The sequence below is a fragment of the Janthinobacterium sp. BJB426 genome (assembly GCF_002735705.1).
Taxonomy (GTDB): domain Bacteria; phylum Pseudomonadota; class Gammaproteobacteria; order Burkholderiales; family Burkholderiaceae_D; genus Janthinobacterium.
Genome location: NZ_PDZL01000008.1, coordinates 112980 through 169157 on the forward strand (window position 1 = coordinate 112980; position 56178 = coordinate 169157).

Consider the following 56178-nt stretch of genomic DNA (forward strand, 5'->3'; position numbering starts at 1 on the left):
GGCCTGGCGCTGACGCGCTGGCTGCGTGCGCAGCCGGCGCTGGTGCAGCCGCGCCTGGTGATCATGACCGCCTCCGCCTTCGAGGAAGAAAAGCAGGAGGCGCTGGCGGCCGGCGCCGACGGCTTCCTGCGCAAGCCGATCGAGCAGGAACACCTGTTCGCCATGCTGGAGCAGCAACTGGGTGTGCGCTTCCAGCGCACCGCCGCCGCGCCGCCGCGCGTGCCTGCGGCTCCCTTTGACTTGCAGCAGTCGCTGGGCCAGCTGGGCGCGGCCGAGCGGCAGGCGCTGCTCGAATCCGTGCAAGCCCTCGATTTGCGGCGCAGCGCCATCGTGCTGGCCGGCGTGGCGACCAGCCTGCCGCAGCTGGCCGCGCATGTCGGCGCCATGCTGGAACAGCATCAGTACCAGCCGCTGTGCGCCTTGCTGGCGCAGCTGGCCAGCGAGCCGCAGGGCGAAGACGCATGACCAGGCACGCACCCAAAGATGTGCGCCTGGGCGGCGTGTCCATCGTGCTGGCCGTCAGCGTGACGCTGACTTTTGTCGTCACCGCGCTGCTGCTGGTGTTTGCCGTGCTGTTTTACCAGTCCGAACGCGAGCAGCGCTGGCAGCAGCTGCATCGCAGCCTGGCCGTAAGCGCCGACCAGCTGGCCGTGGCCATCGAGCTGCCCTTGTGGAATCTCGATGAAAAGCAGATGCAGGCTATCATGCGCAGCACCTTGGGCAAGCGCGACCTGGTGGCCAGCGCCCTGACGCCGGGCATCGGCAAGGAAGCGCTGGTTCTGCGCCGCACGGCGGCCAACACCATCGACAGTTTCCCCTCGCTGTCCGCCGAACCCGGCTGGCTGGTGCAGCGGCGCCCCGTGACGATGGGCGGGCAAGTCATCGGCAACGTGGCCGTGTATGCGACGCCGGCCCTGCTGCACGCGCAGCTGCGGCAGCGCGCGCTGGGCATCGGTGCCATGATCGTGGCGCTCGACGTGATTCTGGTGGCCAGCATCTGGCTGCTCATGTGGTGTCTGATGCTCAAGCCCCTGAAGGCGATCGGCCAGTATGCGGCCGGCATCCAGGCGGGGCAGGGCGAAGCGTTTGGCACGCCGCCGAAAGCGTGGTTCCTGGGCGAGCTGCGCACGCTGTACCGTTCCATCCGCGACATGGTGGCGCTGCTCGACAGCCGCTATCGCGCCTTGCAGCGCAGCGAGGAACGCGTGCAGATGGCCACCGGCGCGGCCAGCATCGGCATCTGGGACTGGAATGTCAGCAGCGATGCCTTGCAGTGGGATGAACAGATGTATGCGCAGTTCAAGGCCGACGCGGACAGCACCATGGCGCCGGCGGCGATCTGGCGCGCGGCGCTGGTGCCGGACGACGTGCCGGCCGCCAAGGAGGCCTTGCGCGCCGCACTGGGCGCCGGCCAGGCCTTCACGCACGAGTACCGCATCCTGTGGCCCGATGGCGCCATCCGCTACATCAAGGCCGACGCCGTGATCTTCCGCGACGGGCAGGGCCGGCCCATGCGCCTGGTGGGCTCGAACTACGACATCACGGCGCACCGCGAGGCGGAACTGGAACTGCTGCGCCACCGCCATCACCTGGAAGAACTGGTGGCCGAGCGCACGAGCGCCCTGTCGGTCGCCGTCAGCCAGGCGCAGGCGGCGAACCGCGCCAAGAGCACCTTCCTGGCGAACATGAGCCATGAACTGCGCACGCCCCTCAATTCCGTGATCGGCTTTTCGCGCCTGATGGCCGCCTCGCCGAACATGCAGGACGATGAAAAGCGCAACCTGGCGATCATCCACCGCTCCGGCAATCATTTATTGACGTTGATCAATGAAATCCTCGAACTGTCGAAGGGCGAGGCGGGGCGCCTGCACGCGCAGGCGGCCGTGGTGGCGCTGGCGCCCCTGCTGCAGGAAGTGATGGACATGCTGGGCATGCGCGCCGAGCAGCAGGGGCTGGCCCTGCGCCTCGATTGCGCTGACGTGCCGGCGGCCGTGCTGCTCGATGCGACGCGCCTGCGCCAGGTGCTGCTGAACCTGATGTCGAACGCCGTCAAGTTTGCCGGCGGCGGCGAAGTCACCTTGCGCGTGCGCGGCGAATGGCGCGATGGCGGGCAATGGATGCTGTCGTTCGCCGTCAGCGACACGGGCATGGGCATCGCCCCGGAGGACCAGCAGCGCATTTTCGAACCCTTCGTGCAGGCCGACAGCGCGGGACCGAAGGATGGCACGGGCCTGGGCCTGGCCATCTCGCGCGAATTCGTGCAATTGATGAAAGGCGAACTGACGGTCGAATCGATGCCGGGGCAGGGCGCCACCTTCCGCTTCAGCATTCCCGCGCAGGCGGCCGAGGCGCCCGTGCAGGTGCCCGTGCCGCAGCCCGTGGCGCCGGCGCCCGAGGCGCCACCGGCACTGCGGGCGCAAGACTTGCTGTTGCTGGCCGGGGACGAGCGCGCGGCCTTGCTGGTGGCGCTGCGCGAATTGAACCTGGCCAGGGTAGCACTGCTGCTGGGCGCCTTGCCGGCGGCCGCCGCGCCCGTGCTGGCGCCGCTGCAGGCGATGCTTGACCAGCATCAATACCGCCAGCTGTGCGACTTGCTGGAGAATGAGGGCGCGCTGGCGCCCGCTTGAAAAGTGTGGGCTGACAACATCGGTTTCGCTGAAAAGACGGACTAAGTGGCGCCGATGGATGGTGCTAAATTGCAATAAAGATTATGATGATAGTACGTAGTTCATCGCAAAGAAATGTCTTGTCCAGCGCGGCAACTGATCGCCGCGCCTCATCCAAAGCTGAGAGAACTGCTACATGCACCGCGATTTTTCGGAAGTGAATTCGAAGGGCGAAGTACTGATCGTTGAAGATACGCCGGCTTCGCTGAAGCTGTTGAGCGATTTGCTGGGCGGCGCCGGCTATGCGGTGCGCCAGGCGCCGAACGGCGAACTGGCCCTGTGGACGGCCCAGGCGCGCCCGCCGGAGCTGATCCTGCTCGACGTGCGCATGCCGGGCCTCGACGGCTTTGAAGTGTGCCGGCGCCTGAAGGAGATACCGTCCCTGCGCCAGGTGCCGGTGATCTTCCTGTCGGCGCAGTACGATACGGACGACAAGGTGCGCGGCTTCGCGCTGGGCGCCGTCGATTTCATCGCCAAGCCCTTCCAGGCCGAGGAAATCCTGGCCCGCACGGACGCCCACGTGCGCCTGGCGCGGGCGCAGCTGCAACTGGCGCAGGAGCGCGCCAACCTTGAGCGGAGGGTGGCCGAACGCACGGCCGAACTGGAACAGGTGGCCAGCACCCTGGCGCGCGAAGTGCAGATCCGCCGCGCCAATGAAGAATTGCTGCGCCTGTCGGGCCAAGTCTTCGAAGCGACCCAGGACGCCATCCTGATCACGAATCCGGCCGGCGTCATCGTCACGGCCAATCCCGCCTTTACCCGCATCACCGGCTACGCGGCGCAGGAAGTGGTGGGCACGGACATCATGCGCCTGCATGCCGAACACACGGGCGAAGCGGTGCTGCTGGCCTTGCGCCAGGGCCTGCGCAGCAGCGGTTGCTGGTCGGGCGAGGTGCAGACGCGGCGCAAGAGCGGCGACACCTATCCCTGCCTGCTCAGCGCCTCCACCGTGCACGGGCCTGATGGCGCCGTCGTCAATTACATCGGCGTCTTCCTCGACATCAGCGAGCGCAAGGCCGAGCAGCATCTGATCGATTTCCTCTCCTACCACGACGCGCTGACGGGCTTGCCGAACCGCGTGCTGCTGCGCGAGCGCTTCGAGCAGGCGCGCGCGAACGCCCAGCGCGACAGCCAGCAAGTGGTGTTGATGTGCCTGGACCTGGACCGCTTCAAGAACATCAACGATTCGCACGGCCAGGCCGTGGGCGACAAGGCGCTGCAAGTGGTGGCGCGTTTCCTGTCCGGTTGCGTGCGCGAAGGCGACACGGTGGTGCGCCAGGGCGGTGACGAATTCCAGATACTGCTGCAGGACGATGCCCTGCTGGGGCGCACGCTTGCGCTGGCGCAAACCATCCTGGCCGGCTTGCGCGAAGAACTCAGCGTCGATGGCGAGCGCCTGGCGCTGACGACCAGTATCGGCATCGCCATGTGCCCGGCCGACGGCGACAGCCTCGACGACGTGCTGCGCCACGCCGACACGGCCCTGGTGCGCGCCAAGGAAATGGGGCGCGACCATTACGCCTTCTTCACGGAGCGCATGGGCAGCGATATCCGCGCCCGCCTTGCGATGCAGCAGCAGCTGCGCGGCGCCATCGGCCGCGATGAATTCGAAGTGCACTACCAGCCGCAGATGTGCTTGCGCACGGGCGCCTTGCTGGGCGCGGAAGCCTTGCTGCGCTGGGATAATCCGGTGCTGGGCAAGGTGCCGCCCGGCCTGTTCATCGCGCTGGCCGAGGAATACGGCTTGATCACGGCCATCGGCGAATGGGTGCTGGAAAGCGTCTGCGCGCAGATACGCGCCTGGCACGACGCGGGCCTGGGCAGCGTCAAGGTGGCCGTCAACCTGTCCGGCAAGCAGTTCGCGCAGGACCGCACGGTGCCGTTCGTCGAGGCGGCCTTGCGCAAATACGGCATCGCGCCCGCCTGCCTCGGCATCGAGATCACGGAAAGCACAGTGATGGGCGACCCGGACAAGGCCGTCGCGGCCCTCACGCGCCTGAAGGATATCGGCGTGGGCATTTCGCTCGACGACTTCGGCACCGGCTATTCCAGCCTGGGCTACCTGAAACGCTTTCCCATCGACGTGCTGAAAATCGACAAATCCTTCGTCGACGACGTCACCACCAGCAGCAGCGACGCGGCCATCGCCCGCTCCGTCATCTCGCTGGCGCACAACCTGGACATGCGCGTCATCGCCGAAGGCGTGGAAACGCGCGCACAGGTCGACTTCCTGACGGAACACGGCTGCGATGAAATGCAGGGCTATTACTTCAGCCGTCCCCTGGCTGCCGAAGCGTTCACGGCCTTGCTGCGCGAACGGCGCACCCTGGCCGTGGCGTAGGAGGCAAGCACTGCGGTGCGGCCAATGCACCATGCCGGTGCATCCGCTGCAGCGCGGTGCACGATTCTCACTTTTCCTTTCCCTGATGCTGGCACATATCCTGCTTAGGTAATCGCTTATTTACGCGATTGCTCCGCATGCCAGACAGTACCCGTCCAGTCACGCCGAATGAAGCCAGTGCGCACAGCGCCTGGCAGGCGCATTTGCGCCTGGGCTTTGCGCTGCACGATGGCGTCAGCCGCCTCGTCGAGCGCACGCACAGTGGCCCCCTGCGCGTGCAAAAGCCCCTGTATCCGGAAGGCGACGCCGTCTGCCACGCCATCATCATCCATCCACCGGGCGGCGTCGTGGGCGGCGACCAGCTGGCCGTCGACGCCACAGTGGGCGAGGGCGCGCGCGCCTTGCTCACGTCGCCCGGCGCCGCCAAGTGGTACCGCGCCAACGGCCATGTCTCGGGCCAGCATATCGTGCTGCGCGCCGGTGCCGGCGCCGCCATCGAGTGGCTGCCGCAGGAGAGCATTTTCTTCGACCAGGCCTGCGTGCGCCTGCGCCACGAGGTGGAGCTGGCGCCGGACGCCAGCTACATCGGCTGCGACATCGTCTGCCTGGGACGCAGCGCCTCGGGCGAAATTTTCAACACGGGCAGCATCGATCAGCAGGTGCAGATCCGCCGCGGCGGCAAGCTGCTGTGGTGGGAGCAGGGCGTGCTGGCCGCGGGCGGCGCACTGATGGCCAGCCCCCTGGGCCTGGGGGGGCACACGGTGTGCGCCACCCTGATCGCCGTCGGCGCGCCCGTTTCTCCCGCCGTACTGGCAGCCGTGCGCGAGATCGCCGTGCCGGCCGGCGCCGTGTTTGGCGCCACGCACATGAAATCGCTGGTAGTGGTGCGCCTGTTGTGCGGCGACAGCGAGGCGGCGCGGCGCGTCATGCTGGCCGCCTGGCAGCTGCTGCGCCCCGCCATGCTGGGACGCGACGCCGTCGTACCCCGCATCTGGAACACTTAATCAGGAAAGAAGCGCAAGGAAAAACATGGACCTGACTCCCCGAGAAAAAGACAAGCTGCTCATTTTTACGGCCGCGCTGCTGGCCGAACGGCGCCTGGCGCGCGGCTTGAAATTGAATTATCCGGAAGCGGTGGCCCTGATCAGCGCCGCCATCATGGAAGGCGCGCGCGATGGCAAGTCGGTGGCGCAGCTGATGTCGGACGGGACAAAAATTCTGTCGCGCGCCGACGTCATGGATGGCATCGCCGAGATGATCCCCGATATCCAGGTGGAAGCGACCTTCCCCGATGGCAGCAAGCTGGTGACCGTGCACCACCCGATACCGTAGTCTTTTGAGAAGGAACTCCTCATGACCCCAGGCGAATACCAATTGGAAGAAGGCGAAATCAGCTTGAATGCCGGGCGCGCCACGGCCACCGTGGTGGTGGCCAACCGGGGCGACCGGCCGATCCAGGTGGGCTCGCACTTCCACTTTTTTGAAGTCAACCCGGCGCTGGCCTTCGAGCGCTGGCGCGCCTACGGCATGCGCCTGAACATCACGGCCGGCACGGCCGTGCGCTTCGAGCCCGGCCAGCAGCGCACGGTGGAACTGGTGGCGCTGGCGGGCGAGCGCAAGGTCTACGGCTTCAATGGCGCAGTGATGGGCGAACTGCAAAACACACCACCGGGAAAGGATTGAGATGGCCAGCATTCCCCGCAGCGCGTATGCCGAAATGTTCGGCCCCACCAGGGGCGACCGCATCCGCCTGGCCGACACGGAACTGTTCATCGAGATCGAGCATGACTACGCGATCTATGGCGAAGAAGTGAAATTCGGCGGCGGCAAGGTGATCCGCGACGGCATGGGCCAGTCGCAGCGTTGCGCGGCCGAGGTGATGGACACCGTCATCACGAATGCCGTCATCCTCGACCACTGGGGCATCGTCAAAGCCGACATCGGCTTGAAAAATGGGTTGATTTTCGGCATTGGCAAGGCGGGCAATCCGGATATCCAGCCCGGCGTGACCCTGGCCATCGGCGGCGCCACGGAGATCATCGCCGGCGAAGGCCTGATCGTCACGGCCGGCGGCGTCGACACCCACATTCACTTCATCTGCCCGCAGCAGATCGAGGAAGCCCTGATGAGCGGCGTGACCACCATGCTGGGCGGCGGCACGGGGCCGGCTGTGGGCACGGCCGCCACCACCTGCACGCCGGGGCCGTGGCACTTGCACGCCATGCTGGCGGCGGCCGACGCCTTCCCAATGAACCTGGGCTTCATGGGCAAGGGCAACGTCAGCCTGCCGCTGCCGCTGGAAGAGCAGGTGCGCGCGGGCGCCATCGGCCTGAAACTGCACGAAGACTGGGGCAGCACGCCAGCCGCCATCGACAATTGCCTGTCGGTGGCCGACCGCATGGATATCCAGGTGGCGCTGCACAGCGATACCCTCAACGAGGGCGGCTTCCTTGAGCACACCCTGGCCGCGTTCAAGGACCGCACCATCCACACGTTTCACACGGAAGGGGCGGGCGGCGGCCATGCGCCCGACATCATCGCCGCCGTGGGCCAGGCCAACGTGCTGCCTTCGTCGACGAATCCCACACGGCCCTTCACCGTCAACACGCTCGACGAACACCTGGACATGCTGATGGTGTGCCACCACCTGGATCCGGCGATTGCCGAAGATGTGGCCTTTGCCGAGTCGCGCATCCGCCGCGAAACCATCGCCGCGGAAGATATCCTGCACGACATCGGCGCCATCTCGATGATGTCGTCCGACTCGCAGGCGATGGGGAGAGTCGGCGAAGTGATCATGCGCACCTGGCAGACGGCGCACAAGATGAAGGTGCAGCGGGGACCGCTGGCGCCCGACACGGCGCGCAGCGACAATTTCCGCGCCAAGCGCTACATCGCCAAGTACACGATCAACCCGGCCATCACGCATGGCATTTCGCACGTGGTGGGCTCCATCGAGGCGGGCAAGATCGCCGACCTTGTGCTGTGGAAGCCGGCCTTCTTCGGCGTCAAGCCGTCGATGATTCTGAAAGGCGGCATGATCGCGGCCGCGCAGATGGGCGACCCGAACGCCTCGATCCCCACGCCGCAGCCCGTGCACTACCGCATGATGTTCGGCGCCTTTGGCGGCGGCCTGAAAAAGTCGTTCACATTTGTGTCGCAGGCGGCTTACGACCTCGATATCGGCCACCAGTTGAAACTGAATAAATCCGTCATCGCCGTGAAGAACATGCGCGGCTTGCGCAAGCACGACATGATCCACAACAGCGCCACGCCGCGCATGGAAGTGGACCCGGAAACCTACGCCGTGCGCGCCGACGGCCAGCTGCTCGTGTGCGAGGCGGCCGCCGTGCTGCCGATGGCGCAGCGCTATTTTCTATTTTAGGCAGGAGACATCATGCTCACATTGCATACCAAACTGGGAGCGGACGATGACCGCATCCCGTTCGCCCAAATCGTGCTGCCCTACGACCAGCGCGAAAAATGCCGGCTGCGCGCCGTGCTGTCGAATGGCGACGACGTGGCCGTGTTCACCGTGCGCGGCACGGTGCTGCGCGATGGCGAGCGCATGACGGGGCCGGAAGGACAGGTGGTGCAGATCGTCGCCGCGCGCGAACCGACCTACCTGGTGCGCTGCCTTGATGCGCATACCCTGCTGCGCTGCGCTTTTCATCTGGGGAACCGCCACACGCAGGCGCAAGTGGGCGACGGCTTTTTGCGCATCCGCAAGGACGTGGTGCTCAAGGAGATGCTGGAAGGCTTGCAGGCGAGCGTGACGGAAGAAAGCGCGCCGTTCGAGCCGGAGGCGGGCGCGTATGGCGGCGGCCATGGTCACCACGATGGCCACGGCCAGCACTTGCTGGCGCCCGTGCCGCTGCGGCAGAAAATCCACCGTCCCGGCGATGTGCCAGGCGCTGCATGATGCAGGCGTCGGCCCTGCTGCATTTGCTGCAGTTCGCCAGTCCGGCCTTGCCGATCGGCGCCTACAGTTATTCGCAGGGTCTGGAAGCGGCGCTCGAATCCGGCCTGGTGCACGACGCGGCCACGGCGCGCGCGTGGATCGCCCAGCATCTGGCCCAGGTGGTGGCGCGCTGGGAAGCGCCCTTGTGCTGGCGCTTGATGCAGGCCTTTGAAGAACAGGATTTGTGCGCCGTGCAGCGCTGGAGCGAGCGCTTCATCGCTTCGCGCGACACGGCGGAGTTTCGCGCCGAAACCATCCAGATGGGCTATTCGCTGACCAAGTTGCTGGCCGAGCTGGGCGTGGCCGACGGCGTCCTGATCGACATGCTGCAGAGCCAGCCGGAAGTGGCCTTGCCCACGGCCTATGCCTGCGCCGTGGCGGCGCTGGCCATTCCGCGCGAAGAGGCGCTGCTGGCCATGCTGTTTGCCTGGGCGGAAAACCAGGTGCTCGTTTGCGTGAAATCCGTGCCGCTGGGGCAGGTGGCGGGGCAGCGTTTGCTGCTGTCGCTGCGGCCGGAGCTGGAAGCGGCGGCCCTGACGGCGCAAACCTTACTAGATGACGAGATGGGCAACTGGGCGCCCGGCCTGTCGCTGCTGTCGATGCGGCACGAAGTGCAGTACAGCCGCCTGTACCGCTCCTGAACACTACCACGAGAGACTACAACATGACATCGATTACCTCAAACCCCCTGCGCGTAGGCATCGGCGGCCCCGTCGGCTCGGGCAAGACGGCCCTGTGCGAAATGCTGTGCAAGGGCATGCGCGAACGCTACGACATGGCCGTCATCACGAATGACATCTACACCAAGGAAGACATGGAAATCCTGCTGCGCGCGGATGCCTTGCCGGCCGAGCGCCTGATGGGCGTGGAAACGGGCGGCTGTCCGCACACGGCGATCCGCGAAGATGCGTCGATCAACCTGGAAGCCATCGCGCGCATGCAGGCAGATTTTCCCAACCTTGATTTGATCCTCGTCGAATCGGGCGGAGATAATTTGGCCGCCACCTTCAGTCCGGAATTGTCGGACCTGACGATTTACGTGATCGACGTGGCCGGTGGCGAAAAAATTCCGCGCAAGGGCGGGCCCGGCATCACGCGCTCCGACTTGTTGATCATTAACAAGACGGACCTGGCGCCGTATGTGGGCGCCAACCTGGACATCATGGCGCAGGACGCCAAGCGCATGCGCGGCGAGCGCCCGTTCGTATTTACCAACCTGCGCAGCGGCGACGGCGTGCAGATCGTCATCGATTTTATCCGCGAGCAAGGTTTGCTCGATCAACCAGGCAAGGAGCTGCAATGAGCGCAAGACTGATGAAGAAAACAGCCGCCGTGGCGGTGCTGTGCCTGCTGGCTTTACCGGCCATGGCCCACCCCGGCCATGGCGAGAGCGCCGGCTTCCTGGCCGGTTTCGCCCATCCGTTCACGGGTATCGACCATTTGCTGGCCATGCTGGGCGTGGGCATCTGGGGCGGCCAGCAGCGCCACAGTCTGGCTCAGCCCGCCACGTTTCTCGGCATGATGCTGCTTGGCGCGCTGGCCGGCATGGTCGGATTGACGCTGCCCGGGCTGGAAACGGGCATCGCCGCCACGGTGGCGCTGGTGGGACTGGCCATCGCGCTGGCGCTGGCCTTGCCGAACTGGCTCGGCATGGGACTGGTGGGCGTGTTCGCCTTGGCGCATGGCAATGCGCATGGCCAGGAATTGCCGGCCGCCTCGGCCGCCTGCGGCTTCATGCTGGCCTCGGCTGTTCTGCTGGGTGCGGGACGTTTCACGGGCCAAGTGCTGGCCGAGCGCATGTTGCGCGTGGCCGGCGTGGCCTTGACGGCCGCCGGCGTGGTGTTGATGGGACTTGCTTAATCGTTTAAGCGCCGGGGCGCTTGTCGGACAGCACGATGGGCGCCGCCTTTTCCGGGTGCAAGCCCTGGTGGCCCGCATACACGGCGGCAATGGCGGCCATGTCGGCGTCCTTGTCGCCCGTCAAGTACAAATGGTCGACGACGCCCAGTACCTTGTTCGGGTAGTCGATGTAGACCAGCAGCAAGGGCACCTTGGCAGCCACGGCCAGGTGATAAAAGCCGCTTTTCCAGTTCGGACGGTAGCTGCGCGTCGCTTCCGGCGTGATGGCCAGCCAGTACCAGTCGGCGGCCAGCATGCGTTCGGCCTGGCGCTGGATCGTGCCGCTGGTGGTGCTGCGGTCGACGGGCTCGCCACCGAGGTAGCGCAGCACCTTGCCCATCGGGCCGCGGAACAGGGAATCCTTGGCCAGCCAGCGGAACGGCAGCGACAGCGCCCATTTGCCGAACAGGCCCACCATGAAATCCCAGTTGGACGTGTGCGGGTAGACGACGGCGATGCCGCGCGGCCCTGGCAGGGGACGGAAGCGCATGCGCCAGCCAAACAGGTGCAGCACACGCAGCGCGCTACGCTGGTGCCAGGTCGGCAAGTCGCCCGCTTGTACAAATAAATCGTCCATTGATACCCTTCAGTGACACTGTTCTTAATGGGATGGCGCTGGTGGCCATTTTCCTTGAAGCAAAATTCTGCGCAGGCATTTTATACGGGGCTGGCGATGGCGACAAGCAGCCGAGGCCGCTATTCATGCGGTGTCGGGGCAGTTGCTACCGCTATTTTAACGATGCTTGACCTCTGTGTCGGGCACTAAATGCGCACAATATGGTCAAAACTTGATGCAGTCTTGATCCACCCGACAGGGAGCCATGGCATGAAAAACAGTATCGACGAGGTCAATGGGGAGAAAGTGCGAACGGACAAAGTGATGGCCGAGCTCGTCGAGCGGGGCGTTGCTTTCCATCACGCCCTGGGACGGACGGTGGCGACAGCCTATTTGCGCGAGCATGCGGTACCGGTCGAGGTGATACGCCGTGTCTTCAGCAGCGTGCAGGCGCGTCGTCCGGCCCGGCCGGCACGGCGCCGATGGCGCTGACGGTGGGGAACGGCGGCGTATATAAGGCCAGATAAAGTAAGGCGGCGGTCGCTGTGATCGTCACGCGGTCAGTGCGTTGGTATCGTTGCGTCCGCCGCCAGGGGATGAGCAGTGCGGTGCTGCTCAGGAGGCTTTCAGGGTGCCGCTCAGCTTGCCGTTCAGGCTGCTGTTAAGCCCGTGCCGCCAGTGCGGGGTAGTCCGTGTAGCCGGTAGCGTCCGGTGCGTACAGCGTTTCCGGATTCAGCGGATTCAAGGGCGCGTCGCTGTGCAGGCGGGTGGGCAGGTCGGGATTGGCGATGAACCACAGGCCAAAGGCCACGGCGTCGGCTTCCCCCTTGGCTAGCAGGGTTGCGGCCGCTGCCTTGTCCATTTTCTCGTTGGCAATGTAGACGCCGCCAAATTCCTGCTTCAGGTACGGGCCCAGACGATCTTCGCCCAGCGCTTCGCGTGCGCAGATGAAAGCGATGCCGCGCTTGCCCAGCTCGCGGGCCACGTAGCCGAAGGTGGCGCGCGGGTCGGAGTCGCCCATGTCGTGCGCATCGCGGCGCGGCGCCAGGTGCATGCCGACCTTGTCCGCGCCCCACACGGCGATGCACGCGTCCGTCACTTCCAGCATCAAACGGGCGCGGTTTTCAATCGAGCCGCCGTAGTTGTCGGTGCGCAAGTTGGTGCTGTCTTGCAGGAACTGGTCGAGCAAATAGCCATTCGCGCCATGGATTTCCACGCCGTCGAAGCCCGCTTTTTTCGCATTTTCGGCGCCCAGGCGATAGGCTGCCACGATGCCGGGAATTTCTTCCGTGTCCAGCGCGCGCGGCGTGACGAATTCCTGTTTCGGGCGCACCAGGCTCACGTGGCCGGCCGGCTTGACGGCGCTGGGCGCCACGGGCAAGTCGCCATCGAGGAAGACGGGGGCGGAAATGCGGCCCACGTGCCACAGTTGCAGCACGATCAGACCGCCCGCGTCATGCACGGCCTCGGTGATGTGTTTCCAGCCTTCCACCTGTTCCTCGGACCAGATGCCCGGCGTGTCGGCATAGCCCACGCCCTGTGGCGTAACGGCCGTCGCTTCCGAGATGATCATGCCGGCCGAAGCGCGTTGCGTGTAGTACTCGGCCATCAGGGAGTTGGGCACGCGGCCCGGATTGCCGGCGCGCGAACGCGTCAGCGGCGCCATGATGATGCGGTTTTTCAGTTGCAGACTGCCAATGGTGATGGGGTCGAATAAAGTTGCCATGATTGTTGTCTTTCCTGTCGAGAGTGCCGCGCGCGGCGATGTGGATGCGGTTACAAACCTTGCTGCATGTGGTCGAGAAAGGCCTGAATGGTGGCTTCATTGCGGCTGAAGAAACTCCATTGGCCCACCTTGGTGGCCGAAATCAGGCCCGCCTTCTGCAAGCTGGCCAGGTGCGCCGACACCGTCGATTGCGACAGATTCAGGCGCCGGTCGATCAGGCCGGCGCACACGCCCAGGTGCAGCGGGTGGTCCTGCTCCTGGAAATACTGTTCCGGCTCCTTCAGCCATTGCAAAATCTGCCGGCGCACCGGATTGGCCAGCGCCTTGTGGATGGCGTCGATATCCATGTTGTTTCTCCTCAATACATAATTCGCTTTTCAGCGATGTATATATCGTTTTTCCTAAATTCTAATATCGTGATTCTACGATATAAATGAAAAGCGTGCTGGCGACGCGCGTTGTTGAAGGGTTCAGGCGGGAAGGGGGTTGCGCTGCAGCACGGCCGGGCCCGTCAACACGATGCGCACCAGGTCCACCTGGCGCTGGGCGCCGGCCTTGGCGGTGGCGCTCTTGATTTGCGTGCGCGCCGTGTGGATGGAAATGCGCTGGCGCTCGGCGTATTCCTGCAGGGAGTAGCCGTTGACGAGCGCTTCCGTCAGGCGCGCCTCGGCCACCGTCATGCCATAGAAATTGCGCAGGGTGGCGGCCAGGGAGGTGATCAGGTCGCTGCTGTCGCTGAGGAAGACGGCGATGGCGCTGGCCGAACCGAACGGGCTGTGCCAGGAGGGCAGGGGCGTGACGCGCAGGCGCAGCTGTTCGCCCGTCAAGCCGTTCAGGTTGAGCACGCCGCCGGGGCCGCCTGCCGCCGTCGTACCCGTTTGGGCCGCCTCGTGCAGCATGCGCCGCAGCGCGCCGTTGTCCGCTTCGCGCGGGCAATACAGGGGCGCGCCTTCGCGCAGTTGCAGCAACCGCGTCGAAGCCGTCATGGCCAGCGCCCGCTCGTTGGCGTACAGCAATTGCGAGGTGGCGTCGAGCAACAGCACGCCAAACGGCAGCAATTCCAGCACCTGGGTGGAACTCCGGGACAGCACTTCCAGCCGGCGCAGCTTGCGCTGCAGGGCAAAGGCTGTTTGCAAATGCGGCATCAGGCTGCGGATCAGCGCCAGCTCGCCCGCCTCGTAGGCGCCCGCCTGCTCGCGGCGCACCACGGTGACATTGGTGGAGCGCTCGGCGCGCAATTCGACGATGGCTGCCGCCGTATAAAAGATGTCTTGCGGGCGCAGCCAGTCCGCCCAGTACTCGGTTTTCTTCAGGCAATGGTCGGGAAACAGCATGGAACCGGTGACGACGGCGCCTTCGCGGTGCAGGGTGGCGTCTTCCAGCCACACATTGCGCGCGCCGTAATAGCTGGCAAAGCTGGCCATGGCGTTCGATTCGAAGCCATACGTGGCGGACAGGCCGCTGCCCGGCAGCTGGACGTCGACCGAGCGGTTGCTGAAATCATTGGCCCAGATCAAACCCGCGTGCGATTTCAGTTGTTGCGCGAAGGCGGCGAGGAATTGCGACCAGGCGCCATGCCGCGTGGCCGCTTCATAGATCAGGGTAATCAGTGCCTGGCTGGCGACGGCGAGCGATGGCGTCATGGGCGATCCTCATGCGGCAAGCGGTGGACAAGATCGCGGGCGGCGTTTGCTGCGGCCGCCCGGCTTCCTTAACGCGATTCCAGCCAGCTTTTGCCACCGGAGGTGCACGTGCTGAGGCTGGCGTACTGGCTGATATAGTTATAACCGCTGCCGCAGCCGCCTTCGCCGGATTTGACGGGGCCGTAGCAAGCGCCTTCATAGCTGAGCTTACCATTGACGCTGGTGCTTTTGACACAGAAATTGTAATTGCTGGCCGTGGTGTTGTTGGGCAAGGTGGGGCCGTTGTTTTGCCCGCAGCCGAGTTCCTTGCTCACGGAGCGCGCGTAGTCGACCATTTTCTGGTAAGTGCCGCTGTAGTAGGCATCGGCCTTGGCTTTTTCTCCCTGCTTGCAGGCGGCGACCACGCTGTCATAGCCGGAATCGGCCTGGGCGTAGTTGCCCGAGACCTGGATGCCGCAGGCGCTGGCCTGCTTGCGTTCCGTATCGCTGATCAGATTGCTGTACTGGCAGGTGGACGAAGTGCCGCCGCTGGCACTGGTGGAGCCGCTGCCCGAGCCACTGTCGCCGCTGCCGCCCCCACCGCAGGCGGACAGCATGAGGCAGCCGAGCAAAGTGACGGCAAAGGTGGTTGGATGTGCTTGCATGATTTCCCCTGTGGACTGTGACTTGCCACCATGTGTCTAGTGGTATCTTTTTTATTGCTAAAAGGAATTGTATCGGGCATGTTTTTTGGAAACATCACCCATTTGGGGTATGCGCAGGCAGCACGGAGTGGGGTAGGGCGGCCGGCTGGCCGCCCTGGCAGGGATCAGGCGAAGTGGAACAGCAGCAAGGCGATGACGGCAGGGAGGGTTTGCAGGTAGAGGATGCGCGTCATGACGGTGGCAGCGCCCCACACGCCGGCCACGGCGATGCACGCCAGGCCGAACACGGTAAATGCATGGGCGATGGCCGCGTCCGGATGGAAAAAGCCCAGCGCCAGCGCGGCGACGAGAAAGCCGTTGTAGCAACCCTGGTTCGACATGGCGGGACGCACGATCTCCGCCTTTTCCTTGGACAGGCCAAACACCTTGCGTCCGCGCACATCGAACAGCACGGTTTCCAGCAACACGATGTAGACGTGCAGCAGCAGGATGAGGGCGGTAAGAATCTGGGCCAGAAGTAGCATCATTATTCCCGAGAGTGAATGGATGCAGCAATTATGCTGCCATCAGCATGTTTTTTGGCAACTTTCGATTGGAGCGGCCCCACTGGAAAAATGTGCTGACGGCAAGAGTTTTCACCCAATGGTATACTTTTCCCTTTGCTCCTGTGGGGACGACCCCGCTCGATGACGGGGCTGCATGGCGGGGACGACCCTGCCGCCTCGGGAGAAAAGTATGGCGTGGATCATTCTGGTATTGGCGGGCTTGCTGGAAATCGGCTGGGCCATCGGCCTTAAATACAGTGCCGGTTTTACGCGCCTCGTGCCATCCGTACTGACCGCCATTTCCATGCTGGGCAGCGTGTTGATGCTGGGCCTGGCCTTGCGCACTTTGCCTCTGGGCACGGCCTACGCCATCTGGACGGGCATCGGTACCGTCGGCACAGCCATCTTCGGCATCATGGTGCTGGGTGAGCCGGCCAGCGCCGCGCGCATCGCCTGCATCGCGCTGATCGTGTCGGGCATCCTGGGCTTGAAACTGCTCAGCCCACAATAAAGGATGCCAGCATGAGTCTCGCCATGACGTATTTTTACCTGGCCATCGCCATCATCGCCGAAGTGATCGCCACCAGCGCCTTGAAGGCGTCCGAGGGCTTCAGCCGCTTGTGGCCCAGTGTCATCACCGTGATTGGCTACAGCATCGCTTTCTGGTGCTTGTCGCTGACCTTGAAGGTCATTCCTACCGGCATCGTCTACGCCATCTGGTCGGGCGTGGGCATCGTGCTCATTTCCGCCGTCGGCTGGTTCTGGTTCAAGCAAAGCCTCGACACGCCGGCCCTGATCGGCCTGGGGCTGATCATTGCCGGCGTGCTCGTCATCAACCTGTTTTCCAAGTCGGTCGGTCACTGATCAAAAGCTGGCGGCGACCCTTGCCAGGTAATACCACTCGGCATTCGGCGCCGCATTCACGTCCGGGAACAGGATGTAGGCGTCGAATTCGGCCGTCACGGGCGTGCCGTCCGCGCGCACGCCGATCTGGTCGCCCTGTTGCACCTTGTCAAAGCTGGACCAGGTCTTGATGAAGCGGTCGCCCGCATCGAGCTTGTCATGCACGACAACCATGTTCAGCGCTTCCATGTCGGCGTCGGCGATCGGATTCGGTTGCGGCGCGTCAATGAAACCCAGGAAAGCCAGGGTGTTCATGATGGCGCGGTAGGCCACATCTGGCGCGGCCGGGTCCGCGTGCTGGCCGCATTCCAGGGTCAGTGCATAGCCGCCCGTCGAGCGCATGTATTCCGTCGTGCCCACGCCATAGCGCAACACCATGCCTACCTGGTCACTGCTGCCCAGGCGGCGCTGCACGCCGGCGCCATACGTTTGCAGCCAGCCATCGACGAAGCGGCGCACGCCCAGGCGGCGCGCCAGCGCGCGTTCCTTGTCTTCGTGCTTGAACGGTTGTAGCGGGCCATCGTTGTTACGTGGCCCCACCATGACGAAAGGCTGACTGTCCGCATTGAACGAGTGCAAGTCCAGCAGCACGTCATGCTGTCCCAGCAGCGGGCACAGCCAGTTGGCGATGCGATCTTCGAAATCTTGCGGATTGTCGTTTGGGAACAGGTTGCGGTTCAGGTTGCGGTCGCCGCTGCGCACGCCCTTGGCGTAAGCGAGCGGGTTGGTGATGGGTACGAACGTGACGCTGCCGGCCACGATGGAGAGGGCGCCGCTGTCGAGTTCAGCCATCACGCGTTGAATACCCTTGGTGCCGCAGGTTTCATTGCCGTGCACGGCGCCGGTGACGATCAGGCGCGGGCCGCTGCCCTGGCCCGTGTAGTTGATGGACTTGAAGTGGAGTGCGCTGCTCATGCTGGACATATCCTATGCTGTTGCGGGAAGGGAAAGCGGGGTCGGCATATTTTAGCGGGATTCGCCGCGGACGCCTGTAAAAATGTGGCCATGGCAGCGTGTGGCATGGCATGATCGGCGCCACCGTTGTTTTCCCTTGCGATTCCATGCCGTCTTCTTCATCTTCTTCCCGCCTGTATGGCCTCGACACCTTGCGCGCGCTGGCCATCGTGCTCGTCTTCATGAATCATTATTTGCTGTTCGTCAGCGACGGCGGGGCGTTTGGTTTCTGGGGAGAAATCGGCTGGGTGGGCGTGGACCTGTTCTTTGCCCTCAGCGGCTATCTGATCGGCAACCAGATATTCGCGGCCTTGCGCAGCGAACATGGCTTTTCCTTGCCACGTTTCTATGCGCGGCGCTTCCTGCGCACCTTGCCCAGTTTTTATGCCGTGCTGGCCCTGTACTACCTGTGGCCCGCATTTCGCGGTGATAGCGCGCTGCTTCCCCTGTGGAAATTCCTGACCTTTACGCAAAACATCAACCTGACGCCGGGTACGGCGTTTTCCCATGCGTGGTCGCTGTGCGTGGAAGAGCAGTTCTACGTGCTGCTGCCGGCCGTGGCGCTGGTCATTGCCGCTTGCCGCAAGTCGCTGCTGTGGGCGTGGCTGGCCGTGGCCGCCAGCTTTATCGTCGGCATGCTGGTGCGCGCGTATCTGTGGGAGGAATATGTGCAAGTGCCGCGCGGCGGCCTCGGTTATTACAAATATATTTATTACGCGTCGTGGTGCCGCTTCGACGAGCTGGTGGCGGGCGTGGCGCTGGCGCTGCTGAAAAACCACCATCCGGCAGCCTGGTCGCGCCTGACCTCCTACGGCAACCGCAGCTTGCTGGCGGGAATCGTTGCTACGGCGCTGATGTTTTATGTGTTTCTCACCGATCACTATGGCTATTGGGTGACGGTGTTCGGCTATCCGGCCCTGGCGGCCAGTTTTACCTTGTTGCTGATCGCGGCGCTCAGTCCCGCCAGTGCCTTGTATCAACTGCGCGTGCCGGGCGCGGCCAGCCTGGCCCTGTGGTCGTATGCGATTTATTTGCTGCACAAGCAGTTGTGCATCCTGCTGCGTCCGATCTTGCTGGATATCGGTTACGGACCGGACAGCCTGAGTGCCATGCTGGTGATGATTATGTTGAGCATCGCCACGGGCTGGCTCCTATATAGATTGGTGGAAACGCCATTCATGCGCCTGCGGGCACGCTACGTTCCCGCCAATCACGTTTGATCTACATATCGATGACGTCGAGTCCACGCGGCGTGCCGACCAGTAACTCCAGGATGGCATGCACGCGCAGATTCGTCTCTTCATGTTCCGTGTTGTAGATCAGGGTGCGCAGGCCGGGCACGACTTCCGTGATGTGGTCGCTGGCGTAGGCATTGATCAATAACAAGACCAGATCCGTGGCGCCCGCGCCGGGCTGGCGCCGCAGACGGTCATGGATCACGTTCAGCAGCGCGCGCTGCATGCGCGGCGTGGGATTGGTGATGTAGGCGAAGACGCTTGGCGTGTTGGCGATGGCCGCGCAGATGCGCCGTTCGATCTCGTCGGGCTTCACGTCGGAGGCGATATCGAAATATGCGGCTTCCCAGCGCGTGCGCGCATGCGGGTGGCCGGGCGGGAAGGAGTCGGCCGTTTCAAAACCGCAGATGCGGCTCAGGGTTTTCAGCCAGGCTAATAGGGTGGAGTTCATGCCGCGATTCTAGCGGCATTCCGCGTGCACCGGGCCGTGTCTATATAAAGGGTGCTGACGCCCGGAGAAATGATTAAAGTTTCCTGTAAAACAGCCCTTGTCATTCTGGGAAAGCCTCTCTATAATGCTGGTCTTCGGGGCGGTTAGTTCAGCTGGTTAGAATACTTGGTCGACATCCAAGGGGTCGGGGATTCGAATTCCTCACCGCCCACCAGAATTTAGCAGTAGATGGTTTTCAAGACGATTGCTGATGCAGTAATCGATAAAAAGTTTTACGGGCGGTTAGTTCAGCTGGTTAGAATACTTGGTCGACATCCAAGGGGTCGGGGATTCGAATTCCTCACCGCCCACCAGAATGCAGTTAGAGAGAAAGGGTAAACCGGTTATGACACCGCGAACTACTACCAAGCTTTGGGAGTGACGCTAGTCGAACGGGTTTCCTTTGTCTCAAGAAAGTGAAAAACGCGGCTAGTCCGCGTTTTTTTGCGTCTGCGTTTTCCTTTCAGTTATTTTACCCATCACATCGCAGTTTTACCTGGCGCCAGCGCCGATATGGAGATCAATATGCTTACAATCCGACTTCCCGATGGTTCCGCCCGTCAATTTGACGGCCCGGTCACCGTGGCCCAGGTTGCGGCCAATATTGGTGCCGGCCTGGCCAAGGCTGCCCTGGCCGGCAAGGTCGACGGCAAACTGGTCGACACCTCCTATCTGATCGAGCAAGACGCGGAACTGGCGATTGTGACGGACAAGGACGCCGATGGCCTGGAAGTGATCCGCCACTCGACGGCCCACTTGCTGGCGTATGCCGTCAAGGAATTATTCCCTGACGCGCAAGTGACCATCGGTCCCGTGATCGATAACGGCTTTTACTATGATTTCGCCTACAAGCGTCCGTTCACGCCCGAAGATTTGACGGCGATCGAAAAGAAGATGGCGGAGCTGGCCAAGAAGGATGAGCAAGTCACGCGCAAGGTGGTCGCGCGCGACGAAGCCATCGAATACTTCAAGGGCATTGGCGAAGCCTACAAGGCTGAACTGATCGGCTCGATCCCGGCCGACCAGGAAGTGTCGCTGTATTCCGAAGGCAAGTTCACGGACTTGTGCCGCGGCCCCCACGTGCCATCGACGGGTAAGCTGAAAGTCTTCAAGCTGATGAAGCTGGCTGGCGCCTACTGGCGCGGCGACTCGAAAAACGAGATGCTGCAGCGTATCTATGGCACGGCCTGGGCCAAGAAGGAAGACCAGGAACTGTACCTGCATAACCTGGAAGAGGCGGAAAAGCGCGATCACCGCAAGCTGGGCAAGCAGCTCGACTTCTTCCATTTCCAGGAGGAAGCGCCGGGCTTGATCTTCTGGCATCCGAAGGGCTGGTCGATCTGGCAGCAGGTCGAGCAATACATGCGCAATGTGTACCAGGTCAACGGTTACCAGGAAGTCAAGGCGCCGCAAATTCTCGATCGTGGCCTGTGGGAAAAAACCGGTCACTGGGATAATTACCGTGAAAACATGTTCATCACGGAATCGGAAAACCGCGCCTATGCGCTGAAACCGATGAATTGCCCTGGCCATATCCAGATTTTCAACAATGGCATGCGCAGCTACCGTGACTTGCCACTGCGCTACGGCGAGTTCGGTCAATGCCACCGCAATGAGCCGTCGGGCGCCTTGCACGGCATGATGCGCGTGCGCGGCTTTACGCAGGATGATGGCCACATTTTCTGCCTGGAAGAGCAGATTGCCGGCGAAGTGACGGCCTTCCACCAGCAGGCGATGGATGTGTACACGGCTTTCGGCTTCACGAATATCGATGTGAAACTGGCCTTGCGTCCGGATAACCGCATCGGCACGGAAGAGTCGTGGGATTTCGCCGAGGAATCCCTGCGTTCGGCCTTGCGCGCTTGTGGCGTGGAATGGACGGAATTGCCGGGCGAGGGTGCGTTCTACGGTCCGAAGATCGAGTATCACCTGAAAGACAGCCTGGGCCGCGCATGGCAAGTGGGTACCGTGCAGATCGACCCGTCGATGCCGGGCCGCCTGGGTGCCGAATACGTAGCCGTGGACAACACGCGCCAGGTGCCGATCATGCTGCACCGCGCGATCGTCGGTTCGCTGGAACGTTTCATTGGCATCCTGATCGAACACTATGCGGGTGCCATGCCCTTGTGGTTGTCGCCGGTGCAAGTGTCGGTGTTGAATATTTCCGACGCTCAAGCCGACTATGTACAGGAAGTTACAACAAAACTGCGCAAAGCGGGGCTGCGCGTACAGGCTGATTTGCGTAACGAGAAGATTACCTATAAAATACGTGAACATTCCGTACAAAAATTGCCTTACATCTTAGTAATTGGCGACAAAGAGCGGGATGCGAATACAGTGGCCGTGCGGGCGCGGGGCAATGTCGATCTGGGCGTCATGTCCGTCGATGCCCTGATTGAGCGACTCAAACATGAAGTCGACACCAAGGCCTGACGAGGAAACTCGCTGCACGACCGTCTTACAAGATTTTTAAAGGAAATTACAATAGCTACTGACAAGTCACATCGCATCAATGGCGAAATCACTGCCCCTGAAATGCGTTTAAGCGGGGTCGATAACGAGCCACTCGGTATCGTAAGTTTGGCTGAAGCCTTCCGCCTGGCGGAAGAGGCAAACGTCGACCTGGTGGAAATTGCGCCTACCGCGCAGCCACCGGTGTGCCGTTTGATGGACTACGGCAAATTTAAGTATTCGGAGCAAAAGAAAGCTCACGAAGCCAAATTGAAGCAAAAGATCATCCTCGTGAAGGAAGTCAAATTCCGTCCGGGGACTGATGATGGTGACTACAATATCAAGTTGCGTAATCTCATCAAGTTCCTCGAAGATGGCGATAAAACCAAGATCACCTTGCGTTTCCGCGGTCGTGAGATGGCGCATCAGGATATTGGCTTCCGTATGCTGGAACGTCTGAAAGCCGATCTGGAGCCGTATGGCCAGGTCGAGCAGTTCCCGAAGATGGAAGGCCGCCAAATGATCATGGTTCTTTCGCCTAAGAAGAAGAAGTAAGCTACAATAGCGTTTTACTGTGGATCGACGTGGTTTGTGCCAGCATTGGTACGACACCAGATTCCAGGCAGAATTTGCGCGGCCCTGACAGCAATGTCCGGGCCGCGCGAACTGTAGCGGACTCGCATCCGCTGCACAGCATGTGAAAGCAGGCATCTAAGCGCAGCGTCGTGTTGCCACCTGCAATCCTGTTATAAATGGAGCTGTCCGTAAGAGGACAGATTGCTATGCCTAAAATGAAGACCAAAAGCTCTGCGAAAAAACGTTTTCGCGTGCGTCCGGGTGGTACTGTTAAATGTGGTCATGCGTTCAAACGCCACATCTTGACCAAGAAAACCACCAAGCTGAAACGCGCTCTGCGCGGTACCACCAATGTCGCTGCGTCTGACGTGAAATCCGTCTACCGCATGATGCCGACTGCTTAATCTCACACTCAATATAAGGAGTTACTATGCCTAGAGTAAAACGTGGGGTTACAGCTCGTGCCCGTCATAAAAAGATTCTTGTTCAAGCTAAAGGCTACCGTGGTCGCCGCAGCCGTGTATACCGTGTTGCCAAGCAAGCAGTTATGCGCGCTGGCCAATACGCTTACCGCGATCGCCGCAACAAGAAGCGCGTTTTCCGCCGCCTGTGGATCGCCCGTATCAACGCCGCTTCCCGTGAGCATGGCGTAACGTACAGCGTATTCATGAACGGCTTGAAAAAAGCAAATATCGAACTGGACCGTAAAGTCCTGGCCGATATGGCTGTGATGGACAAGCCAGCATTCGCTGCGATTGTCAACGCAGTTAAAGCAAAAATCGCTGCGTAAGCATCGGTGATTGCACAACGTCATCCGTAGGGTGACGTTATAAAGAGCGGGGCAGGGGTGTGAACCTTATGCCCCGTTTCCGTTTTTGATTGTTGGGTTCTAGATTACTAAATCCAGGATTGATTTCCAAAACAGGAAAAGCCGCATGAACTCCCTAGAAGAACTCGTCGTCTCGGCCCAGGCTGACTTTATCGCCGCCGCAGACGCTGCCGCACTTGAAAACGCCAAAGCCCGCTACCTGGGCAAGACTGGCCAGATTACTGAAATGATGAAGGGCCTGGGCAAACTGGATCCGGACGCGCGCAAGGCGCAAGGCGCCCTGATCAACGCCGTCAAAGTGCAGATCGAAGACGCGCTGACGGCGCGCCGTGATGCATTGGCCGATGCCCAGATGCAAGGTCGTCTGAACGCCGAAGCGATCGACGTGACCCTGCCAGGCCGTGGCCGCATGCCCGGCGGCATCCATCCCGTGATGCGCACGTGGGAACGTGTCGAGGAAATCTTCCGTTCCATCGGTTTCGACGTGGCCGACGGCCCCGAAATCGAAAACGACTGGACCAACTTCACGGCGCTCAACAGCCCGGAAAACCACCCAGCCCGTTCCATGCAAGACACCTTCTACATCGATGGCAATGACACCGATGGCAAGCCCTTGCTGCTGCGTACGCACACGAGCCCGATGCAGGTGCGCTATGCACGCACGCACACGCCGCCGATCAAGGTCATCGCACCGGGCCGCACCTACCGCGTCGACAGCGACGCCACCCATTCGCCGATGTTCCACCAGGTCGAAGGCCTGTGGATCGCCGAAGACATCAGCTTTGCCGACCTGAAGGGCGTGTACCTGAATTTCGTCAAGGCCTTCTTTGAAACGGACGACCTGCAGGTGCGCTTCCGCCCGTCTTACTTCCCGTTCACGGAACCGTCGGCCGAGATCGACATCGCCTTTGGCTCCGGCCCCTTGAAAGGCCGTTGGCTGGAAGTGTCGGGCGCCGGCCAGGTGCATCCGACCGTGGTGAAAAACTTCGGCCTCGATCCCGAGAAATTCATCGGTTTTGCTTTCGGCTCCGGCCTGGAACGCTTGACGATGCTGCGCTACGGCATCAACGACCTGCGCCTGTTTTATGAAGGCGACTTGCGTTTCCTGAAGCAGTTCAACTAAGCATTGTTCCGTTTGATTCATGGCGCTTGAGCGCCTGTGCGCTCGCGCTGTGAGCTTTGACCCTTTGAAGGCTTGATTATGCAATTTTCCGAAAACTGGCTCCGTACCATGGTCGATCCGAAGATGACTTCGGACGAACTGGCCCATCTGCTGACCATGTCCGGTCTCGAAGTCGAGGACGTCGATCCTGTCGCCCCGCCGTTCTCGAACGTGGTGGTGGGCCTGGTCCTGGAGATGGAAAAACATCCGAATGCGGACCGCCTGAATGTATGCCAGGTCGATGTCGGCACGGGCACTATGCTCAACATCGTTTGCGGCGCGCCCAACGTGCGCCCGGGCTTGAAAGTCGTCTGCGCGATGGCCGGCGCTGTGCTGCCGCCTGGCGCCGATGGCAAGCCGTTTGAAATCAAGGTGGGCCAGCTGCGCGGCGTCGAGTCGCAAGGCATGCTGTGCTCCGCGCGCGAATTGAAATTGTCGGAAGAAAACGCCGGCCTGATGGAATTGCCGGACGACGCGCCGATCGGCCAGAATTTCCGCGATTACTTTGCCCTCAACGACTTGAAATTCACCATCAAGTTGACGCCGAACAAGGCGGACTGCCTGTCCGTGCTGGGTGTCGCGCGTGAAGTGTCGGCCTTGACGGGCGTGCCCCTGAATGCGCCGCAGTTCCGCACCGTGCCGGTTTCCAGCGATGAAGTCCTGCCCGTGAAAGTCAGCGCGCCGGACCTGTGCGGCCGTTTCACGGGCCGCGTCATCCGCGGCTTGAACGCCAAGGCAGCCACGCCGGACTGGATGAAGCAGCGCCTCGAGCGCAGCGGCCAGCGTCCGCTGTCGGCCCTGGTCGATATCTCGAACTATGTCATGCTGGAACTGGGCCGTCCTAGCCACGTGTTTGACCTGGCCAAGATCCACGGCAGCCTCGACGTGCGTTGGGGCAAGGCGGGCGAATCCGTCAAGCTGTTGAATGGCAACACCATCGCCGTCGACGAGTGGCTCGGCGTCATTGCCGACGAGCAGGAAATCGAATCGCTGGCCGGCATCATGGGCGGCGACGCCAGCTCGGTGTCGGACGATACGGACAGCATCTACCTGGAAGCGGCCTTCTGGTGGCCGAACGCGATTCAAGGCCGCGCGCGCCGCTTGAATTTCTCGACCGATGCGGCGCACCGCTTCGAGCGCGGCGTCGATTTCGCCACCAACGTCGAGCACATCGAGCGCATCACGGCCCTGATCGTGGAAATCTGCGGCACGCCAGCCACCACCGTCGGCCCCGTCGACGACCACGTGGTGAACCTGCCGCAACGCCAGCCCGTGTCGATGCGCACGGCGCGCGCGCAGAAAGTCATCGGCGTGCCGCTCAATGATGAGCTGATCGCCGATATCTTCACGCGCCTGGCCCTGCCATTCACTTTGCTTGATGGCGTGTTTTCCGTGACGTCGCCCAGCTACCGTTTCGACATCGAGATCGAGGAAGACTTGATCGAGGAAGTGGCGCGCGTGTACGGTTTTGAAAACATCCCGACCTTGCCGCCCGTGGCAGCGAACGTGATGCAGATTGCACCAGAAAATACCCGCTCCTTGTTTGCGGTACGTCATGAGCTGGCCGACCTGGGCTTCCAGGAAGTGGTTAACATGAGCTTTGTCGATACGGCATGGGAGCGCGATTTCTCGGGCAACGCGAATCCGATCAAATTGCAGAACCCGATCGCCAGCCAGATGAGCGTGATGCGTTCCTCGCTGATCGGCAGCCTGATCGCCAATGTGCGCTATAACCTGAACCGCAAGACGAACCGCGTGCGTATCTTCGAAGTGGGCGCCATCTACCAGCGCGACGACAGCGTGGAAAACGGTCCCCTGTCGGTGGCTGGCTACGCCCAGCCGAAGCGCGTGGCCGCGATGGCCTACGGCGCGGTGGCCGACGAGCAGTGGGGCCAGGCTGCACGCACGGTCGACTTTTTCGACGTGAAGGCGGACCTGGAAGCGCTGTTCGCGCCGCTGGTCTTGCGTTTCACCAAGGCGGAACATCCGGCCCTGCATCCGGGCCGTTCGGCCAACGTGGAGCTTGATGACAAGGTCATCGGTTTCATCGGCGAATTGCACCCGCGCTGGATGCAAAAGTACGACTTGCCGCTGGCGCCCGTGCTGTTCGAAGTCGACGCCGCTGCCCTGACGCAACGAGGCGTGCCGGTGTACCAGGAAATCTCGAAATTCCCTGGCGCCAGCCGCGATCTGGCCGTCGTCGTCAAGCAATCGGTAGCGGTGCAGGATCTGCTCGACAGCTTCCACGCCGCGGCCAAGTCGAGCCCGGCAGCGCGTATCGTGCAAGCCATTGTTTTATTTGATGAATATCGTGGAAAAGGGCTGGAAGCGGATGAAAAAAGCCTTGCTTTCCGGATTAGCTTGCAAGATACTCAAAACACCCTGCAAGACGATGTCGTCGATGGCCTGATGGCTGTCCTGATCGATGCGGCCAAGCAGGGCCACGACGCGAAACTGCGTTCGTAATTACCGGACTGGCCGTCGCCTAGCGTGACGGCCTTTCCGTCGTCAACCGTAGACGAGCCTGCCATGTGGCGGGTTCGGGCGCACAGAAAAGGCAGGGCAGGAAAATTAATAACAGCGACGTTGATTCCGCCGTACTGCAATCCGCACTGGCTGCCGATCTGCATCGGGCCATGCTGGTTGCCAAGGTGCGCCAGGAAGCGGAAAAAGATTTACCCACCTTGACCAAGGCAGAGCTGGCCGAACTGTTGTTCGAGCAAGTGGGCCTGAACAAGCGCGAAGCGAAGGATATGGTCGAGACCTTTTTCGACGAGATCCGCAACGCGCTCGAACGGGGCGAGGCCGTCAAGCTGTCCGGTTTCGGCAACTTCCAGTTGCGCGACAAGCCGCAACGGCCGGGCCGCAATCCGAAGACGGGCGAAGAGATCCCCATCACGGCACGCCGTGTCGTGACCTTTCATGCGAGCCAGAAGCTGAAAAGCATGGTCGAAGAGACCAGTCCGCTGGCACGTGCTGCCTGAGTGAGTGGCGATGAACGAGCGCATCAGTAAAACCGAGTTGATCGCCTTGCCGCCCATTCCGGCGAAACGCTATTTCACGATCGGCGAGGTGAGCGAGTTGTGCGGCGTCAAACCGCATGTATTGCGCTACTGGGAGCAGGAGTTTTCCCAGCTCAAGCCGGTCAAACGACGTGGTAACCGCCGCTATTATCAGCACCACGAGGTGCTGCTGATACGCCGCATCCGCGAATTGCTGTACGAGCAGGGCTTTACCATCAGCGGCGCGCGCAACAAGCTCGACAGCCGTGGCGCCTCGCATGCCATCGTTGACGAGCTGCCTGTGCTGCCGGCCATGCCTGTCGTGCCGCAGGAAGCGCCGCTGGACCGCGCGTGGATACGCAATGAATTAATTGCGATTTTAAACTTGCTAAAATAAGATTTGTACCAATATAGGTGGGGTTGTCCGGTACCGGTGACTATACTGCATGGGCTTGCTGCCTTGACGCAGCCGGTAACGTACGGCGCGCCATATTTTGAATATAATGTTAATGTTGCGTTTTTGTTAGTGACGCTGAACCGGAGCAGCGTTCAGGTTCCGGTAGTCTTTCCCAGGCCAGGAAAATTTAAGGGGAAACAATGATACGCGTTGCCATTTGTGATGATCACCAAATAGTAAGAGCTGGATTCAAACAGATTTTTTCGTCGTCAAGCGACTTCAGTGTGGTGGCGGAAGCCGGTACCGGGCGCGAAGCGCTCGATATCGCCCGCCGCGAAATATGTGACGTGTTGCTGCTCGATATCGCCATGCCCGATCAGAGCGGCATCGATACCTTGCGCACGATCCGCCAGGGCCAGCCGGAATTGCCCGTGCTGATCCTCAGCGGCTATCCTGCGCAGCAATACGCGCTGAACCTGTTCAAGATGGGCGCGAATGGCTATCTGAACAAGGAATGCGAAGCCGATGAGCTGATGACGGCCGTGCGCACCGTATTCCAGGGACGCCGCTATGTCAGTTCCACCGTCGGTGAATTGCTGGCGCAATCGTTCGACCGCGATACGAATGCCGCCTTGCATACGGAATTGTCGGACCGCGAGTTCCAGGTCTTCCTGCGCCTGGCGCGCGGTGCCACCGTGTCCGATATCGGTGTCGCCTTGTCGCTGAGCATCAAGACGGTGAGTACTTACCGTACGCGCATCATGGAAAAAATGGGCTTGCAATCCAACAGCGACTTGACCTATTACGCAATGAAAAACAATTTGCTTGACTAGCGCTGCGGTGCGATCATGGAAACATGATCGCTCAGCCAGCCAGCCAGCACGACTTGTGCAGTGCAGCAGTTTGTGGCGAGGACTATAATTGGCCGGCGCCGGCGTTTTCTCCCGCGCCGAACCTTGCTAAGGATGCACATCAGGATGTATTTCACCGCTGAACCGGCCCCGAATCACCGCCTGCCCCTCTACAAGACGATCCTGTGCGTGACTTGCGCCTTGCTGCTTGTACTCAATGGTTTCAGTCTCTATCACAACCTGCAGTCGCTGAAGGGCACGAACGCCTTGCTCAGCCAGAGCGCCCGCGTGGCGGACCGCCTGCAGTATTTGAACGTGCTCGTGCTCGATGCGGAAAGCAGCTTGCGCGGCTATTTCATTTCCGGCTCCGAAACCTATCTGGGGCCGTCGAAGACGGCCACCACCGAAATTGAAAACGAATTCAACGAGCTGCAAACCTTGCTCGCGGGCAGTCCCACCCAGCTGAAAAACCTGGGTCAGCTGAAAAGCTTGATTCGCCGCAAGATGTCGATGTTGCAACAGTCGATCGACGTCTACAAGCAGGGCGGATTGGCCGAGATCGTCAATATTTCCCGCGTGACCGATGACCGCGCCACCATGGACGAAATCCGCCTGCAGGTGGTGATCATGACGCGCGAGCAGAATGAAGCGCTGTCGTCCGGCAGCGCCGCCTTTTATCATGAATACCAGAAAGCCGTGCTGCTCGGCATCGGCATCAATGCCCTGGCCATCCTCGTGCTGATCATGTTTTACCAGCTGGTGCGGCGCAGCTTCCAGAACCGCGCGGCCGTCGAGTATGCATTGCAAAATGCCAATGACAACCTGGAATCGACGGTCAGCAAGCGCACGGAGCAGTTATCCGTGCTGTCGCGCCATTTGATCAGCGTCAATGAAGTGGAAAAGGCGCGCCTGGCGCGTGAACTGCACGATGAGCTGGGCGCCAACCTGACTTCGATCAGCATGGATCTGGGCGCCGTCACGCAGCAACTGGCGCACACGCAGCCGGAACTGGCTGCGCAATTGCGCCGCGCCAAGGCCACCTTGCTGGAAACGGTGGAACTGAAGCGCCGCATCGTCGAAGACCTGCGCCCGAGCCTGCTGGACAATCTGGGCCTGTGCGCCGCCATCGAAAGCTATTGCGAGGATTTTGCGCGCATGAGTTCCGTGCGCTGCGAAACGGACGTGGCCATCAATATCGACAACCGCGAAGCTACCCTGACGATAGCCCTGTTCCGCATCGTGCAGGAATCGCTGACGAACATCCTGAAATATGCACGCGCCGGCATGGTCAGCGTGACCTTGAAACGCAACGAGCACGGCCTGGTGCTGCGCGTCATCGACGACGGCATCGGCATCACGGAAGATGCGCTGCAGAAACCCATGTCGCACGGTTTGCTGGGCATGCGCGAGCGGGCCTTGCTACTGGGCGGCACCCTCACCGTGCGCCAGGGTCCGGAAGGCAAGGGGACGTGCGTGGAGGCCGTGATTCCGCTGCCGCTGACGCCGGAACCGGAAGACATCGATGCGGATGCCGAAGCGTAATTGTCGTTAAAGCAAAAAAAATGGCCGGGCATGCAGCCCGGCCATTTTTATTTGTCTTGCCTGATCAGCAGCGCGATACGTCGCGCAGCAAGCGGTCGTATTCCGTCTTGGCCACTTTGTAGCACTCGCCCGCATAGCATTCCAGGCCGGCGCGGTCCAGCACTGTGATATTGCCGCGGCGATAGTGGATCAAGCCTTCTTCCTGCAGCTTGCCGGCGGCCGCCGTGATGCTTTCGCGGCGCACGCCCAGCATGATGGAGATCAGCTCTTGCGTGACTTTCAATTCGTTCGATGGCGAACGGTCCAGGCGGTCCAGCAGCCAGCGGCACAGCTTTTGCTCGATCGAGCTGTGGCGGCCACCGACGGCGTTCTGCGCCATTTGCGCAAACAGGGCGTTGGTGTAGCGCATCAGCAACTGGGGCAGGGCGCCGCCTTGATTGAAGGCATCGCGCAAGCTTTGCGTTTTCAGGCGGTAGCCATAGCCGGCGCTTTGCACGACGGCCGTGCACATGGCGCGTTCGCCTGCCAGCAGCGAGGCACCGGCCACGCCTTCATGGCCGACGACGGCGATTTCCGTCGTGGCGCCGTCTTCCATTACATACAGCAAGGAAATGATGGCGGTGGTGGGGAAATAGCTGTATTCCAGGTTGTTACCGTAGGCATACAATTCCTTGCCGAAAGGCAGTTCCACCAGTTCCAGGTCTTCGAACAGCGATTCGAGCGCGGCGCGCGGCAGGGCGGCCAGCAATTCATTCTGTTGGGCACTGCTGAGACTAACCCGCGACGCAAGCTTGATTTCCCGTCCGGCTGCCGGCATGGCGCGCGGCAGCAACTGGTTCTTCTGGACCGGGGCGATAAGTTGAGTATGGCTCATAGTATTCCTCACAGGCTTTTTACATCGGAGTGCGACTGCCGCGTTGCTGGTCAAAAAAAGTTGCCGCATCCATCTTGGAACAGCGTTTTTTTTCGACCGCGCGGTGCAGATCGCGATGTAGCTACTTTAAAAGCTTATGTAAGTGGCGAACATAAGATTAGCAGTCGCCACTTTGTAGTCTCTTTTGAGGCGAAATTGTAGTCCTTGTCCTACGTGCACACTTTTGACTAGCTAGCCTTGCGCCGTTCTGCGCGATTTTGTGATATGACGCGCGGCTTGTTGGCGCTCCACAGGCCGGCCGGACGCACGCTGGGCAAGCCGTCGCGCGTGGTCGCGGCCGCTGCCTGGCGCGGGTTTGGCGCCTCGTGTTCCCCCAGGCGGAAGCGGCTGACGGCTTGCGTCAGCGCCTCGCCTTCCTGGTGCAGGCGCTGCGAACCGGCGCGCGCTTCGTCGACCAGGCCCGCGTTCTGGCGCGTCATGTCGTCGATTTGCGCCAGTGCCTGGTTGATGCGGGCGATCTCGCCATTCTGCTCGGCGCCGGCGCTGCTGATGCGCCCGATGACGACGGACACCTGCTGCACCGCGTCGACGACTTGCCGCATGGTGCTGCCGGCTGCGTTGACCAGGTCGCCGCCCGCATCCACGGTGGCCACGGAATCGCCGATCAGGCGCTTGATTTGCTGCGCCGCCTCGCTGGAGCGCTGCGCCAGGCTGCGCACCTCGGATGCCACGACGGCAAAGCCGCGCCCCTGCTCGCCGGCTCTGGCCGCCTCGACGGCCGCGTTCAGGGCCAGGATATTCGTCTGGAAGGCGATGCCGTTGATGACGCCGATGATGTCGACGATCTTGTGCGAGCTGGCCTTGATCGAGGCCATGGTCTCGACCACGGCGCTGACGGTCTCGCCGCCGCGCAGGGCCACCTCGGCGGCCGACGCCACCAGGGTGCGCCCCTGTCCTACGTGGGCTTCGTTGCGGCCCACGGTGGCCGTCAGCTCGCGCATCGAATCGACGGTGGCGCCCAGCGCGTCCGCTTGCGTGGCCGTATGGCCGGACAGGGCGGCGTTGCCCTGCGCGATATCGGCGCCGGCGGCGGCAATGACGGCCGCACCGCCACGGATTTCCTGCACCAGGGTGGCCAGGCCATGCGTCATGGCGCCGAAGTCGCGCACCAGGTCGCCGATTTCATCGTGCGCCTGCGAGGTGATGCGCTGCGACAGGTCGCCCGCCGCCGCCGCGCCGACGGCCACGCGCAATTGCTTCACGTCGCGCGCGAACGCGGCATAAAAGCCTGCGCACAGGTAGGCGGCGGCCAGCAGCACCAGCAGCATGGCCGCCAGGATCAGGGCGCGGCGCGCCTCGTCGCGCGCGATGCGCTGCGCCAGCAAGCCGTCCAGGGCGGTGGCGGAGGCGCCCGAGAGCGCGTGCAGGGCATCGATGGCTTGCATGCCGGCCGCGTGGAATTGCGCGCCCGAGGTCTGGTCGTAGGAATTCGTCACTTCGTTTTTCGTGCGCTCGAGGAAGGCCAGCGCGGCCGGCACGGCTTTCAGGGCCGGCTGCAGGCTGGCGCGCAATGCCGGCTTGGCGGCGATGATTTCGTCGAAGCGGGCTGGCAGGCGTTCCAGTTCGTGGCGGGCGATCAGGGCGTTGGCGTTGACGAGTTGATCTTCATTCGCCTCGAACAGGCCCGTGTCGATGTAGGCGGCGCCGCGCCCGCCGATGTCGGACAGGCTCTCGGCCAGGTCGGGCAGGGTGGCGGTAAACACGGCGCTCAGGTGGTTGGCGCCCGCGTCCGGGTCCAGGCTCAGGTGTGAGCGGTCGGCCACCAGCTGGACCAGTTTGGCCGCCTGGCGCAGCAGCGCCGTGTGTGCCGCGTAGCTGTCGCGCGCCGCGAGGCCCGTCTGGCGGCCCAGCAGGGCTTGCCACTGCTTCGTCAGCTCGGCCGCCTGGGGCAGGCCGGCGCCCGCCGGCAAGCGCGCCAGGGCGGCCAGCGTGGCCGTGATGCGTGCATTCAGGGCCGTGTTGTCCATGCCCGCCTTGCCGCTCAGGCGCAAATGTTCCAGGCCGCGCCGCTGCTGCAGCAGGCGCGTGCCTTCCTGTAGCTGGCGCACAAAGGCGACGCCCCGCTGCGCATCCTGCGCCTGGGCCAGCGATTTGCCCAGCTCCGAGATCAGCAGGGTGGTCGCCAGCACCAAAGGCAGCAAAAAGACCAGGCAGACAAGCATGAATTTGGGCAGCAGGCGCAAGCGCTGCATGAGTCGGATGGCGGGGGTGAGGAGCATTTTCATCGGGTTTCCAGGGAAGAGTGGCAACATTTCTGCAGTGCAATGTTGCCTGCCGATTGTGACCCCTTGATGAAGTGGGCGATTTCGCTTGCCGCCAGAGTGAAGCAGTTCACACGGAAGGCCGATCCTTCTGTAAAATCGAGGGTTTTTTGCGAGGGCCATATTATGGTCACCAATATGGCCAACGAGAACGACATCAACACCCCCGATTCCAGCGACAATGCGGACATCGCCGCAGCGTCCGTCAGCAGCAAGGCGCCGGCCGTGATCGCGCGCGAAGTGCAGCGCCGCCGCACCTTCGGCATCATTTCCCACCCGGATGCCGGTAAGACCACCTTGACGGAAAAACTGCTGCTTTTCTCGGGCGCGATCCAGATGGCCGGTACCGTCAAGGCCCGCAAATCGGGCCGCCACGCGACGTCGGACTGGATGGAGATCGAGAAGCAGCGCGGCATTTCCGTCGCTTCCTCGGTGATGCAGTTCGAATTCCGCGACCACGTCGTCAACCTGCTCGACACCCCTGGCCACCAGGACTTCTCGGAAGATACCTACCGCGTGCTGACGGCAGTCGACTCGGCGCTGATGGTGATCGATGCGGCCAAGGGCGTGGAAGCGCAGACGATCAAGCTGCTGGCCGTGTGCCGCATGCGCAATACGCCCATCGTCACCTTCATGAACAAGATGGACCGCGAGACGCGCGATCCGCTGGATCTGCTCGACGAACTCGAATCGGTGCTGAAGATTCAATGCGCGCCCGTCACCTGGCCTATCGGCATGGGCAAGAACTTCCGCGGCGTGTACCACCTGCTGAACGACGAGATCATGCTGTTCAAGGCCGGTGAAGAGAAGGCCGACGGCGCCTTTGAAATCATCAAGGGCATCGACAACCCGCGCCTGCAGGAGATGTTCCCGCTGGAGATGGACCAGTTGCGCATGGAAGTGGAGCTGGTGCATGGCGCGTCCAACCCGTTCAACCTCGAAGAATTCCTCTCCGGCGTGCAGACGCCCGTGTTCTTCGGTTCGGCCATCAACAACTTCGGCGTGCGCGAGATTCTCTCCGCGCTGGTCGACTGGGCGCCGGCGCCGCGCGAGCGCGACGCCACCGTGCGTTCGGTGGCCCCGTCCGAGCAGCCATTTACCGGTTTCGTCTTCAAGATCCAGGCAAACATGGACCCGGCCCACCGCGACCGCATCGCCTTTTTGCGCGTGTGCTCGGGACGTTTCGAGCGCGGCATGAAGGTCAAGCATTTGCGCCTGGGGCGCGAGATCAAGGTGTCGAACGTGGTGACCTTCATGGCATCGTCGCGCGAACAGGTGGAAGAGGCGTACGCGGGCGACATCATCGGCTTGCCGAACCACGGCAACATGCAGATCGGCGACAGTTTTTCCGAAGGCGAGATGCTGACCTTTACGGGCATCCCGTACTTCGCGCCGGACTTCTTCCGCTCCGTGCGCATCCGTAATCCCTTGAAAATCAAGCAGCTGCACAAGGGTTTGCAGCAGCTGGGCGAAGAGGGCGCGGTACAGGTCTTCAAGCCGGTGCAGGGCGGCGAACTGGTACTGGGCGCCGTCGGCGTGCTGCAGTTCGAGGTGGTGGCCAGCCGTTTGCTCAACGAATATGGCGTCGACGCCGTGTTCGAAGGCACCAGCATCAGCAGCGCCCGCTGGGTCAGCTGCGACGACAAGCGCATCCTGCAGGATTTCGAGAACGCGCTGGGCCACAACGTGGCCTACGATGCGGCCGGCAACATGGCTTATCTGGCCACGTCGGGCGTGAACCTGCGCCTGACGGAAGAACGCTGGCCGAAGCTGACTTTCCACGCGACGCGCGAGCATTCGGCCAAGCTGGCCTGATGCATCCGGAGTAAGTAGCAAGGGCAGAACAGGCAGTTCTGCCCTTTTTTTATGCCGGCAGAATCGTGCGCGTGCTCCAGTCGCGCCGTTCCAGCAGCAATGCCGTCAACTGCGCTGCCGTCATCGGGCGCGCGAAGAAGAAGCCCTGGGCATTGTCGCAGCCGGCTTTTCTCAAAAACTCCACCTGCCGCAAGGTCTCTACCCCTTCGGCCACCACTTTCAGGTGCAGGCTGTGCGCCATGGCGATGATGGCCGTGACGATGGCTTCGCCCTCGCCGGGCAGGTCGTGCACGAAGCTGCGGTCGATTTTCAACTGGTCGATGGGCAGGCGCTTCAGGTACGACATCGATGAATAGCCGGTGCCGAAATCGTCGATCGACAGGTGGATGCCCGTTTCCTGCAGGCGCCGCATCAGTTCCACGTTGGCGTGGACATTGTCCATCAGGACGCCTTCCGTGATTTCCAGCTCCAGCAAGCCATGCGGCAGCTGCGTTTCATCCAGGATGGCGCGGATATCGTCCATCAGTCCCGCATCGCGCGCCTGACAGGCCGACAGGTTGACGGCCACGTGTTCGAGCGAATCGAGCAGGCCCGCCTTGCACCACAGGGCCGCCTGGCGGCAGGCGCTTTGCAGTACCCAGCGTCCCAGGTCGACGATGATGCCGCTTTCCTCGGCCACGGGGATGAATTCGGCGGGGCTCAACTGGCCCATGTCGCGGCAATTCCAGCGTATCAGCGCTTCCACACCGACGATGCGCCCGCTGCGCAAGTCGATCTGCGGCTGGTAGTGCAAATACAGTTCCTCGTTCTGCAGTGCGCGGCGCAGGTTCGCTTCCATGCGCAGGCGGCGCTGCGCGCGCAATTCCATTTCCGCCTTGAAGACGGCGTAGCGGTTCTTGCCCTGGTGCTTGGCGTGGTACATGGCCGTATCGGCATTGCGCGTCAGGGTGGCCACATCCTGCGCGTCGAACGGATACAGGCTCACGCCGATGCTGGCGCTGACATACAGCTGGTGGCCTTCGAGATCGAATGGCGCGGCCAGCACGGCGAGGATCTTGCGCGCCACGCTGGCCATTTCCGAGGCGTCGTCGGCCGGTTCGACGATGACGACGAATTCGTCGCCGCCGATGCGGCAGATGATGTCGGTGCCGCGCAGGATGGCCACCAGGCGTTCGGACACGAGCTTGAGCAGCTGGTCGCCGCAGTGGTGGCCCAGCGTATCGTTGACGATCTTGAAGTTGTCCAGGTCCAGCAGCAGCAGGCCCACGCTGCTGTCCTGGCGGTCGGCGCGCGCCAGCGCGTAGGCCAGGGCATCGTTGAATTCATGGCGGTTCGGCAGTTGCGTGACCGGGTCGACATGGGCCAGGTAGTGCAAATGGCTTTCCGCATGCTGGGCGGCCGTGCGCGTGCGGCGCACCATCAGGTACGTCAGGCCGAACGCGCACAGGCAGACGAGCAGGGTAAAGGCGGCAAATTGCGCCAGGCTGGCGTACAGCGGCGCCAGGCTGGCGCGCAGGTACAGCGCGCCGCCGCCGGGCAAGGCCGTCAGGATGGCCGCGCTGCCGTCCAGGTAATCGAGGTGCAGGCCGTTGCGCGGCGCCATGGGCGCGGCATCGCTGCTGCTGCGCGTGTAGCGGGCAAACGGCGTGCCATAGGGACTGTAAAGTAGTGCTTGCCGGACATGCGGGGCGGCGGCGAGGGAAGCGAGGAGTTGTTGTGCCGCAAGACGATTGTCCTGGCGCATGGCCTGGGTGGCGGCGGGCGCCAGCATGTCGGCCTGGATGCGCAGGTTGCGCTGGAAGGATGCCTGGAGGGAAAACAACTGGAAGAGGACCAGCAGCAGGCTGGCCATGGCCAGCATGGCCGCCGCGGCCAGCAAGTTCAGCCTGGCAATCCGGTCGCCGCGCAATTGCGCCGACGGCAGCATCAATGGCGTCATCATGACGCTTTCTCCTGCCGGCCCCGCTTGCCGCCGCCCCGTGTCATCCCGCCTCGCCCTGCCATACTTTACGTTCCAGTCTGATGAAAACCGAAGTGAGCCGGAACTCTCAACGTGTTGCTAAGGCCGACATATTGTCATTTTGCAGCGTGAAAGTACAGGGCGCGCGGCAATTTTGTCTGCATGCCACAGGCCGGTGGCAGCAGGCAGGGCGACAAATCAGGCGGAAAAGGCAGGACGTGTTTTTCTAATAATAATCCACACTGAATTTTAATCCTTTTTTTGCCCGCCGGTTTTTTTCGCTAAAAACATGCTGACGGTAAACAAAATAGCATCAAGAATAACTTCAATGCCTGCAGTCATCCTGGTACGGATTAACTTTTGCTCCGTATCGTCCATTGCAAGTCATTGATTTTAATAAATTTTAATGAAGAATGCGAGAACGCTATGGCCTTGCTCCACGAGTTCGTCCATAATCCTCAGATGATGGACGTTCTGATGCTGTTTATTTTGTCTGCCGCGGCCAAGCAAGCTGCCGCCAGCAAAACCGGACGTCGCCCTAATGATCAATAGTGAGGATATCTTGGAAAAAAAACCAAAAATTATTTTGTCATCACAAGACCTGGAACGACTGGAAGCGTTGTTGTATGCCTTGGGTAATAATCTGTCGCCGGACAAGGCCGCCTTGCTCGACGAGCTGGGCCGTGCCGAGGTGCTCGAGCCGCAAGAGATTCCCCCGACCGTCGTGACGATGAATTCCACCGTGCGCTTCACGGTGGAAAACAAGGAAGAATTCTGCCTGACGCTCGTGTATCCGAAGGATGTGGAAGGCCAGGCCGACCGCATTTCCGTGCTGGCGCCCGTCGGCAGCGCGCTGCTGGGCTTGTCCGTCGGCGACAGCATCGCCTGGCCCATGCCGGGCGGCGTGGTGAAGGTGAAAATCGAGGAAATCGTTTACCAGCCTGAACGGGCCGGAGAATACCACCGCTAAGCGCGGCAAGCAGTGATGGCGGACGGCGCCTGCCGTTCGCCTGCCAGGCCGTGCCGGGACGGGAATTAACTGTTTCGCTGCACGCGCACCACCAGCCACCCCGCCACGACCGTAAACGTGACGATGATGGCAACGATGATCCAGAAGCCCTGCGGGTGCTGGGCCAGCGGAATTCCCCCCACGTTCATGCCCAGCATGCCGGCGATGATATTGATCGGCAAGGCCAGCACGGTGACGATGGTCAGCACGAACAGGCTGCGGCTGTTTTCCTCGTTGACGCTGGCGGCAATCTCTTCCTGCAGTAATTTGATACGTTCCTGCAAGGACGACATATCGCTGAGCACCACCGAAAACTCCTCCGTCGACTGGCGCAATTCCAGACTGTCGAGCTCCGATACCCACGATGGCGGCCGTTGCAGAAGGCGGAACAGGGCGGCCGGTTCCGGCGCCAGCAGGCGCTGCAGCCGCACCAGCACGCGCCGCATGGCGCCAAGGTCTTCGCGTTTCGGCACCAGGCGCCCGGCCAGCAAGTGGTCCTCGATATCGTCGACCCGCGCCACGGCGTCGCGCACGATGTTGACCAGCACGTCGGCCTGGTCGCGCAGCAGATGAATCAGCAATTCCACCGACGAGCGGATCGGCTCGTGGTTCTTGATGACGGCCTGGCGCAGGCGCTCGATCGACTGCAGCGGCGCGCGGCGCGCCGTGATGACGAGGTTTTGCGCCACGCTGGCCCACATGGTGGAAATGTCGGACGCTTCGAACGAGAAATTGTGCACCACATCGTTGACCACGGCGATCAGGGTGTTTTCCGCCTGTTCGATGCGCGTCGAGCGGGAACCCTGGTGCAGGGTTTCATAGAATTCGTCGGCCAGCTGCGTGTGCGTCGTCAGCCATTTTTCGCTGGCCGCATGCGACAAATTGAAATGCAGCCAGACGAATTCCTGCGCCGGCCTGGCCGCGCCATCGGCCAGCCAGGCCAGTGCGGCCGTCGAGTCGAGCGCCAGCGGCTGCGCCTCGCGGCCAAACAGGAAGCCCCAGACCAGGCCCGAGGTGTCCGAGCCGTAGGTAAAACCGGCAGTTTCCATCGCCATCGTGAATCTTTCTCGCGCAGTGTGATTGATCGTCGCGCGATTTTAATACACGGATGTGTCGGGAAAATGACAAGGCCACCGCGAACGGTGGCCTTGGTGGGTAACGCTTGCAGTAACGCTTGATAGAACCGCCGCGCAGCAGGTTTGGTCAGGTGTTACTAGTCGCGGCGCGGATTGTCGGGCCTGCGGTCGTCGCGGTTCGGAATCCCGTCGCCGTCGCGGTCGTGGCGGTTGCCATTGTCGCGGTCATAGCGGTTGGGGATGCCGTCGCGGTCGCGGTCACCGTTCGGCCCGCGTGGCGACCAGCGGCCTTGCTCCATCTGCCAGCGGCCATCGCGCTGGTTCCAGGCGGGCGGCGCATACACGTAACCGGGGCGTTCGGCGATCCATATGCCTGGCGTCCAGGCGTAGCGCTGGCCGCGCCATTCCCAGTGGCCGGGCGCCCAGACGTAGCCGTGGCGGGCGCGCGGGATGGCTTCGCGGCGCGGCGGTGGCGGGGCGATGCGGATCTCGTCATAGCGCACGGGCTGCACTTGCGCGGCGACCCAGCCGCCACGGTCCAGGCGCCAGCGGTTGTTTTCTTGTATCCAGGCGGCGCGGCGGTACTGGTTGCCACCCCGTTCGCGCAGCCATTCGCCGTTGTTCCAGACATGGCGCTGGCCATCCCAGTTCCAGTAGCCGGGCGCCCAGACATAGCCGGCGCGTGGCGCTGGCACGCTTTCAAACCGTGGCGGAGGCGGGGCGTTGCCGATGACAATGCTGACGCCGAGCTGATTCTGTGCCATGGCCTGCACGGGCAGGAAGGCCGCGGTGCTGATGGCAAGCATGGCTGCTGCGTAGAGTGTGATGGGTTTCATGGTGTGCTCCATTTCGGTGATTGCGTGAAATGGACTATAGGCGCTTGCCGGCGAGCGGATCGCTTTTGATTCAACTTATTACAATTGACACAATGCTGTGTGTCCGTGTATCCGTGGCGGATACAAATGGCGGCCTGGCGCGGAGGTATTCAAATTGGCGCCAGGCGGCGTGGTGTCAGCATCGGTGGCTCACAGGGTGCTGGCGGTGGCGTTGCCCAGCAAGGCTTGCCGTTCCTCGATCAGCGAGATTTTCTTTTCCTGTTCCGTCATGCGCTTGGCGCTGACGACGACGACGGGGATGGCACTCGCTTGTGCCACATCAGCCGCTTTGGCGGCCGATGGTTGCATGAAGCTGACGTAGCTGGCGCCGCAGGCGATGGCAACGGCGACGGTAAAGATGGCTTCCATGTTTTTTAACGTTTTCATGATGTTTCCTTTCGGGTGGCGGGTGGGTATGCATGCACTGTAGCCAGGCGCGGGCCGGCGCGCCATGCAGATGCGACCAGCCGTGGTTTTGGCGGGATGGCCTGCAAAAAAACGGCGCTGAAATGCCTGCGCGCGGCGCTGGCGGGCGACCGCATGAATTGAGGCCTAATTCGCCCTGTATCCGTGCATATGAATGCAATTGCCCTATGGCATTATCTGATGCTGCGCACTGCCGTGCCCATGCTGTGCGCGGCAAGTGAAGCCCGGCTATCCTGCTAGAATCGGCATGGCAGCCGTGTTGCGCGCACAATCATTCTCATCAGGAGTCACACATGTTCCAATTGTTTGGTTTTGGCGGCGCCCGCTGCCCGCGCTGCGAGCACAAGAACGGCGCTGCCGCCGGCTATTGCGCGCAATGCGGCTTGTCGCTGGGGGCACCCGACAGCGACGCGGTGCTGCATGCCAACCAATGGCATCTTGCTGAAGGGCAACTAGCCCTGTTCTTCGGCGTGCGTGAACTGTCCTCGTTGTTCGGCAGCGCCGCGCGCCGCCTGCAGGTGCCGGCCGAGTCGCGCGCCTGGATCGTGCAATCGGACGCTTTCACCTTGATACCGGCCGGCGACTACGACAGCGCCGCCTTCTTTGCGCGCCTGCCCGCGCTGCTGCCGGCGCGTCCGGCCGAAGTGCTGATCGCGCGCGCCGACGCCGTCAGCCTGGACTTCGACTTGCCTGGCCTGGCCAGCTCGGAACTGCTGAACGTTGCCGCGTCCCTGCGTGTCGATATCGGGCTGGGCCAGCCCGATGCGTTCGCGCGCCAGTTCATGCGCGCGCCGGGCGCCGTCACGCGGGCCCACCTGCACGCCTTGCTGCTGCCGTCCGTGCGCCAGATTGCGCTGGAATTCATCGGCAGCCGCGCGTTGGTCGAGATGGACGCGAATGCCGACCTGCGGCCCGAATTGAACGAACGCCTGCAATCGGCGCTGACGCAGCGACTGGCGCCCAGCGGCCTGGCCGTGGCGCGCGTGGAAACGCTGAGTTTGCGCCACGACAAACGCGAGGGCAATGGCGATGCCTCCATCGGTACCCTGTGGCTGGGCGGCTTGCCGGCGCAGGAACTCGAGCAACACAGTCTGGAACGCATGAAGCAGCTCGACCAGCTGTATGACGAGGAAGAGTGGCAGCGCATCCGCCGCGAGGAACTGGCAGCGCGCCACGCACACCGCCGCGCGGAATTGCAGCAGGATGCGACGCTGGAAAAGGCGGAACTGAACCACCAGGAAGCGGAGCGCCTGCAAGCGCTGCGCGGGCGCCAGATCGACCTGTATGGCCGCATCCTGGAAGCGAAATCGCGGCGCCAGGCGCTCGACCATGGCGCCGCGCTGGCGCTCGGCGAGCTGGAACAGGAACTGGCGCAGAAGGGCGCGCAGCACGCCGACGAAGCGGCCAACTGGGAACACGTGCGCGCGCTGGCCGCCATCAAGATGCGCAGCGAGCTGGAACTGTCGCAGCTGCATGGGCGCGAACAGATCCAGCTGGCGCAGCAGCGCTTTACGCATCAGGTGCACCTGCAGTCGATCGCGCAGCAAGTGGAAAGCGCGCTGCTGATCGACGACGAGACGGGTCGCCGCACCCAGCTGGCGCGCCTGCGTCAGGCGGAGGCGGATGCGGCCCAACGCGAGGCGCAGCTGGAGGCGGAGCAGCACCAGGCAGCCTGGCAGGGCCTGATGCTGGCCAACGCGGCGCGCAAGCGCGAGGCCGAGCGGGTACAGGAGTGGGAAGAGCAGATGCAGCTGGCGCGCCAGCGCGAACTGCTGCGCGCCGAGGCGCACAAGGATGAAGCGGCCCAGGTGCAGGCGACGGAAATCGCGGAAAAAGTCGCGGCGCTGCGGCGTGGCGGCGCGCGCGAAGACGCCATCGCGCAGCAGGAAAAGCTGCTGCGCACCATTGAGGCCGATGGCGTGCACGCGCGCCAGCTGCAGCAGCAAACGCAGCTGGCGCAGCTCGACGCGCTGGCCATCGAGGAGCAGCGCCAGCAGCTGCGCCAGCTGGAGCAGGAAGCGCAATGGCAGCGCGACTTGCTGGCCATGGCCCAGCAGCGCGAAAGCGATTACGCGCGCTGGAAGGGCGAGTACGAAGCCCTGCTGGCGCAGCAGGCGCATGCGGCCGAACTGGCGCGCATCGACATCGACCGCATCGAGAAAATCGGCTCGCTGAGCGACACGGGCAAGGTGGCCATGGCCGCCGGGCAGAACGCGGCCGCGCTGGCGCAGGTGCTGAAAGTGCAGCTGCAGGCGGGCATGAGTGCCGAGCAGATTCACGCGCTGGCGGCGCTGGCGGCGGCCGAGAGCAGCGTCGCCCCGCTGGACGCCATGCGCATGGCGCAGGACAGCGTGGCGCAGGAGCGCAGCTACCTGGAAGGCCAGGCGGAACGCGAGCGGCGCCAGCAGCTCGATCTGATCAACCTGCAGAACGCGGCGCACGCGCATGGCTTGTCGGCGCAGGCGCAGCTGGGCGTGGCCGTGGCGCAGGCGCTGCAGCCGGGCGCCGCCTCTGCAGCGCCGGCCCGCTGCAAGAACGGCCACGCGCAGCGCGCGGGCCATCCGGAAGATAAATTCTGCGCCGCCTGCGGCGTCGCCCTGCAGCCTTGACGGAAGCGTTTCACTCCAGATGATGCAAAAAGCACGAGACAAGCTGCGGGAACTGCGCGCCCTCCACGACGACGGGCTGCTCAGCGAGCAGGAATTTGAACGCCGCAAGAACGCCATCCTCGACGCCGAGTACGCGCCGCCAGGCGCCGCACCTGTGGCCGCGCCGCTGCCCGTGCGCCAGGGCACGGAGCTGGGCTTCATGACGGGCCAGGAAATCGGTCCGCAAAACCGCCGCTACCGGCTCGAACGGCTGATCGGCACGGGCGGCATGGGGCAGGTGTGGCAAGCCACCGACCTGGCCACGCACGCGGAACTGGGCAGCAGCGAAATGGTGGCGCTGAAGATATTGCCGCCGCAACTGACGCAAAGCGCCACGCACGCCAAGCTGCTGATCGAGGAAGCGACCCAGGCGAGAAAACTCGCGCATGAAAACATCGTGCGCGTCTACGAATGGGCGCAGGACCCGGCCACGGCCAGCTATTTCATCATCATGGAATGCCTCGATGGCGAAGACCTGGAACACTATCTGGGCCGCCAGGGTGCGCTGCCGCTGTCCACGGTGCAGGAACTGTTGCAGCCGGTGGCCGAAGCGCTGTCGTATGCCTGGGAAAAGCACAAGCTGGTGCACCGCGACATCAAGCCAGGCAATGTCTTCCTGACGGCGAAGGGCGACGTCAAGCTGCTCGACTACGGCATCGCCACGCGGGTGCGCAATGCGGACAGCAGCCTGGCGCTGGAGATGCCGAACGCGGGCACGCACGGCTACCGGGCGCCCGAAGCCGGCGCCAACCAGCGCCAGCCCAGCCCGCGCCTGGACGTGTATGCGGTGGCCGTGATGATCTATCAGATGCTGGAAGGGCGCATGCCGTTCGACGACATGCGTAGCGCCAGCCATTTGCCTTCAAAGCCGCAAGCGCTCAACGCGCAACAGTGGCAAGTGCTGCAGAACGGTTTTTCGCTGACGGCGGAATTGCGGCCCCAATCCGTGCAAGCCTTGCTGGAAGGGCTGGAACGCGCGGCCGGGCCATCGCCCGAAGAACTGGCGGAACAGGCGCGCCAGCAGCAGGCGCGCGCGGCGCAGCAGGCGCAGCAACAGCGGGAGGCGGCGCTGGCCGCCGAGCAGGCGCGCGAGGAAGAGATCAAGCGAGCCCGCATACGCCAGGAAGAACTGGATCAGCGCCGCAAGGCGGAAATCCAGGCCGCCGTGCTGGAAAAGCAGCGGCAGGACAAACTGCGCCGCGAACAGGAAGCGCAGCGCCATTTCGAGGCGGAAGAGGCGCGCAAGTTGCGCAAGGAAGCGTTGCGCGGTCAGCTGCGCGCGCGCCGCGAAGCCGATGCCGCCACGGCCTTGCAGGAACACCAGGAATTGCAGCGCAAGGCCATCGTCGCCAAGGCCGAGGCGGCATATCGGGCCGAGCAGGAGCGCGCGCGCAAGGAAGAGGCCAGCCGCGCCGCGACCGCATCTGTCCCTGTGCAGGCATCCGCGCCGGTGCCGGAAACGGAACACGCGGAACCGGTGGCCAATGCCGAAGGCATCTTGCGCGACGATTTTCTCGATGGCGCGGGACAGGGGCCGGAACTGGTGCTCATTCCCAGCGGCCGCTTCCAGATGGGCGCGCACGAGACGGAACACAAGGCGGCCATGCAGGCCGGCTCGCAAAAGACGTGGCTCGAACGCGAAATGCCGCAGCACTGGGTCGGCATCGAGCGCCCGTTCGCGCTGGCTCGCCACCCCGTCAGCGTGGGCGAATGGCGCGCCTTCGTCAAGGCGACCGGCTGGGCGGGCGGGTCGGAAACGGACTGGGATAATCCTGGCTTCGTGCAGAACGAGCAGCACCCGGTGGTGGGCGTGAGCTGGAATGACGCGCAGCTGTACCTGGCGTGGATGAGCGAATGCACGGGCCGCCAGTACCGCTTGCCCAGCGAAGCGGAATGGGAATACGCGTGCCGTGCCGGCTCGCGCACGACCTTCAACGTGGGCGACACCATCAGCACGGAGCAAGCCAATTACGACGGCCTGTATGTGTACAACGGCGGCCCGCGCGGCGTGTATCGGGGCGGCACCACGCCGCTGGGAACATTCGCGCCGAATTCCTGGGGCCTGTTCGACATGCATGGCAATGTGTGGGAATGGGTGCAGGACGTGGTGCACGATAATTACGAAGGCGCGCCCGTCGACGGCAGCGCGTGGGAAGAGGGCAGCGACAGCAGCCGGCGCATCCTGCGCGGCGGCTCCTGGCTGTACCACCCGCGCTATTTGCGCTCGGCCCTGCGCAACGGCTTTTCCACCGTGCTGTCGAACGACATCGTGGGCTTCAGGGTGGCGCGCACGCTCGACTGACTTATTATCATATCGGTCATCTTGAGGGATACTGCATGCACCTTAACCGTGCTGGAGTGTCCATCGTCTTCGCCTGCCCACCGACGCCCTGTTCCGTATCAAATGACCAGGTAGCTGGGGAGCCGGCTGCGCAAAGCGGGCAAACGGTGTAAATTGTGGCTTTCCAAACGCACCAAGGAACGCCATGACCATCAAAGCCATCCGCGACCAGTCGCAAGCCATGCGCCACATCGTGCACGTGCGCGATCACATCATTTCCGCCGACGCCTCGGTGGCCGAAGGGGGCGGCGATGCCGGCCCGTCGCCGCACGACCTGTATGACGCGGCCCTGTCGGCCTGCAAGGCGCTCACCGTCGTCTGGTATGCCAAACACAAGGGCATCCCCCTGGAGCACGTGGAAGTGTCGACCGAACGCGATGCCAGCGAAGAGCGCAAGGGTGTGTACCGCCTGGCCGCCACCCTGCACCTGACGGGCGAGCTGACGGATGCGCAGCGCCAGGAATTGCTGGCCGCGGCCGGCAAATGCCCGCTGCATAAATTGATGACGGCCGTGACCACCGAAGTGACGACGGTGCTGGCATGAGCGCGGCGATCCTGAAAAGCCACGAAAAGGATCTGGGCGGCGGCTTCGTCGTGCGGCGCCTGTTGCCTTCCGCCGTCAAACAGGCCGTCGGCCCCTTCATTTTCTTTGACCATTTCGGCCCCATCGACGTAGCGCCCGACGCCAACCACGACGTGCGCCCGCATCCGCATATCGGCCTGGCCACCGTCACCTATCTGTTCGAGGGCGCGATCGACCACCGCGACAGCATCGGCTCGTACCAGCGCATCGAGCCGGGCGCCATCAACTGGATGACGGCCGGGCGCGGCATCGTGCATTCGGAACGCACGCCACAGGACCTGGCGGGTCAGCCGCACCGCACGCACGGCTTGCAGCTGTGGGCCGCGCTGCCGAAGGCGCACGAAGAGGATGAACCGAGTTTCACGCACACGCCGCAGGCCGACATTCCCGTGGTGCCGCTCGATGGCGCCGTCGTGAAGGTGTTGATCGGCACGGCCTTTGGCCAGACCTCGCCCGTGCGCACCTACATGCAGACGGTGTACCTGGACGTGGCGCTGCAGGCGGGGCGCGAGTTGCGCCTGGAAGGCTTGCCGGCGGAAGCGGCGATTTATCCGATCAGCGGGGATGTGCTGGTCGATGGCGTGGCGCTGGTGCCGCACACCATGGCCTTGCTGGAAGCTGGTGCCGCGCCCGTGGTGACGGCAGGCGGCGGCCCGGTGCAGTTCGTCGTGATCGGCGGCGAGCCGCTGGACGGCCACCGCTTCCTGTTCTGGAATTTCGTCTCGTCGAGCAAGGAGCGATTGTCGCAGGCGGCCGACGACTGGACCGCCCAGCGCATGGGCAGTGTGCCGGGCGAGACGGAATTCATCCCGCTGCCGAAGGCGCCATTGCGTCCTTCGGCATAGGCGTTTCGTTTAGAAGCGCGCGCGCAAGGTCAGTTGCGCCTTGCGCGGCTCGCCATAGAAATTGCCCCACGCCGGCGCGCTCACCGTCTGGTAGTAGCGCTTGTCGAGCAAGTTCGTCACGGACAGCGACGCCGTCCAGTTGCGGTCGATCTGCCAGGCGGCGCGCGCGCTCCACAAGGCATACGCGCCTTGCGCCACCTTCACGTCGCGCGTCGTGCGCGAGCTCTCCGTCTGGAAGTTCACGCCGCCGCCCACGCTCCACTTCTGCAAGGCACCGGGCAGGCGGTAGTCGCTCCACGCGCGCAGCATATGGCGCGGCGAGTAGGTACTGGCGAACATCACGCCTGCGTCCGACGTCTGCTCCAGGTATTTGAAGTTGTTCAGGGTGTAGCCGGCGAACAGCTGCCAGCCCGGCGTCACTTCGCCGCTGATTTCCGCATCGACGCCTTCGCTGCGCACCTTGCCGGTCGAGAAATAGCACTCCGTGCCGCTGGTGCAGATATTGACCAGATCTGCCTCGGCGCGGTTGCGCTGCTCGATGCGGAACAGCGCCAGCGAGGTATTGACCTTGCCGTCGAACAGTTCACCTTTCACGCCCACCTCCAGGTTGCGCCCTTTCAGCGGCTCAAGCAGGGCGCCTTCGGCCGTGCGCTGGTTTTGCGGCTGGAAGATGTCGGAGACGCTGGCGTAGCCGGACCAGCGCTTGTCGAACGCGTAAATGACGCCGCCATACGGCGTGACGACGCCGTTTTCGCGGGACGGATCGAGATACACCTCGCCCGTGTCGCGGTACACGCTGCTCGATTTGTAGTTCGACACGCGCGCGCCCGCCACCACGGTGAGCGGGTCGCTGACGCTGAATCGGGCCACGCCATAGGCACCCGTCTGTGTCATGGTGGTCAGGCTGTGGCCGCCGCCATATTGTTCCTTGCGTATCCAGGCATCGCTCGGTTCCGCCACGCCGTGATTGGGTTGCAGCGCGCTATTGGGCAGCAGCATCCTGGCCAGGCTGTAATCGCTGTCGCTTTCCAGCCGGTTCGTGCTGACGCCGGCGCTGAAGCCATGGCGGCGGCCGAAGGCGTTGAATTTGCCATCGAGCGAGAGGTCGAGTCCCTTGTTGGTGGTGCCGTAGTCGAACACGCCAGCGTACATCATCATGCCGGCCATGGTGGCGGGATTGAGCGCGCCCAGGTTGAACATGTATTTCACGTCATGCTGTTCGCGCGTGTAATTGGCGCTGGCCTTGAGCGACCAGTCGGCATCGAAGCGGTGTTCGAATTCGGCGAAGGCGGCCGTCTGGCGGCTGTCCCAGCGATTCCAGTCCGCGCCCAGGTAGGTCGAGCGGGGCAGTTTCGGGTCGCTGCCATCGAGGTAGCGGGGCATGCCCGAGAAAAACGGCGTTGACTTCAGTTTTTCGTAGCTGGCGCCCGTCGTCAGCTTGCTGCCCGGCGCCAGGTCGAATTCCAGCACGCCGTACAGCACGTCCGTGCGGCTGTCGGCCACGTCATAAAAATAATCGCGCTGGTCGTGCGCGGCCACGACGCGGCCGCGAATGCTGCCCGCTTCGTTCAGGGCGCCGGTGACGTCGACCTCGCCGCGCACGTCGTTCCAGCGGCCCGCGCTGAGCGCCAGCTGCACCTGTTTTTCAGCCAGCGGGCGCTTGCGCACCATGTTGATGGCGGCGCCCGGCGAACCGGTGCCCTGCAATAGGCCCGTGGCGCCGCGCACGATTTCGACGCGATCGAGCATGGCCGTGTTGCTGGTAAAACTGTTCGCCTGCGGGTAGAACATGGCGCGGTTGACGCCATCGAACTGGTAAGTGTCGACCATGAAGCCGCGCGAATACACATAGCGTCCGCCCATGGGGCTGTCGTACATGGTGATGCCGGTGGTATTGGCCAGGACGGCGTCGATGGTGTTGAGGTTCTGGTCGTCCATCTTCTGGCGCGTGACGACGCTGACGGATTGCGGAATTTCGCGCAGGGTTTGCACGCCCTTGCCGACGGTGACGGCGCGCGCCGCATACGAGTTGCTGTGCTCACTGACGGGGTCGCGCTCCATGCTGGCGCTGACAGTCACGGGCGCCATGGTCTTTTCCACGCCGGCCGCCGCTGCGGACGCTGGCGCTGCCTGGCGCAGCACATAGGCGCCGTTCGGCAGTTGCACGGCTTCCAGGCCGCTGCCGGCCAGCACCTGGGCAAAACCCTGGCCGACATTGAAGCTGCCGCGCACGCCGGGCGAGCGCAGGCCCCGCGTCTGCGCAGGATCGGTCGACAGGCTGACGCCGGCGGCGACGGCAAAGTCGTTCAGGGCGGTGGCCAGCGGGCCGGCTGGCACGGCGTAGGCTTGCGGTGCTGCAGCGGCAGCCTGGCCTTGCGCCAGGACGGGTGCTGCGACAAAGGCGGCGGGGGCGGCGCAAGCCATGGCGATGACGGCCAGGCGGATGGCGCGCGCGGCGGGATGGAGGACGGGGGTGGTCAGCTGCATGCTCGGTCTTTCTGCTCTAAAGGGATAAGAATTGGCGTGTGAATCGGCTACGTGAATTGGCTACTTAACTAGGAAGCCGAAGCAGCGCAGCGAAACACCAACCCCTGGCGCAAAAAAACTGAAAATAATTACGAGGAGCGGGCCGCCACCGTGGCCCAGTAGCGCGTGAAGTACGTCACTTGCAGCCCGTGCGAGGCGCACAGGCTTTCCAGCACGGCGTCGATATCGTCGAGGCGGTAGGTGCCCGTGACGGGGCGGCGCGCCACTTTGGTGTCGCAGACGAGACGCCCGCGCCGGTAGCGCGCCAGTTCCGCAACCAGTTGTTGCAGCGGCCAATCGGCCGCCACCAGCATGCCGCGCAGCCAGCTGTCCTGGTGCGCAGGCATGGTCTGCACGTCATCCGCGCCAGTTGCGCTGAAGCGTAACTGCTGTCCAGCTTCCAGACGCCGCACGGCATCCGGGCGCGCCGCGCAGCGCACTTCCACGGCATGTTCGTAGACGCTGACGGTGCTGCCATCGCCATCGCAGCGCACGCCGAAGCGCGTACCCAGCGCGCGGATCACGCCGTGCGGCGTGTCGACGAGGAAGGGGCGAGGGTCGGGCGCCGTCGTGATCATGATTTCGCCATGATGCAGGCGGATGCGGCGGTGCGTGGCGCTGTAAGCGACATCCAGGGCGCTATCCGTATTCACTTCCAGGCGCCCGCCATCGGAGAGGGTGACGTGGCGGCGCTGGCCCGGCGCCGTGCGCAAGGACGCCGTCAGGGCTTGCCATGGGTCCGATTGCAGGCCCACCTGGCCCAGCGCGATGCCGCCGCCGGCTGCCACCAGCAGCGCGAGTATCTTGGCGGCCGCGCGCCGGCGCTGCTGCGCCGCCTGCAGGGCGGGAATCGCCAGTGCTGCCGGTATCGCGCCCAACTGGCCGTCCATACGCTGCAGCAGCTCCCAGGCCCGTTCATGTTCTGCGCTGGCGTCGCGCCATGCCTGCAGCGCTGCCGGGTCGGCGCCGCCGCACTGGAGCTCCACATGCCAGTGGGCGGCGGCGGCCAGCACCTTGCGGGGGATAGGCGACGAAGGGGAGGCGGATGCGGCGAACATCAGGCGGCCGCCAGCATCAGGCATTCCGTATAGGCGCGCACCAGGTGCTTTTTTACGGTGGGCAGGGAGACGCCGAGGCGCCGGCTGATGTCCACGTAGCTCAGTTCTTCGATCTGCGCCAGCAGGAAGATGGCCCGCGTGCGGGCACCCAGGCCGTCGAGCAGGCGGTCGATGGCGAGCAGGGTTTCGATAATGATGGCATGCGTTTCGGCGCACATCGATACAGGCTCGGCTTGCTGCGCCAGCGCTTCCAGGTAAGCTTGCTCCAGCGCTTGGCGCCGGTAGCGGTCGATCAGCAAGCCGCGCGCAATGGTCGCCAGGTAGCCGCGCGGCTCGCGCAGGGGCGCCAGCGGTGTCACCTCGCGCTTGCCCATCAGGCGCAAGAACGTATCCTGCGCCAGGTCGGCCGCCTCGGCGCGGTTGCCCAGCTTGCCGCGCAGCCAGCCATACAGCCAGCCGTGGTGCTCGCTGTACAGGGTTTTCAGGTGGACGGCATGGACGGGACTGACGGTACTCACTGCGTTCTCCAGGCAAGGAAAGGGCTGGGCTGACGGAACGCGGGGTGCCGGCTGGCTGGGCTGTTTGAGAATGATACTCATTATCACATTGCCACGCTGCCGGCGTCAATTGGCGTCGCCGCCCAGGCGCCAGCGCAGCTGCCATTGTTGCAGATTTGCCCAAGCCGTCTGGAGTGCGCCAGCGGACCAGTGCAGCAGGCTGTCCAGCGCCAGCACAGTGCGGCGCAGGTGGATGCCGTCAAAAAACACGTGATCGGCCACGATGGTGGCGGCCAGCCAGGCGGCGATGATGACGATGATGTCGTGGCGGCCGCTTTTCCACCAGCGCAGCGAGTGGCGGCGGAAGATCCACGGCACGCCCAGCGGATTGGGCCAGTCGGCCAGCAAATGCATGATGCCGCCGGCGGCAAAGCCGAACAGGGGCGGCGCCCACAGGTGGTGCGGCAATTGCAGGTAGGTGTAGACGAGCAGGGCGATCCACGCCAGGCCCCAGTGCGTCCATGTGCGGTGCGTGATCCACAGCCGGTGCGTGCGCGCCCACCAAGCCACTTCCAGCCAGTCCGGCGCCGTGCCGCCCAGCGCGCCCATGACAAAGGCGAGCATGCTCAGCACTTGATAGGGACCACCGGCGCCAGCGTGCGCGACCAGGGCCGCGGCGATCACGCCGGCAGCCCAACCGGTCGCATGATGCGCTTTGTTGGAAGCCATAGAAAATGTAAAACGCCATGCGTGGCGTTGTGTGAAATGCAGGGGATATTAACTGGATGAATATACAGTATGCAAGGGCTTGGAGGGGTGCTATTTGCAGAATATCGGCCGATAATTTGTTAAATTGTGTGTCGGGAGAGCTTGGCCAGCGGACTCGGCAAGTCATGCCGGGCGGTCAAGTGTGTTGTGCGGCTGATAATGCAATCGGCGCAGGGCGCGCTATGCTGAAAGCAGTCCTGTGTTTTGAAGAGGTGTCGCCATGAAAATCCCGCGCGAATTACAGATTCCCGCCATCGTATTTACGCTGGAAGCGGTGTTTATTTTTGGGCTGTCGATGATTTTCCTGGTACTGGTACCGCGCTAGCTAGTGTTTGAGAGCCGTTGTATCAGGCGGTTAGTACGCTGTCGCACAGCGCCGCGCCTTCGGTGCGGATGATCCAGCATTCGGGATACGGTTCGCTGGCGAAGCGGTTATGGCGCGCAAAGCCGCTGAGCTTGTCGAGCGCGGTGGCAGGGGCCAGCGCGGTTTCCTTGCCGCTGGCCGTATCGATGTGCCAGAAACCACCGTTGCGGTGGAAGAGCACGGGCAGGCAGCTGGCCTGCGGCGTGGCAAGGTGGCTTGCCGGCGTGGGCTGGGCTTCTGGCAGCAGCAGGTAAAAACACTCGGCGCGGGCGCCGTGGTCGATGCGGTGCAGGATCACGCCGTGCGCGAGCAGGGCCGTGACGCTGAGCACGACGATGCCCTTGATGCTGGCAGATAATTCGATGCGCATGCCCAGGCGCAGGGCGACGGGCTTGTGCTTGCCGGGCCACACGCCGTCGAGCAGCACGCCATAGCGCGATACGTCCTCGATTTCAAAGCCTTGCTGGCCGCGCCGGATGATGGCGTGGCGGCCCGACAGGCGGCGCGTCAAGCCATTGTTGTCCTGGCCGTCGGGACTGAAATGACTGAGCAGCACATCGGCTTCCGGGTCCACCAGTTCAAAACGCCCCAGCATGCATTCTTCCAGCGCGAACAGGCGGATCTGGCGCTGTTCACCCGCTTCCGGCGCCGCATTGACGAGGCAGGCGGCCTGGCTCGGGTGCGGATGGCAGTGGCTGGCGGCGGGCAGGTCGACCTCGATCAACTCTTCGTCCCAGGCGATGGTGGTAAAGCCCATGTCGATCTTGCCTTGTGGCGCAGACAGGTCCACGTGGGCAATGCCGGCATTGCGTGCCGTCACGTCAAGGTTGCAGCCGTCGCCGCCCGTGACGCGGGCAATCGACGCGTCGTCGGCCATCACGCGCACGTTCTTGTGGGTGCTGAGGAAGATCTGGTGGATCTCCGTCAGGGTGGCGTCGCGGCGTGGCACGAGGATGACAAACGTGCATACCCATTTCTGCGCCACGGCGCCATCGACGTGGCTGTGTACTTCGACTTCGATCTGGTATTGCCCGTGTTCCTTGTTGCGCGAGGAAAACTCGACAAATACGGGACGCCAGTCGCCGCGCGTGGTGCGCACGAAATCATGCTGCACGTGGCCGCGCGGGATCAGGTCCGAGCGCAGGCGCAAGGTCAGCTGCGGCGCGCAGGCGGCGCTCATGCCGCGCAATTCCATTTTTAAGGTTTGCCGTCCGCCTGCCGCGCGCGGATCGAAGCCGCTGATGTGCAGGTGGGCTTGCACGGGCTGGTAAGCAGGATGGGCGGCTGTGGCAACCGTGGCGACGGCGGCAGGCGAAGCCGCTGGCGTGGACGCCGGCATCGCCGTGGGAATGCGGCTGGGCAGCGCTGGCGCGACTATGCCCATCAGCGGTGCGGTAACGGCGTCAGCAGCAGGGGCGTGCGCATTCTCCGTTGCCGATGGCTCGGAACGGGCGCTGCGCAGTGCGGTCAACAGGTCGTAGCTGCTGGGGGCAGTCGTTGCTTGCGGGTGGTTGCCCGCGCAGACTGTTTCCCCAGGCAAGACCCAGAACGTACAGTGCGGGTGCTCCGGGTTGCTGCATTTTTTCATGACATTCTGACTCGAATCGAGCGGGGACATTTTGCCCTCTGTTATACATGAGAGCTTACGCGCTTTTGCGCTTGCTTGGCAACTTTCACGACACCGGAATGCGCTCTTTTTACCCAAATTCATGCGCCTGATCACAGCTTGTCATGCCTGCCATGGAAACTATTGCTCAAAAACACATTTTATATCTTTCTAGATATGTAATTTGATATCGCATGGAATTTCTTTCCCACCGATGCGCGTGCGTGCCGGCTGGGCATTTTAGGCGCGCGATGCGAGCCTCGCGGCATTTTTGCATTATGCTGGTGCAACCGTTACCCCACACGCCGCCTGACGCCGAAAGACGACCATGCCTGTCCAACGTCCGTTCCAGCTTGCCATAGCCTATGGCGCCACCTTGTGCGTATTCCTGGCCATCGATGCCCTGTGGCTGGCGGTGCTGATGAAACCCGTGTACGCCGCGGCGCTGGGGCCGTTACTGGCGGAGTCTCCCCGCTGGGCGCCGGCCGTGCTGTTTTATTTGCTGTACGTGGCGGGATTGCTGGTCTTCGCCATCTTGCCCGGCCTGCGCGTGCGCCGCGGACGCACGGCGGCAGCGCTGGGGGCGCTGCTCGGCCTGCTTGCCTACGGCACCTATGATTTGAGCAACTATGCGACCTTGCGCGACTGGCCGCTGGCCTTGACGGTGATCGACATGGCCTGGGGCGCCGTGCTGTCGTCCGTGTCGGCGTCGGCCGGTTATCTGGCTGCTAGCCGCCTGGGGCGGTGAATTCCGCATCGAAGCGCAGCGCCACCACGGTAATGTTGTCGCTATGCAAGCCTTTTGGCGGATGCGAGAGGAAATCGTCGAACAGGGCGCTGACGGCCTGTGCCGCAGTCTTGCCGGCACACAGGGCGGGCCAGCGGGCCGTGAGAGCTGGCGGATCCTCGCAAGCCCAGAAACCATCGCTGGCCAGCAGATAGTGGGCGCCGGGCCGCACGCGCAGCACGCGGCGGTCGCCCAGGTGCGCGAGGAAGGGCGGCAAGGTGGCTGCATCGAGGCTGCGCAGGGGCTTGTCGAGCTGCAAGCTGTCGCTGATGGCGTTACCTAAAATGAATGCCTGCGAGATTTGCGGATGGTGCTCGCCATGCACGGCGGCACGCCAGCGCATCTCGTCGAGCGCGCCGCGCATGGCGTACACGGTGGCCGGCACGTGGTCCACGGTGAGGATGCTGGCCGTGCCGTCGGCGATTTCATACAGGCGCGAATCGCCCACGTGATACAGCAGCGGCGCTTCGCCGGGCGGCACTTCCAGCAAGGTCAGGGTGGTGCCGGGCGGTCGCGCCTGGGCTGGCGCGGCACTGGCGAAACTGTCCTGCAGCCGTGTGTGCAACTCGTCGAGCCTGGTCGCCAGGCTGACCGTGTCGAGGCAGGCGGGCATGGCCAGCAAGCCTTGCACGGCCGCTTCCGCCGCTTCGCGCCCGTGGCCGTGGCCGCCCATGCCGTCGAGCACGGCGGCGCGCACGTGGCCGCGCGGCCAGCCCGGCACCTGGCAGTGGAACGGCGCCTGCCGCGACAGGCAGACGGCGTGGCCGCTGGCGTCGATCAGCAGGAAGTTGTCCTGGTTTTCGCGGCGCGGCAGGGGGCCGGCACCTACGCTGGTGCCAGCGGCGGCATCGAGCCAGGCGCCGAAGTCGAGCTCGTCTTTGATTAAATGCATCGGTTGGTGCGGTCCAGGCGGCCAGCAATGTTGATCATAGGACACAGCTTAGCCGATATTGTGTGGGCGCGATACCTTGCTCATTTCGCAAAAAAACCTGCGGCAGCAGGCTGGCGCAGGTTTTTCATGGTGCAAGTGCAGGGCGGTGCTTAACGGCGATGGCCCCAGCCGTGGCCACGGCCATGGTCGTGGTCATAATAGTCGCGGCGGCCATGGTCGCGGTAGTAGCCGCGGCCCGGTTGCACGTAGACGACAGCAGGCGGGCCGTAATAGCGTGGTGGCGGCGCGTAATATACTGGCTGCGGGGCAGGGGCGTAGTACACGGGCTGCGGCGCAGGCGCATAATAGGTTTCGCGGTAACCGCCGCGATAACCGCCACGGTCGTAATAACGGTCATTCGTGCTGATGCTGTTGCCGACGGCGGCGCCAAGCACGCCACCGACGATCGCGCCATTGCGGCCGCCGGTGCTGTTGCCAATGGCCGCTCCGACAACGGCGCCTGCAACGGTATTGAAGTCGCGGTCACCGGCGACT

54 protein-coding genes and 2 tRNA genes (2 of these 56 running past the window's edge) are annotated in these 56178 nt (G+C 63.2%); 34 read left to right on the forward strand and 22 right to left on the reverse strand.

The genetic code is table 11. The features are described from left to right. The 11 genes from CSQ93_RS14985 to CSQ93_RS15035 form a co-directional block, all read left to right on the forward strand. Positions 1–465, forward strand: the 3' portion of a protein-coding gene (locus tag CSQ93_RS14985) for a sensor histidine kinase (protein ID WP_099378727.1). It extends 2634 nt beyond the left edge of the window; only the last 465 of its 3099 coding nucleotides appear in the window; its start codon lies off the left edge, out of view; its stop codon occupies positions 463–465. After that, positions 462–2627 (forward strand): sensor histidine kinase, encoded by a 2166-nt coding sequence (locus CSQ93_RS14990; protein WP_099378728.1) that lies wholly within the window; start codon positions 462–464, stop codon positions 2625–2627. The genes CSQ93_RS14985 and CSQ93_RS14990 overlap by 4 nt, the downstream gene beginning before the upstream one ends. A 175-nt stretch (positions 2628–2802) precedes the next feature. Next, positions 2803–5007, forward strand: a complete 2205-nt coding sequence (locus CSQ93_RS14995) for an EAL domain-containing response regulator (RefSeq protein ID WP_099378729.1) — start codon at positions 2803–2805, stop codon at positions 5005–5007. Between the two features lie 137 nt (positions 5008–5144). Further along, on the forward strand, positions 5145–6011 hold the full coding sequence (locus CSQ93_RS15000) for an urease accessory protein UreD (protein WP_099378730.1): 867 nt from the start codon (positions 5145–5147) through the stop codon (positions 6009–6011). A gap of 25 nt (positions 6012–6036) precedes the next feature. After that, entirely contained in the window at positions 6037–6339 is a 303-nt protein-coding gene (locus CSQ93_RS15005; RefSeq protein WP_034751936.1) for an urease subunit gamma, read from the forward strand. A 21-nt stretch (positions 6340–6360) separates the two neighbouring features. After that, positions 6361–6690: an urease subunit beta gene (locus tag CSQ93_RS15010; RefSeq protein ID WP_099378731.1), complete on the forward strand. Its 330-nt coding sequence runs from the start codon at positions 6361–6363 to the stop codon at positions 6688–6690. 1 nt (position 6691) lies between these two features. Further along, positions 6692–8392, forward strand: coding sequence for an urease subunit alpha (ureC, locus tag CSQ93_RS15015; protein ID WP_099378732.1), 1701 nt, complete (start codon positions 6692–6694; stop codon positions 8390–8392). 12 nt (positions 8393–8404) lie between these two features. Then, on the forward strand, positions 8405–8929 hold the full coding sequence (ureE, locus tag CSQ93_RS15020; protein WP_099378733.1) for an urease accessory protein UreE: 525 nt from the start codon (positions 8405–8407) through the stop codon (positions 8927–8929). Beyond that, on the forward strand, positions 8929–9609 hold the full coding sequence (locus tag CSQ93_RS15025; RefSeq protein WP_099378830.1) for an urease accessory protein UreF: 681 nt from the start codon (positions 8929–8931) through the stop codon (positions 9607–9609). The genes ureE and CSQ93_RS15025 overlap by 1 nt, the downstream gene beginning before the upstream one ends. Before the next feature lie 23 nt (positions 9610–9632). Beyond that, the gene (gene ureG / locus CSQ93_RS15030) at positions 9633–10271 is read left to right on the forward strand and encodes an urease accessory protein UreG (protein ID WP_070258073.1); all 639 of its coding nucleotides are present in this window, start codon (positions 9633–9635) and stop codon (positions 10269–10271) included. Beyond that, positions 10268–10828: a HupE/UreJ family protein gene (locus tag CSQ93_RS15035; protein ID WP_233516194.1), complete on the forward strand. Its 561-nt coding sequence runs from the start codon at positions 10268–10270 to the stop codon at positions 10826–10828. The genes ureG and CSQ93_RS15035 overlap by 4 nt, the downstream gene beginning before the upstream one ends. 4 nt (positions 10829–10832) lie before the next feature. Here the strand turns inward: CSQ93_RS15035 and CSQ93_RS15040 are convergent, their stop codons facing one another. Next, a complete protein-coding gene (locus CSQ93_RS15040; protein ID WP_099378735.1) occupies positions 10833–11444 on the reverse strand; it encodes a 1-acyl-sn-glycerol-3-phosphate acyltransferase in 612 nt (203 codons plus the stop codon). 249 nt (positions 11445–11693) lie between these two features. On the opposite strand from CSQ93_RS15040, the gene CSQ93_RS15045 reads away from it, so the two are divergent. Then, positions 11694–11915: a hypothetical protein gene (locus tag CSQ93_RS15045; protein WP_099378736.1), complete on the forward strand. Its 222-nt coding sequence runs from the start codon at positions 11694–11696 to the stop codon at positions 11913–11915. A 169-nt stretch (positions 11916–12084) separates the two neighbouring features. On the opposite strand, the gene CSQ93_RS15050 is transcribed toward CSQ93_RS15045, so the two are convergent. The 5 genes from CSQ93_RS15050 to CSQ93_RS15070 all read right to left on the reverse strand — a co-directional run bounded on the left by CSQ93_RS15050 (position 12085) and on the right by CSQ93_RS15070 (position 15963). After that, the gene (locus CSQ93_RS15050; protein WP_099378737.1) at positions 12085–13149 is read right to left on the reverse strand and encodes an alkene reductase; all 1065 of its coding nucleotides are present in this window, start codon (positions 13147–13149) and stop codon (positions 12085–12087) included. Positions 13150–13199: 50 nt separating this feature from the next. After that, complete coding sequence (locus tag CSQ93_RS15055; RefSeq protein ID WP_034751927.1) at positions 13200–13496, reverse strand: ArsR/SmtB family transcription factor; 297 nt, start codon at positions 13494–13496, stop codon at positions 13200–13202. Between the two features lie 123 nt (positions 13497–13619). Beyond that, entirely contained in the window at positions 13620–14792 is a 1173-nt protein-coding gene (locus CSQ93_RS15060) for a helix-turn-helix transcriptional regulator (protein ID WP_099378738.1), read from the reverse strand. A gap of 68 nt (positions 14793–14860) precedes the next feature. Continuing rightward, positions 14861–15436 (reverse strand): hypothetical protein, encoded by a 576-nt coding sequence (locus tag CSQ93_RS15065; RefSeq protein ID WP_158301240.1) that lies wholly within the window; start codon positions 15434–15436, stop codon positions 14861–14863. A 164-nt stretch (positions 15437–15600) separates the two neighbouring features. Next, entirely contained in the window at positions 15601–15963 is a 363-nt protein-coding gene (locus tag CSQ93_RS15070) for a DUF1304 domain-containing protein (protein ID WP_416208752.1), read from the reverse strand. Between the two features lie 208 nt (positions 15964–16171). On the opposite strand from CSQ93_RS15070, the gene sugE reads away from it, so the two are divergent. Both sugE and CSQ93_RS15080 read left to right on the forward strand, forming a co-directional pair. After that, on the forward strand, positions 16172–16492 hold the full coding sequence (gene sugE, locus CSQ93_RS15075) for a quaternary ammonium compound efflux SMR transporter SugE (RefSeq protein WP_099378740.1): 321 nt from the start codon (positions 16172–16174) through the stop codon (positions 16490–16492). Between the two features lie 23 nt (positions 16493–16515). Then, entirely contained in the window at positions 16516–16845 is a 330-nt protein-coding gene (locus CSQ93_RS15080) for an SMR family transporter (protein WP_070280339.1), read from the forward strand. On the opposite strand, the gene CSQ93_RS15085 is transcribed toward CSQ93_RS15080, so the two are convergent. Next, positions 16846–17808: a succinylglutamate desuccinylase/aspartoacylase domain-containing protein gene (locus CSQ93_RS15085; RefSeq protein ID WP_099378741.1), complete on the reverse strand. Its 963-nt coding sequence runs from the start codon at positions 17806–17808 to the stop codon at positions 16846–16848. It lies immediately after the preceding gene. A 137-nt stretch (positions 17809–17945) separates the two neighbouring features. Between CSQ93_RS15085 and CSQ93_RS15090 the strand changes: the two genes are divergently transcribed. Further along, positions 17946–19058, forward strand: coding sequence for an acyltransferase family protein (locus CSQ93_RS15090; RefSeq protein ID WP_199534420.1), 1113 nt, complete (start codon positions 17946–17948; stop codon positions 19056–19058). 1 nt (position 19059) lies between these two features. Here the strand turns inward: CSQ93_RS15090 and CSQ93_RS15095 are convergent, their stop codons facing one another. Continuing rightward, positions 19060–19524 (reverse strand): hypothetical protein, encoded by a 465-nt coding sequence (locus CSQ93_RS15095; RefSeq protein ID WP_099378743.1) that lies wholly within the window; start codon positions 19522–19524, stop codon positions 19060–19062. 137 nt (positions 19525–19661) lie between these two features. On the opposite strand from CSQ93_RS15095, the gene CSQ93_RS15100 reads away from it, so the two are divergent. The 12 genes from CSQ93_RS15100 to CSQ93_RS15155 all read left to right on the forward strand — a co-directional run bounded on the left by CSQ93_RS15100 (position 19662) and on the right by CSQ93_RS15155 (position 30373). Beyond that, a tRNA-Val gene (locus CSQ93_RS15100) sits at positions 19662–19738 on the forward strand. Between the two features lie 62 nt (positions 19739–19800). Then, a tRNA-Val gene (locus CSQ93_RS15105) sits at positions 19801–19877 on the forward strand. A 211-nt stretch (positions 19878–20088) separates the two neighbouring features. Then, positions 20089–21996: a threonine--tRNA ligase gene (thrS, locus tag CSQ93_RS15110; RefSeq protein WP_099378832.1), complete on the forward strand. Its 1908-nt coding sequence runs from the start codon at positions 20089–20091 to the stop codon at positions 21994–21996. Positions 21997–22008: 12 nt separating this feature from the next. Continuing rightward, positions 22009–22569: a translation initiation factor IF-3 gene (gene infC / locus CSQ93_RS15115; protein ID WP_205711303.1), complete on the forward strand. Its 561-nt coding sequence runs from the start codon at positions 22009–22011 to the stop codon at positions 22567–22569. A gap of 227 nt (positions 22570–22796) precedes the next feature. Continuing rightward, positions 22797–22994, forward strand: coding sequence for a 50S ribosomal protein L35 (gene rpmI, locus CSQ93_RS15120; RefSeq protein ID WP_010399216.1), 198 nt, complete (start codon positions 22797–22799; stop codon positions 22992–22994). A 26-nt stretch (positions 22995–23020) separates the two neighbouring features. Beyond that, the gene (gene rplT, locus CSQ93_RS15125; RefSeq protein WP_010399214.1) at positions 23021–23380 is read left to right on the forward strand and encodes a 50S ribosomal protein L20; all 360 of its coding nucleotides are present in this window, start codon (positions 23021–23023) and stop codon (positions 23378–23380) included. A gap of 145 nt (positions 23381–23525) precedes the next feature. After that, the gene (pheS, locus tag CSQ93_RS15130; RefSeq protein WP_034751917.1) at positions 23526–24542 is read left to right on the forward strand and encodes a phenylalanine--tRNA ligase subunit alpha; all 1017 of its coding nucleotides are present in this window, start codon (positions 23526–23528) and stop codon (positions 24540–24542) included. A gap of 78 nt (positions 24543–24620) precedes the next feature. Beyond that, on the forward strand, positions 24621–27047 hold the full coding sequence (gene pheT / locus CSQ93_RS15135; protein ID WP_099378744.1) for a phenylalanine--tRNA ligase subunit beta: 2427 nt from the start codon (positions 24621–24623) through the stop codon (positions 27045–27047). A 170-nt stretch (positions 27048–27217) separates the two neighbouring features. Beyond that, a complete protein-coding gene (locus tag CSQ93_RS15140) occupies positions 27218–27565 on the forward strand; it encodes an integration host factor subunit alpha (RefSeq protein WP_010399205.1) in 348 nt (115 codons plus the stop codon). A 10-nt stretch (positions 27566–27575) separates the two neighbouring features. Then, a complete protein-coding gene (locus CSQ93_RS15145; RefSeq protein WP_099378745.1) occupies positions 27576–27980 on the forward strand; it encodes a MerR family transcriptional regulator in 405 nt (134 codons plus the stop codon). Between the two features lie 200 nt (positions 27981–28180). Continuing rightward, a complete protein-coding gene (locus CSQ93_RS15150; RefSeq protein WP_034783185.1) occupies positions 28181–28813 on the forward strand; it encodes a response regulator in 633 nt (210 codons plus the stop codon). A 144-nt stretch (positions 28814–28957) separates the two neighbouring features. Next, the gene (locus CSQ93_RS15155) at positions 28958–30373 is read left to right on the forward strand and encodes a sensor histidine kinase (protein ID WP_099378746.1); all 1416 of its coding nucleotides are present in this window, start codon (positions 28958–28960) and stop codon (positions 30371–30373) included. A gap of 64 nt (positions 30374–30437) precedes the next feature. On the opposite strand, the gene CSQ93_RS15160 is transcribed toward CSQ93_RS15155, so the two are convergent. Both CSQ93_RS15160 and CSQ93_RS15165 read right to left on the reverse strand, forming a co-directional pair. After that, positions 30438–31247 (reverse strand): Crp/Fnr family transcriptional regulator, encoded by an 810-nt coding sequence (locus CSQ93_RS15160; protein ID WP_034783188.1) that lies wholly within the window; start codon positions 31245–31247, stop codon positions 30438–30440. Positions 31248–31474: 227 nt separating this feature from the next. Continuing rightward, complete coding sequence (locus tag CSQ93_RS15165; protein WP_099378747.1) at positions 31475–33532, reverse strand: methyl-accepting chemotaxis protein; 2058 nt, start codon at positions 33530–33532, stop codon at positions 31475–31477. Positions 33533–33694: 162 nt separating this feature from the next. Between CSQ93_RS15165 and CSQ93_RS15170 the strand changes: the two genes are divergently transcribed. Continuing rightward, positions 33695–35383 (forward strand): peptide chain release factor 3, encoded by a 1689-nt coding sequence (locus CSQ93_RS15170; protein ID WP_416208753.1) that lies wholly within the window; start codon positions 33695–33697, stop codon positions 35381–35383. A 49-nt stretch (positions 35384–35432) separates the two neighbouring features. Here CSQ93_RS15170 and CSQ93_RS15175 read toward each other — a convergent pair whose 3' ends face one another. Together CSQ93_RS15175 and CSQ93_RS29665 are read right to left on the reverse strand one after the other, a co-directional pair. Next, positions 35433–37325: a putative bifunctional diguanylate cyclase/phosphodiesterase gene (locus CSQ93_RS15175; RefSeq protein WP_099378748.1), complete on the reverse strand. Its 1893-nt coding sequence runs from the start codon at positions 37323–37325 to the stop codon at positions 35433–35435. 267 nt (positions 37326–37592) lie between these two features. Further along, positions 37593–37721 carry a hypothetical protein gene (locus CSQ93_RS29665; RefSeq protein WP_267891657.1) on the reverse strand — a complete coding sequence of 43 codons (129 nt, stop codon included), beginning with the start codon at positions 37719–37721 and terminating at the stop codon, positions 37593–37595. Between the two features lie 184 nt (positions 37722–37905). Between CSQ93_RS29665 and rnk the strand changes: the two genes are divergently transcribed. Further along, on the forward strand, positions 37906–38313 hold the full coding sequence (gene rnk / locus CSQ93_RS15180) for a nucleoside diphosphate kinase regulator (RefSeq protein WP_162835757.1): 408 nt from the start codon (positions 37906–37908) through the stop codon (positions 38311–38313). 65 nt (positions 38314–38378) lie between these two features. Here the strand turns inward: rnk and CSQ93_RS15185 are convergent, their stop codons facing one another. The 3 genes from CSQ93_RS15185 to CSQ93_RS15195 form a co-directional block, all read right to left on the reverse strand. Then, positions 38379–39407 carry a transporter gene (locus CSQ93_RS15185; protein ID WP_199534421.1) on the reverse strand — a complete coding sequence of 343 codons (1029 nt, stop codon included), beginning with the start codon at positions 39405–39407 and terminating at the stop codon, positions 38379–38381. Between the two features lie 158 nt (positions 39408–39565). Next, positions 39566–40264 carry a YXWGXW repeat-containing protein gene (locus tag CSQ93_RS29765; protein WP_099378749.1) on the reverse strand — a complete coding sequence of 233 codons (699 nt, stop codon included), beginning with the start codon at positions 40262–40264 and terminating at the stop codon, positions 39566–39568. Between the two features lie 189 nt (positions 40265–40453). Beyond that, entirely contained in the window at positions 40454–40690 is a 237-nt protein-coding gene (locus CSQ93_RS15195; protein ID WP_099378750.1) for a hypothetical protein, read from the reverse strand. Between the two features lie 332 nt (positions 40691–41022). Between CSQ93_RS15195 and CSQ93_RS15200 the strand changes: the two genes are divergently transcribed. The 4 genes from CSQ93_RS15200 (at position 41023) to CSQ93_RS15215 (ending at position 47146) form a co-directional block, all read left to right on the forward strand. Further along, positions 41023–43338 carry a hypothetical protein gene (locus CSQ93_RS15200; protein ID WP_099378751.1) on the forward strand — a complete coding sequence of 772 codons (2316 nt, stop codon included), beginning with the start codon at positions 41023–41025 and terminating at the stop codon, positions 43336–43338. Between the two features lie 19 nt (positions 43339–43357). Next, the gene (locus CSQ93_RS15205; protein ID WP_099378752.1) at positions 43358–45679 is read left to right on the forward strand and encodes an SUMF1/EgtB/PvdO family nonheme iron enzyme; all 2322 of its coding nucleotides are present in this window, start codon (positions 43358–43360) and stop codon (positions 45677–45679) included. Between the two features lie 184 nt (positions 45680–45863). Beyond that, on the forward strand, positions 45864–46262 hold the full coding sequence (locus tag CSQ93_RS15210) for an OsmC family protein (protein WP_099378753.1): 399 nt from the start codon (positions 45864–45866) through the stop codon (positions 46260–46262). Then, complete coding sequence (locus tag CSQ93_RS15215; RefSeq protein ID WP_099378754.1) at positions 46259–47146, forward strand: pirin family protein; 888 nt, start codon at positions 46259–46261, stop codon at positions 47144–47146. Before CSQ93_RS15210 ends, CSQ93_RS15215 begins: the two co-directional genes overlap by 4 nt. A gap of 9 nt (positions 47147–47155) precedes the next feature. On the opposite strand, the gene CSQ93_RS15220 is transcribed toward CSQ93_RS15215, so the two are convergent. The 5 genes from CSQ93_RS15220 to CSQ93_RS15240 form a co-directional block, all read right to left on the reverse strand. Then, positions 47156–49633: a TonB-dependent siderophore receptor gene (locus CSQ93_RS15220; protein WP_099378755.1), complete on the reverse strand. Its 2478-nt coding sequence runs from the start codon at positions 49631–49633 to the stop codon at positions 47156–47158. Positions 49634–49761: 128 nt separating this feature from the next. Next, entirely contained in the window at positions 49762–50730 is a 969-nt protein-coding gene (locus tag CSQ93_RS15225) for a FecR domain-containing protein (RefSeq protein WP_158301241.1), read from the reverse strand. Beyond that, positions 50730–51248 (reverse strand): sigma-70 family RNA polymerase sigma factor, encoded by a 519-nt coding sequence (locus tag CSQ93_RS15230; RefSeq protein ID WP_233516196.1) that lies wholly within the window; start codon positions 51246–51248, stop codon positions 50730–50732. The genes CSQ93_RS15225 and CSQ93_RS15230 overlap by 1 nt, the downstream gene beginning before the upstream one ends. A gap of 105 nt (positions 51249–51353) precedes the next feature. Further along, complete coding sequence (locus tag CSQ93_RS15235) at positions 51354–51956, reverse strand: metal-dependent hydrolase (protein WP_099378758.1); 603 nt, start codon at positions 51954–51956, stop codon at positions 51354–51356. A gap of 386 nt (positions 51957–52342) precedes the next feature. After that, on the reverse strand, positions 52343–53947 hold the full coding sequence (locus CSQ93_RS15240; RefSeq protein WP_233516197.1) for an FHA domain-containing protein: 1605 nt from the start codon (positions 53945–53947) through the stop codon (positions 52343–52345). A gap of 346 nt (positions 53948–54293) precedes the next feature. On the opposite strand from CSQ93_RS15240, the gene CSQ93_RS15245 reads away from it, so the two are divergent. Then, complete coding sequence (locus tag CSQ93_RS15245) at positions 54294–54713, forward strand: DUF2177 family protein (protein WP_099378759.1); 420 nt, start codon at positions 54294–54296, stop codon at positions 54711–54713. On the opposite strand, the gene CSQ93_RS15250 is transcribed toward CSQ93_RS15245, so the two are convergent. Continuing rightward, positions 54694–55644: a PP2C family protein-serine/threonine phosphatase gene (locus CSQ93_RS15250; RefSeq protein ID WP_099378760.1), complete on the reverse strand. Its 951-nt coding sequence runs from the start codon at positions 55642–55644 to the stop codon at positions 54694–54696. The genes CSQ93_RS15245 and CSQ93_RS15250 overlap by 20 nt on opposite strands. Before the next feature lie 149 nt (positions 55645–55793). Next, on the reverse strand, positions 55794–56178 hold the 3' portion of the coding sequence (locus tag CSQ93_RS15255; protein ID WP_099378761.1) for a glycine zipper 2TM domain-containing protein. It continues 62 nt past the right edge of the window; 385 of the gene's 447 nt are visible here — the last part of the coding sequence; its start codon lies beyond the right edge, outside the window; its stop codon occupies positions 55794–55796.

Excerpts from the sequence above, each read along its gene's own strand:
- CSQ93_RS29765 (WP_099378749.1), bottom strand. The coding sequence starts at position 40,264 with ATGAAACCCATCACACTCTACGCAGCAGCCATGCTTGCCATCAGCACC.
- CSQ93_RS15250 (WP_099378760.1), bottom strand. The coding sequence starts at position 55,644 with ATGCATTTAATCAAAGACGAGCTCGACTTCGGCGCCTGGCTCGATGCC.
- CSQ93_RS15090 (WP_199534420.1), top strand. The coding sequence starts at position 17,946 with ATGCCGTCTTCTTCATCTTCTTCCCGCCTGTATGGCCTCGACACCTTG.
- rplT (WP_010399214.1), top strand. The coding sequence starts at position 23,021 with ATGCCTAGAGTAAAACGTGGGGTTACAGCTCGTGCCCGTCATAAAAAG.
- CSQ93_RS14995 (WP_099378729.1), top strand. The coding sequence starts at position 2,803 with ATGCACCGCGATTTTTCGGAAGTGAATTCGAAGGGCGAAGTACTGATC.
- CSQ93_RS15195 (WP_099378750.1), bottom strand. The coding sequence starts at position 40,690 with ATGAAAACGTTAAAAAACATGGAAGCCATCTTTACCGTCGCCGTTGCC.
- CSQ93_RS15225 (WP_158301241.1), bottom strand. The coding sequence starts at position 50,730 with ATGTTCGCCGCATCCGCCTCCCCTTCGTCGCCTATCCCCCGCAAGGTG.
- pheS (WP_034751917.1), top strand. The coding sequence starts at position 23,526 with ATGAACTCCCTAGAAGAACTCGTCGTCTCGGCCCAGGCTGACTTTATC.
- CSQ93_RS15205 (WP_099378752.1), top strand. The coding sequence starts at position 43,358 with ATGATGCAAAAAGCACGAGACAAGCTGCGGGAACTGCGCGCCCTCCAC.
- CSQ93_RS15000 (WP_099378730.1), top strand. The coding sequence starts at position 5,145 with ATGCCAGACAGTACCCGTCCAGTCACGCCGAATGAAGCCAGTGCGCAC.
- CSQ93_RS15025 (WP_099378830.1), top strand. The coding sequence starts at position 8,929 with ATGCAGGCGTCGGCCCTGCTGCATTTGCTGCAGTTCGCCAGTCCGGCC.
- rpmI (WP_010399216.1), top strand. The coding sequence starts at position 22,797 with ATGCCTAAAATGAAGACCAAAAGCTCTGCGAAAAAACGTTTTCGCGTG.
- CSQ93_RS15210 (WP_099378753.1), top strand. The coding sequence starts at position 45,864 with ATGACCATCAAAGCCATCCGCGACCAGTCGCAAGCCATGCGCCACATC.
- CSQ93_RS15060 (WP_099378738.1), bottom strand. The coding sequence starts at position 14,792 with ATGACGCCATCGCTCGCCGTCGCCAGCCAGGCACTGATTACCCTGATC.
- CSQ93_RS15070 (WP_416208752.1), bottom strand. The coding sequence starts at position 15,963 with ATGATGCTACTTCTGGCCCAGATTCTTACCGCCCTCATCCTGCTGCTG.
- CSQ93_RS15220 (WP_099378755.1), bottom strand. The coding sequence starts at position 49,633 with ATGCAGCTGACCACCCCCGTCCTCCATCCCGCCGCGCGCGCCATCCGC.
- CSQ93_RS15080 (WP_070280339.1), top strand. The coding sequence starts at position 16,516 with ATGACGTATTTTTACCTGGCCATCGCCATCATCGCCGAAGTGATCGCC.
- sugE (WP_099378740.1), top strand. The coding sequence starts at position 16,172 with ATGGCGTGGATCATTCTGGTATTGGCGGGCTTGCTGGAAATCGGCTGG.
- CSQ93_RS15165 (WP_099378747.1), bottom strand. The coding sequence starts at position 33,532 with ATGAAAATGCTCCTCACCCCCGCCATCCGACTCATGCAGCGCTTGCGC.
- CSQ93_RS29665 (WP_267891657.1), bottom strand. The coding sequence starts at position 37,721 with ATGGACGATACGGAGCAAAAGTTAATCCGTACCAGGATGACTGCAGGC.
- ureC (WP_099378732.1), top strand. The coding sequence starts at position 6,692 with ATGGCCAGCATTCCCCGCAGCGCGTATGCCGAAATGTTCGGCCCCACC.
- CSQ93_RS15235 (WP_099378758.1), bottom strand. The coding sequence starts at position 51,956 with ATGGCTTCCAACAAAGCGCATCATGCGACCGGTTGGGCTGCCGGCGTG.
- CSQ93_RS14990 (WP_099378728.1), top strand. The coding sequence starts at position 462 with ATGACCAGGCACGCACCCAAAGATGTGCGCCTGGGCGGCGTGTCCATC.
- CSQ93_RS15245 (WP_099378759.1), top strand. The coding sequence starts at position 54,294 with ATGCCTGTCCAACGTCCGTTCCAGCTTGCCATAGCCTATGGCGCCACC.
- CSQ93_RS15065 (WP_158301240.1), bottom strand. The coding sequence starts at position 15,436 with ATGCAAGCACATCCAACCACCTTTGCCGTCACTTTGCTCGGCTGCCTC.
- CSQ93_RS15145 (WP_099378745.1), top strand. The coding sequence starts at position 27,576 with ATGAACGAGCGCATCAGTAAAACCGAGTTGATCGCCTTGCCGCCCATT.
- CSQ93_RS15040 (WP_099378735.1), bottom strand. The coding sequence starts at position 11,444 with ATGGACGATTTATTTGTACAAGCGGGCGACTTGCCGACCTGGCACCAG.
- CSQ93_RS15095 (WP_099378743.1), bottom strand. The coding sequence starts at position 19,524 with ATGAACTCCACCCTATTAGCCTGGCTGAAAACCCTGAGCCGCATCTGC.
- CSQ93_RS15005 (WP_034751936.1), top strand. The coding sequence starts at position 6,037 with ATGGACCTGACTCCCCGAGAAAAAGACAAGCTGCTCATTTTTACGGCC.
- CSQ93_RS15010 (WP_099378731.1), top strand. The coding sequence starts at position 6,361 with ATGACCCCAGGCGAATACCAATTGGAAGAAGGCGAAATCAGCTTGAAT.
- CSQ93_RS15055 (WP_034751927.1), bottom strand. The coding sequence starts at position 13,496 with ATGGATATCGACGCCATCCACAAGGCGCTGGCCAATCCGGTGCGCCGG.
- ureG (WP_070258073.1), top strand. The coding sequence starts at position 9,633 with ATGACATCGATTACCTCAAACCCCCTGCGCGTAGGCATCGGCGGCCCC.
- CSQ93_RS15050 (WP_099378737.1), bottom strand. The coding sequence starts at position 13,149 with ATGGCAACTTTATTCGACCCCATCACCATTGGCAGTCTGCAACTGAAA.
- CSQ93_RS15175 (WP_099378748.1), bottom strand. The coding sequence starts at position 37,325 with ATGATGACGCCATTGATGCTGCCGTCGGCGCAATTGCGCGGCGACCGG.
- CSQ93_RS15085 (WP_099378741.1), bottom strand. The coding sequence starts at position 17,808 with ATGTCCAGCATGAGCAGCGCACTCCACTTCAAGTCCATCAACTACACG.
- CSQ93_RS15155 (WP_099378746.1), top strand. The coding sequence starts at position 28,958 with ATGTATTTCACCGCTGAACCGGCCCCGAATCACCGCCTGCCCCTCTAC.
- CSQ93_RS15140 (WP_010399205.1), top strand. The coding sequence starts at position 27,218 with ATGCTGGTTGCCAAGGTGCGCCAGGAAGCGGAAAAAGATTTACCCACC.
- CSQ93_RS15160 (WP_034783188.1), bottom strand. The coding sequence starts at position 31,247 with ATGAGCCATACTCAACTTATCGCCCCGGTCCAGAAGAACCAGTTGCTG.
- CSQ93_RS15045 (WP_099378736.1), top strand. The coding sequence starts at position 11,694 with ATGAAAAACAGTATCGACGAGGTCAATGGGGAGAAAGTGCGAACGGAC.
- CSQ93_RS15200 (WP_099378751.1), top strand. The coding sequence starts at position 41,023 with ATGTTCCAATTGTTTGGTTTTGGCGGCGCCCGCTGCCCGCGCTGCGAG.
- CSQ93_RS15150 (WP_034783185.1), top strand. The coding sequence starts at position 28,181 with ATGATACGCGTTGCCATTTGTGATGATCACCAAATAGTAAGAGCTGGA.
- CSQ93_RS15185 (WP_199534421.1), bottom strand. The coding sequence starts at position 39,407 with ATGGCGATGGAAACTGCCGGTTTTACCTACGGCTCGGACACCTCGGGC.
- CSQ93_RS15240 (WP_233516197.1), bottom strand. The coding sequence starts at position 53,947 with ATGAAAAAATGCAGCAACCCGGAGCACCCGCACTGTACGTTCTGGGTC.
- ureE (WP_099378733.1), top strand. The coding sequence starts at position 8,405 with ATGCTCACATTGCATACCAAACTGGGAGCGGACGATGACCGCATCCCG.
- pheT (WP_099378744.1), top strand. The coding sequence starts at position 24,621 with ATGCAATTTTCCGAAAACTGGCTCCGTACCATGGTCGATCCGAAGATG.
- CSQ93_RS15170 (WP_416208753.1), top strand. The coding sequence starts at position 33,695 with ATGGTCACCAATATGGCCAACGAGAACGACATCAACACCCCCGATTCC.
- CSQ93_RS15215 (WP_099378754.1), top strand. The coding sequence starts at position 46,259 with ATGAGCGCGGCGATCCTGAAAAGCCACGAAAAGGATCTGGGCGGCGGC.
- CSQ93_RS15035 (WP_233516194.1), top strand. The coding sequence starts at position 10,268 with ATGAGCGCAAGACTGATGAAGAAAACAGCCGCCGTGGCGGTGCTGTGC.
- thrS (WP_099378832.1), top strand. The coding sequence starts at position 20,089 with ATGCTTACAATCCGACTTCCCGATGGTTCCGCCCGTCAATTTGACGGC.